The following is a 57,671-nucleotide window of genomic DNA, read 5'->3' on the forward strand; positions in this document are numbered from 1 at the left end:
GCCGGCCCGGCCGCAAAGGCGATCGGCGATGATCCGGATGAGAGAGGGAGATGGGATCCCGAACGCTGCCTGGCCCGGCGGGCCGACAAGGTCCCAAAGAGACGGTCTGGAATTGCCCGTACCTGGTTGGTGCGGGCAAATGCGGCGGGCCGGCAGCAACAGGATCCGTGTCCACAAGCGCGCAGCGATCCAACACGTGGCAGCAACCCGCGGGCATCGCTGCCGCCATCCGATCTCCTTGTGCCCATTACGAAAATCTCCATCCATACGTACTCAGAGTACGATAGAGGCTTTCGTTCCGTAGTCCACCGAGTTCTCGGATTTATCTGCCGTACTCACAATACGGGGCATGGATCTCAGAAAGCAGGTCGGTATCCGCCTCAAGGCCATCCGACAGGACAAGCAACTCTCCCAGGCCGAACTTGCCGAGCGCATTGACCGCACCGTCGATGCCGTCTCCGCCATCGAGCGCGGCAAGAGCCTGCCCGGTTATGAAACCCTCGAGCGCATGGCCACCGCCCTTGGCGTTCCGGTTACCGAGTTCTTCTCGTTCCAGCAAACCGCCACCTCCCCAAGGCGCGCCCGGCTGATCGCGGAGATCCACCTCGCTCTTGGCAAGCTCTCCGACAAGGACCTCGCCCGCGCCACCGACATCATTAAAACCCTGGCCGGATAGATCGCGAGGGTTGGGTTGTGCTGGATCGGTGCAACCCGCAGGGACCGAGGGCGACCCTTGGGCGGCGAAGGATTGCCGGTGCAGTCCGTGGGGACGGGGCAATCGCCGAACGGACAAAATTAGTCGGTGGCAGAACACTCGGCGGTAGATGAGGCGTCCAGGATAGGCGTCTTGGGGGAGCGCTAGTCTCCATCCCCCGTCTCCGGATAGCGAAGCACCAACGCTGCCGCCACCAGATGCCCGGCGTCCCGCAGCACCTCCTCGATATCCTCGAGCTGGCGAACCGCGAGCTCCTGCTGGCCGCCCTTCTCCGATGCTCGTGCTGCCGCCGCGATCCGGTCAGCCTGCTTCAAACGCAACCGCAGCTTCCCGATGAGTGCCTTCAGCGCCGCCTTCTCGGACCCCATCATCGCCTCCGTCGTTCACGCAGCCGACCAAGCGCCGATTTGCCCAAACAGTCCAGAACCAGCTTCTTCCTGGCAACCTCAACGATTTGGTGAAGAGATCGGGTAGGCATCAATTCTCACCATCGCGAAACACTCGGGCTCGATGCCAAGCCAGATGCTGCTTGTGACTATCCGTCAGAAGTATTGGGGTTTGCCAGCGCAACTCGGCCCGCCCTAACTCGCTCAGTGTGGCCGAAAACAGCGGCTGGCCCTCGTCATCGAACGTTACTAGTCCGCGATCAAAGGCAGCGTCCCAGAGTGCCGACAGCAGCAAGCCGTTGTGCACATCGAGCCGCTCTGCATTAGTCGCGCAGTCCCTCCAAGGGATGATGTGAGAAGCGCGTAGCAGTGCCGGATCCGTGATTCCGGTGAGGGGACAGCTGCCTCGCCAATAGTCCATGAGGCCCGCGCGGAAGACCTCCTGGCCGACACGCTGGACGGTCCACCGCTCGGCCTCGGAGTTCTTGGGTAAATCGCGGGTGCGGTGTTGGAATTCCCGCAGCGGTGCGTCGGGCAGACTTGCCGCCAACTGATAGATGCGCGGCAACACGGCGTAGAGCGCGCCAAGCGTGTCGAAGACATAGCGGGCAAGGCCGGGGCCTGGCATTTTAGCCGAAGGCAGGCCTAGCTCCTCGATGACGCCGGCATGATCGAGGGCTAGGTACCATGGCCCCTGCGACCCCGCACCGGCCAGATGTATCGTGCCGTGTGCGGTGGTAGAACCAAAGGCGGCCCAACCCGCGTCGGTGTCGAGATTGCGGCGAAAGCCGTGCTGCCAGGCGGCCTTCTCACATTCCTTGCGGACGACAAAGGACTGGGGTGCCTCGACTATCATAGGTCCATCCTGAAGAGGCGCTGTTCCGCCGGCGTCGAACTCATTCGCTGCCTTACGTACTGGTCGTTCTGCAATTTCTTCGGTGGAGCCGTTGTCGTTGTAACAATATATTGGAAGCATGCCGATCCAGCTTCATCCTCCCAACCCTGGACCAGTTCGAACAGGCGGGCATACAGCGTCCCGTCAAGGTCCGCCTCGCGCGGGCTGTCATGAATGAGAAAGGCCGGTAAATCCGCTTTTTCTTCGACCGCCAAGTGCAGCGCTGCAAGGTCAAAGGCAACAATCTTCAGAGAGTCGAGCGCGGCCGTCGAAACCTCGCCCCGGCCAGAGAACTGTGCGTCGACCTTCAATCCTTTGCCGTCGAGCTTTATCGCACCATCGACACCTTCAGGAAGCCAGGCGGACATGATCCCCCGATACCGGTCTTCCAAGGCCTGGATCGCCTGCTGTGCACGTTTCCTCCCCTGTTCCAACTGCGCGCGCACGGTTTCCAGATCATCTGTCGTGAGAGATGTCGGTGCCGCAGTAGCTGAGCTCTGCCGAAGGGTACGCGCGTCATCGAGCAGACGCCTTGCCTGATAGACCCGGTCCTGGATGTTTGCTGCCGCTTGTTGCGCAGCTCGAAGTGCGGCATCGGCGCCCTTCGCTTGTTCTTCGGCGGTCCGTATTTCCTGATCGATCTGCGTGATGGCGGCCGCTATGCGTTTTGCTTCGGTTTCGGCACCCTCTGCTTCTTGGTCCAGATTTGCCGCCTTCCTCTGTTTCTCTGCGATCTCGGCCTTGATGGCGGCGACGTCGCATCGCTCCAGAGAAATCCCGCACCCCTGTGCCAGCACCTGATCTATTGGAACTCGGCAGATCGTGCATACCCGGATACGGCCCTGGCTGATATCGATCTCGCCAACGCTTGCTTCGCTGCGGAGATGTTCGGCCTCACGTCGCTTACGCTCAGCGTCTCTCTCCTTCGTCTGTCGATCTTCAACGTGCGCTGCTCGCTGGGTGTTGAGATCTGCCAAGCGATCAAGGAGCGCACTGACGTCAGGAGGAGTCGGCAGTTCTGCCCGCATTGCCTCAGCGAGCGCTGTTTCAGCAAGTGCTACGAGACCCTTCTGGTCGAGCGTGTCATCGAGCTCGACATCCTCCCCCACACCTAGCGCATTGCGAAGGGCACCTAGTTTCTCGGCCCGTCGCTGCTCACCGTACGCTTGTATCTTGCGCTCTTCGTCTGCGGCGTTTGCAAGCTCCCGTTCGCGCGCGGCGGCCCGCTGCTCTTCCGCGTCGAGCGCGCGCAGGGCGAGACGCACCATGGTCAGTTTCGCGGTTTCGCTCAAAACCTGCGCGCGCGAGCGAGTCTGCGTCTTTGATGTCCGCCAAGCCAGAATGTCGCCCAAGCGGCACTCCTGATCGCGCGACAACCATGCCCTGAGCACGTCCCATATATGTTCGTCACCGACCTCTTGGGGCGATCGTCCGTTGAGGGCGGAAAAGAAGGCCCTCGTGATGATTGGATCGAGTGATGCTGCATCGCCTTCCTGACGCCCTCGTGCTAAGACGTCCTCGATGCTGTCGGCCTGAGCGACAAAACTGCCGCTCCCCAGACCTAGATTGCGCACGGCGATCCAGCAGATTTCATCGACGATGACCTCGGCCGCCACCAGTCCATTCGGTAGCTTCGCCATGAGGCGGGTGCCCTGGCTGTCTGTTGCGAAGGCGGGCTCGCCGAGGCAGGCCCTGAGCAAGCGGCAGAACGTCGTCTTCCCGCTTCCATGCGCCAGTGCCGACTGGCCGCTGCTGGACATGTCGGGTGTCCACACGATGTTCAGACCGGGCTTGAGCGGGATGTCCCGTTTGAGGGTCTTAGGATCCTCGAACAGGGCCAGACGGCGTACCCACAGGCGTGGTTCGCGGCGCCCGTTCGGAGCGGTGGGCGGCTGAAAGTGAGGCGCGAACAGGTCAGCCGGTGCCATGCCCGAACCTCGCCCACACGATATTGTCCTCCTGCGCGACGGCAGCGGTTATTCGATCTTGGCCGAGCCGCCGGATCGCTTGCAGCGCGAACGCAGCGCGCTGCGCGTTGGCAGACTCGGCCCTCAATCCGGCCGGATCGAAATGCCGCCCCCTGATCCAGTCTCCATCATCGCGCTCTTCGAGCTGGCCCGACGAAATGAGCGTTTCGAATGCGGTGCGCCACGCCGCGTTGATCGGCGGTCGCAAGCGGGTAACGCCCTGCGCCGGCCGCGCCTCCGCGCCGACCAGTCGGATCCAGTGCGCGCGATCCTCATCGGAGAGCAAGGGGGTCAGGAGGGCTGGCTCGGCCAGGCAGGCGACGAGCATGCGTATGCGCGAGCCATCTTGAGCGGGATCGCTGATCCAGAGCGCGTATTGAGCGGCATAGCGCAGCCGGTCTTGCGGTTGGATCTGTGCCAGCCATCCCCATGCGCCGTCGCGCAGTCTGGCAAGCACCGGCAGTTCGATGCGCGGTGTCTCCCCCTGGGTCTCCACTTCTGAACCTAGTCCCAGCGCGTCGAAGGTCCCGTCCGCCTCCATCCGGTCCCAGGCGGAGAGGACGAGGCGGCGGGTGCGGTATTCGCCGTGTTGACGGATTTCCTTTTCCTTGAGGACGCGGAAGGTTTCCGTGGGGTAGTCGGGGCCCTTCACGTCGGCAGGATCGAGGATGTAGCGCAGTTCGTCGCGGGTCAGGCTGTAGGCGCGGGCGTAGAAGGCGTCGAGCTCGGCGCGAAGGAGCGCTCGACGGTCCTCGTCCCAGGCGAAGGGCGGGCCGTCATGGCCCAGATCGCGGGCGAAGGGGGCAAGACTGTGCGAGGTGTAGGTGAGTTCCAGCACCCTTGGGGTTATGAATCCGCGCCGCGCAGCAGTGTAGAACTCTGGTGGGAGTATTGGTAACTGTTTGAGATATCCAAAGGTTAGGTGAGTTCCGCCAACCGATTGCCGAGCTACAAAGTCGAGAGCAAGTGAACAAAGGCAAGCGAGAAAACCGGCGATGGCATCTGGTTCGAGATCCAGAAAGATCAACGGCGAAGTGTGCCCGACCGCAGACTCCGGAAAGACGGCGGCGATTGTTGTCCTTTCATTCGTAGCGTTCGTGATATCACGCCAACCCATTAGCCAGTCGCGTGTCCAGTTGCGATCTCTTAGCCGCTTTGTGACCTCAGTCTCGGGCACCCAATACCGGGCGGTGGGCTCGAATGACGCTTTTCGTTTCTCGGACAGCAGCACGTCGCGTGCGCTTCCGTCTTTGTCATAAGTGGCCCATCGATGATCGAAATGATGGAACATCTTCGCTTCATACAGCGGTGCGAAACGCTGTGGTCCTCGCGGCCCGGCGTCGTCAAGATTTAGGACGCCTGCACCTGAGCCTTCGACGGATAGAGCGCCTTGCCTTGGTCGCACACCCTCGGCCACCCATGAAGTTCCATCCTTGACATAGCCCGCGTCAGACAAGTTGGCGGCGGTGCTGAACCATTCGGAATCCTCCGCCATGTGCCAAATCCGAGAGTGCAAGCTAACGTTCCAAGGGTTGCCGGTCGGACCCTTGCTATCCTCGATCAGGACCGGAGCCCGAGTGTAAATTTTTGCTGTCAGTTCGGCGTCCCAACGAGATCGGAATACAGGCGCCGTTTTGGTATTTGGATTGATGTCGGCAATTTGCTCAGGACTAAGCGTGAAGTTTCGCTCCGCTTCCGCCAACTGTGCAGGCTCAGACAGGAAGAAGGCAAAGCGTGCTGCTGGTTCGTTGCTTCCGATTGTAAGCAAGCAAAACTTCATGCGGCTGTCGACTGCCGGGAATAAACCTGCTCGGTTTTCGAAGTCTACTAAGCTTGAAAGACGTTTTTCTTCAACAAGATGAGAGAAAAATGGAGCTGTCGTAGCGTCCGTAGCGATACCCGTGGGAACAATCACACCAGCGCGGCCCTCAGGTCCAGCTAAGTAGGAGAACAGCTCAGCAAACACCTGATATGTGTTCACATCACCCGCACCTGTGAATGGGAAACGGCCGCCATCTTGGCCGTCGACACGAGCGAAAGTTGAGATTGCGTCAGAGAAGCGTTTCTCTGCCTGAAAAGCATCCCAGAGCGCTCTTTGCGGCGTACCTTCTTCAGCGTCTCTCAGCTCATTAATTGTTCGTGTTCGAGCAGCTGCGTTAGGTGCAGATGCAATGTCTGCGTCACGCGCTGCGAAGAATTCTTTCTCTTGAAGCTTAATCCGTTCCCAAGGTGGATTTCCAAGCACCACATCGAAGCCACCGCGGCCCATGACATCGGGAAACTCCAGCGGCCAGTGGAAGGCGTGGGCAGTTCTCGCCGCGTCCACTGCCGCGCCAAACAACGGGCCAAAGGGCTGTACGCCGCGCAACCATTCCCACAGCGTGCCCGAGGTCGGCGCCATCTCCGCTCCCCGGCGCGGCAGACCGTCCGGCCCCGCAAACTGCCCGCCCCGTGTCCTGGCTAACAGGAAGGCGGCTACGTAAAGGTCACAGGCGGCTTCCAGTTGCCACGCTCCGGCGCCTTGCGCTGTGAGTTCCCGCAGCTTCCCGGCCTTGGCCTCGATCTGCTCCATCGTGTCCTCCGGCATGGCGCGGAGTTCCGCGAACTCGCGTGTCAGGTCGCGGGCGCGGTTGAAGCCGAAGCCTTGGGCGATACGGTCGCGTTCCTGCCTTTCGCGTTTGTTCTTCTGGACGTAGTGGCGCGCCACGTTCTTGTCGTCACCAGTCAGCGGCTTGTAGGCGGCATCGGGGATACCATCCTCCAGCACCTTCAGATCGAACACGCCCAGAAGTGCATCGCCACAACGGATCTGCGCGTCGAAGAAGCCAAGCGGCAGGCCCGGGTCCACCGTCTCGATCCAGAGCGCGACCTTGGTCAGTTCCACCGCCATCGGGTTGCGGTCCACCCCATGCAGGCAGGAGCGCGCGACATCGCGCAGCGCATGTCGGAAGTCGGCGAGCGAGGGCGTGCCCTCGGCCCGGATGCGGGCCAGCCGCGTGGCGATGCGGCGGGCGGCGGCTAGCAGGAAGTGCCCGGAGCCGCAGGCGGGGTCGATGACCGAGAGCTTCAGCAGCGCTGTGGCGGGATCGTCCGCCTCGGCCTCAGTCTTGTCGAGCACGGGATCAAGCGCAGTGTCCAAGAGCGCCTGCACGAGGCTGTCGGGCGTGTAGTAGGACCCGGTGGTCTTGCGCTGGTTGCCCTTCTGCTCGGCCGCCTCGGAGGCGAAGACCAGCGTCTTGCCGTCGGCGCCCAGCTGGGGCTGCAGTTCGAGGAGGGACTCGTAGACCGAGCCCAGTTCCTCAGTCTCCATCGCGCGCCAGTTGACAGGGACCATGCCGGTTTTGTCGGCGAGCCAGGATAGGCGGTAAAGCGCCTCCATGAAGGCGCGGTTGCGCAGGCGGGCGGTTTCGAGATGGGGCAGCCTGTCCTCGGCGAAGAGGCCGCCGAGCGCCGGGAGGGCGAGCGCCTCCTGCCCGTGGGCGAGCGCGCGGAAGACGATCTTGATGCCCTCGTAGCGGTCGTGGTGCTTGTCCCAGGTGGCGGCGCGGTAGCACTGCTTGCGCAGCGCCGCGAGGCTATAGCCCTCAGCATAGAGCGCGCGGGCCTCGGCCTGCGACTTCGCCGGATGGAGCAAGTTCCGGTCCTCGGCAACCATCAGGAAGATCAGCCGGTAGACGAGGCGGAGGAGCTCGTTGAACCAGGTGGTGAGGTTCACCTCGCCGGATTTCATTTTGGCCGTGAGCTCGGGGTTGGCCTCAAGGAAGCCCGAGCCCAGCACCTTAAGTGCGATCTGCACCTGGTCGGCCAAACGGTCGCGCGCGGCCTCGCCCTCGCGGGAGCCTGCCTCGCGCCAGCGCTCTAGCGGGCAGTCGGTTGCCGGAGTGTCGGCGGCGCCGAAACGGGACCGGTGGATGAGGAGCCAGAGCGCGGCGAAGGACGCGATGTCCTCGGTCGAGAAGATCTGGGCGAGGTCGGCTTCGATAAATGCGGGGCGCGTCAGGGACGCGTTGTCCCGCATGAGGCGCAGGTGGGTTCCGTTGGTGACGATGCCCCACAGCGCTTCCTCGGAGTCGTTGAGGTAGTCCTGAAGCGCGAAGGCGGGCGAGCGGGAGCGGTCGACGGACAGGGTTGGGCTGCGGCGGTCCAACGTCTCGCTCGGTGGCACGACGACCAGCGGAACCCTCCCGCTGGCGATCATGGCAAGCGGCGCATCGGCCGGTGTTAGGTCTTCGAAGCCGAAGGTCTCCTTGAAGAATCCAGCCACGAAGCGACCTGTTGCGTCCTGTGAGGACGCCTCGAGCTTTTCGAAGGCATCGAAGTGGGATTGGCCGACCCGGAACGCCGTCGAGATTTCCTCGCGGATCGTAAGACCCTTGCGAACGGCGTAATCCTCCGGCGCCTGTTCCGGGGCATCCCGCTGGTCGATCCTCGCGATCATTGCGGGGGCGATGAGATTGCCCTCGAGGCTGAGCGAGGGCCATGCGGACATGTCGGAGATCGGTTTGCGCGCCATGATCAAACCTCTCCCGGCATGAGGACGAACAAGCCGATCACGTCGGGCGGAAGGACCGCTTCGACGCTAACGCGGGAGATGGAACCGGCCGCGGCACGCAGGCGAGCATGATCTTCGACGAGTTCCGCTGCCCGCTGATTGACGAAGTCCGCCAAAGGTCCAGCGAGCAGGTCCGGCAGGTCCGCCTTGGCAGCATTGATCATCCGATCTCGTGCGATCTCCGCGAGGTTTGCAGTGGCGGGCGCGCTGAGCATTTCACGCACGTCTTCGCCGGTCACCGCGACGCCTTTACCCTGGAGGGCAACCAGCGCCGCTTCCTCGGCCAGAAGCAGCCGCTCCTTTCTGGCGTGGATCGTGAGCTTGTACCGGGCGCGCAGGAGGGCGACGCGAGTCATCGCCGAGACCGCTGTTGTCGGCCATGCACCGACGCGGCCAATGCCGAGGTCCGGAAGCGCCTCCTGATCCAGCGAAGCCTCGACAAGGCTCTCAGCGAGCGATGCCGTCAACGGATGGGTTCTCGTTAGGAGCGACGTCCCAGCGGGAGCAGGCTCTGCGGTGGCGAGCCTGACAGATTTCTCGAGGCCGCGCTGCTCAAGCTTCTCCTTGAGCGTCTGCTGGAGCGCGTGAACGTGAGCGACGAAGATGTTCCGCTTTTTTTCAAGTGGCACACCGAACCGCGACATCGCGCGCTCAACGAAGAGCTTCGTATCCTCAGGCGAGCCGAGCAGGCTTCTGACCTTGTCCCACTCCGGCGCCACATCAGCGGGCTTCATCGCGTTCTGGGCGAACCTGGCACGCGATTTCTTCTCGTTCTCGCTGGCATCGCGCCAACGCGCTTCCATGACCTTCGTGCCATCCTCGAGACGAAGGTCGAGAGTCAGCTGCTTGTGCCCACCACGGCGGAGCATCATTGCGGACATCAGGGCGTCTGTGACCGGCCCGCGCTCGTCGGGCAGCGGAACCGTCACCCCGGTTGCCTTCCTGATTTCCTCGGCTTTCCGCAGGATTACATCGAGGACGGCACCATCGATAGCGCTGTCCGGCGAGAACATCATGATCGAGCGAACCAGCTCGGCCGGCTGGCCGAAGCGGTCCACCCGCCCTTCACGCTGTTGATGCCGGGTCGGATTCCACGAGAGATCGTAGTGTACGACCGTGTCGAAAAGCTGCTGCAGGTTGATGCCTTCCGAGAGGCAGTCGGTCGCCACCAGGATCCTTTGCGCACCTTCTTCCGCATCTTCCAGCGCCATCTCGGCAACACGATCGCGGCGTTCGTCCGGGGTCAGCTCACCAGTTACCGATTCTATGATCAGCTTTGGGAAAGCCTTCCGCAGGCCTGACTTCACGTGTTCGGCGGTGGCCAAATACCGGCAGAAGACGACCGGGTTGGCCCCACTTTTGATCAACGGCTTGAGCGCACCGACGAGGGCGTCGAGCTTTGGATCTTTCGCTTCAACCAGATCGCCAGCCTGATCGATGAGAGCACGGAGTGCGGGGTCATCCGAGAAAGCAGTGCTGGGTTCGATGTCCACGGCATCTTCGTCGTCGCCGTCTTCGTCATAGATCTGCGGTTCGAGACGGTCTGCTTCGTTGGCGGCACGATTTCTCAGCGCACTCAACGCTGCGGCGGGCGAGGAACCAACGCAGCGCATGAGAGCTAGGGTGCCCCAGAACGCGAGGCGCTGATCCCTCTTTTGCTCTCCCGCTTTCGAGACCACCTCGAGGCAATAGTCCAGAACGGCTTCCTGGAACGCCAAGTGCTCGGGCGAGAGCCGGTAGGCGTGCTCTGTGGTTTCGTGTTTCGGGAATGATCGGTCCTCGTGCCAATCGCCCTCGACGAGGTCCACGCGACGCCGCTGGACAAAGTGCCTCGCAAGGCGCTCTCGGTATCTGGCACTGTCGAAGTCCAGCGTGGCGAAGTCCTGGTCGATCAGTGAGAGCAGTCGTGCAAATGCTTCCTCGTCGCCCGAATGCGGTGTGGCCGTGAGCATGATGAGCCGGCGATCCGCGTCCTTCGCGAGTCCCTGTAGCAACTCGAAACGCTGCTGTTTGCCTTTGTGGGTGCCCACACAAGCGTGGGCTTCATCGACGATCACGAAGTCCGGACAGGCCCGCGCGAACCCCTCCCTTCGCTTCTCGGCCTTGATGTAATCGAGGCTAACAACCGTGTAGGGATAAGCGTCAAAGAGGGTCTGCGCGAGCGGCAGATTTCTCTCGAGGCGTGCCGCGGTACCGGAAGTCACCGCGACAGAGTCGATTCCGAACCGATCCTTGAGCTCGATGATCCACTGATCCACAATGTGGGGTGGGCAGAGAACCGAGAAGGCATCGACTTCGCCGCGATCCATGAACTCGCGCAGGATCAAGCCCGCTTCGATGGTCTTGCCGATACCGACATCGTCCGCGATCAGCATGCGAGGCACTTGGAGCCTGAGTGCCATGAGCAGTGGCACAAGCTGATATGTGCGAGGTTCGAATGCGAGCTGCGCGGCCGACCGGAACGGGCCGGCGCCGCGGCGAAGTGTGAGCCGCAGTGCGTCCGCCAAGAGCGCAGCTTTGGCTTGGACGGTAGTGCGCGCATCTTCTGGGAGATCGAACCGCGCTGCTTCGACCGATGCGATTTCCAGTGTGGGATCCAGGACAACAATGTCGTTTTCGTTTCCCGACAGCGGCCGAAGCGCAAGAATCCCTGCGCTTGGCGCTGGGAGAGCCACCCATTCGCGGCCTCGGGCCCGAACCAAATCGCCAGGTGAGAAACTCAGCACAACGATTACCCTTTCAATAGATCAAGTAGCTGTTCGGGGACGCCGGCGTCTGCCGATGCTGGAAGAGCGACAAGTTCCCAGCCTTTGTTGGCTGCTTCATTGGCCATGTCTGCGGAAACCGCCTCGCTTGTGGCGGCGACAAAGTGCCCGCGCCATACGAATTCGGCTTCCGCACCGGCAAAGCTGAGGCCAATGGTGTCGACCTGCGGGAGACCAGCAGCCTCAAAGGCCTTCAGCCACGGAGACGACGCGCCGTCTGGCGCGGCCCGCCGCTCAAGCACCGTGCGACCGCGCGCAAGGTCAACCAACAGCTGGGTAACCTCCTCGCTGCCGCAGTCGATCTGCTCATGGTCCGGCTGGTTGAAGTACGACAACAGGCAGCGGTAGCACCCTCTGACGCAGGCATCGTCGACCTTCTCGGTCAGCAGGCTAGCGTCTCCGCTTGCGACCGCCGCGTCGATGTTTTCGAAGTGCATAAGCCCGAGTGCTGTCCGAGCGACCTCGCTTATGGCTTCGGGATTATCCATCAGGCGCGTAAGAACACCGGCCCCTCCCTCCGTGGCTTCGTAGGCAAGGATGGCGCGGCGGTTGTCGCGAGCTGGAAGTGGCTCACTTAGAATTTCGCCTTCTTCAAGCTGGTAGACGACCTCGATTCCCCGCAAGAGCGCATGCTGAACGGTGGTTATCGTGCTTGGGTCAAAGTTTTCCGGCTTCTTGAAGCGGAACAGAAGCGCGTTCTTGCGGTCCCTGACGATCGGCACAATCCGCACTGGCTTGACTACATCGGGCGGAGCGTCGGTCTCTGCATCCTCGTCGTCTGATTTTGCCCAGTAGCCTGTGCGGGGATCGATATTGAAGCCGAAGACTGTCTGGTCCTTTCGGCGCTTCAGGCCCTTGTTCAGACGACTAATTTCGGCACTGTTGGCGTATTGCAATGCGAGTAGAGAAGTCTCTCCGCATCTGAATTCCGCGTTCGTGACCTGTAACTGGTGGTCCTTCGTCGGCCACGAAAATACGGTCTGGATGTCGAAGCCCTGCCGAACGCGCTCTTCATCGTTCGCGGTGATGCGCTCAGTGGGTGCGGCTTCCACATTGTCGATGCGGAGCGTGCGCTTGATGGGCACCTCTCCGGCCATGTGTGCGTCGCAGCCATGGCAGCGCTCTACCTCTCCTTCGTGGCAGGCTCCGCAGTTGGCGCAAATGTAGATGTCCTTGGTCGCGAGCTCCGATCCGTCGCCCTCGCGAACCTCGGGAGGGAGCTTTGCCTTCATCACCCGGTAGGCGCGACCTTCGTGGTAGATCAGACTGCGCGGTCCAAACTCCGATATCGCAAGGAAGCGCGCGCGAGAGAGGAACGAGCCAGTCTTTCCCTCGCCCGGCACGAAGGCGTAGAGCGGCAGGCGCGGGAAGTTGTAGCCGGGCAAGAAGCCCTCGGTCGCGAGGTAGCGGTACGAATAGAAGTCCGATCCGTTCGATGCCTTTCCTTGTTCGAGGATCGCAATCTGGTCGCTGGCCTGCATCTGTGCGGCCTTGATTTTGCGACGGTCGCCGGCCGAGAGACCTGTTATCTCTGAGCGGGCGTTGGCTTCGGCCAATTGAGTACGAGCAGAGTTGTAAAGTTCGCGCCAACGGTCGAACGCTCGATTGAACTCCTTGGGAGCGTTCATCGCCACGTGAAGCACGAACTCCTCCGGGTCGTCCATCCAGACGGGAAGTGCCCCTTGATCAGCGGCCAAAATCTGATCGAGCACCCGCTGCATTGGTCCATGCGCACGAGAGACGAGATCGGCTTTCGAAATGCTGTCAAGGATCACTTCTTTAAGCGGATAGCGATCGCCACCAAGGTCTAGGATGTCTGGGATATCCGGTGAGAGAGCCAGGCGACTCTCCGCGAGCCAGACAGCATGGAGGTGGGAGCGGACCAGTTCTTCGTTCGTGATATCCAGCGCAGGCGGGCGCACGACACCCGCCACCATGTCATTGCGGCGCTCGAAGAAGTACTGGTCGTGTGGAGAACCCGATGCGCAGTACGTCACCACAACCGCTGCCTGGCCGGACCGGCCCGAGCGGCCGGCGCGCTGCGCGTAGTTGGCGGGAGTCGGAGGGACGTTCCTCAAGTAGACCGCATTGAGCGCCGAGATGTCGACCCCAAGCTCCATCGTCGGCGAGCAGAACAGCGCCGGGAGGAACTGGTCAGATTCCCCGGTGGCCTTGATTTCGGTTCGATGCTCCGAGGTGTTGAGGTTTTCGAGGTCGTCGTCTTCGAACCTGAACCGCCACTCGCGCCATTCACGCTGCCTTTGGGAAACCTGCGCGGTGTGCTCGCGCCCCTCCAGCCCCCAATAGGCGCTATGACCCGATGCCAGATCGTCCGCAATCGATGCGTACAGATCGTGGAAATATCGGTTTCCTCGTCTACTCTCGTCGGAGAGCGCGGGCCCGGGGACAAGGCGGACGGCAGAGGGCGTCAGCCGCCAGCCTACCAGATCAGCGTCGAGCTCGACCGGGACAATTAAACCCTCATCGGCGAATAGCTCGAGCAAGCGCGAGAAGAACTCGAGGTAATCGTCCCGCCCGAGCTTCGTGCCCAGCACGCTCTTTTTGTTGATGAGCCGCGCAATGCGGGAGTTGTGACCGGCGCGAAGGAGTGTCTGTTCCTCACGAAGGCCCACGGCGTTCTTGCCTGGTGCGCGCAAAAGCAGAGCCGACCGCCCGCGCGGGTTCTCCTTGGCATCTATCGCCCACGGAGCGCGCAACAGCGATCGTGATTTCTGCGCGACGCCGTCCAGGACAGTCAGGTCCAAGGCTTCCGTGTTGACAGCAAGGCCTTCGAGCATTGCGCCCAGCACGGTCTCTAGCAGGATGGCTCTCTGCTTTTCGGATTGATCGCCGAGCTCGGGCAAGACTGTCATCAGCCTTTCTCGGTCTGATGCCATATCTGCGACGCCGACGAACCTAACATCGAGAAGCTTCAGAACGGAGAGGCTGGGGTTGGTGTAGCGCCAACCCCTGCGGAGATCAGTCCACACTCGATGAGCGAGAACCTTTGCGAGTGCGCGCTGGGCGTCTTCCCGAATGACGGCGCCAGCCGATGGATCGAGCATCCAGTGGGCGCGCGCGTCTTTGTTTGCAGACGTGAAGCCAAGCGCCTTGACGACGCTCAGACCGAACTCATCTTCCGTCAGGCCCTCGGGCCCTGCTGCAATTATCGCCCGCAGAATGGCCCCACGGAGAAGGCTCACGAACAGAAAATCGTTGAAGTGGCCGGACTGAAGCGCCGCGTCTTGCCGATTGTCCGTGAACCCCAGCAGCTTGCGCTTCGTTTTCGGAACGCCGCTCGTCGGCTTGTTCATCCACTCGAGAGCGCTGGAAACGAGAAGCGTCGTGGCGGAGCTCCGACCTTCCCCGGACAGTCCGGCTAGCTTGCTCCGCTCGCGCATCCCCTGATTGGGCTCGTCCTTGCAGCAGAGGCAGAATGCGAACTTTCCAGGGATGAACCAGAATTCTCGGCCACCAGCGCCATGCCGGCCGTCTGGCGTCACGACATAGGAGATGGGCGCGCGCTTCTTGCGATAGGATCGAAGCCGCTCGATGCCGTTGCGCTCTTCCAGCCAGCTCTCGGGATAACCGTTCAGATCACCGTCGAATGCGAAGTCGGGATCATTTGCCGTAGCCGGACAGAGATATCCTGCCACATCATCATCGTCTTCGGATTCCAGCGGTGTATCGTCGATATTGCGGGGGACAAACCTGATGTGGCCGTCATCCTCGTTCTTGGTGACAACGTGGTATTCGTGTCCGCAGTTCCTGCAGAAGCGTGTTGGGTAAAGCCGGTTACCCGGAGCATCGGGATCCTCTAGCTGACCCTCGAACAGAACGGTGCGCGGCTTGTCTGTAAGCGTGGTGAAGATCTCACCAGCGCCGGAAATAAACCTGTGCAACTTGAATGCGAGGAACGCTCCGTCCCCCGTCCCACCGCGATGATCTTCGGGAAGGCTTACCAGCGTCAGGAAGCCTTCGAGCTGCGTCTGACACTGCTCTGCGTCGACCCCACTGTCGTCGGCCAATCGTTTGACGGCGTCCTCGAAGGGTATGGGCTTCTTTCGTTTCAGCTCCAGCCCGTCATCGAGGCCGAGCGCAAGCTCCGCCCACACCGCGAGCGGGTGCTTCCTGAGCTGCTCGTCGTCCAAGCTCGTTGGAAGAGGTTGTCGCACCACATCAGCCAGTGTGGCGGTCGCTTGCGCAAGGGTGATACTGTCGTCAGTAGACCGCTGCAGCGACTCATCTATTACGGCATCCGGGCCGATCTCGGAGCCGAAGAGCCTGGTCGCAACTTTGGCCACAGCGACCGCTCGGCTTTCCTCGGTGCCTTCGGAGGCCATCGTCGCCGATGTGCCTATGCAGATCGGAGCTTTGTCCGGGGAGCACCGATCACGCAGGCGCCGAACGAGCACCGCCACATCCGCGCCTTGGCGCCCTCTGTAGGTGTGCAGTTCGTCGAGGATGATGAATTCAAGACCGGTTGCGTTCTTGACCACCTGAGCGTCGAGGTCGTCTTGGCGGGTCAGCAGAAGCTCCGCCATCATGTAGTTCGTGAGCAGGATATCTGGCGGATTGGCCGCGATCCGCTGACGTTCCTCTTGGCTCTCTTGCCCCGTGTAGCGTTTGACAACTGGCCTAAGGGCGTCAGGAAGCCCTGACTGTCCAATGAATCTGTCGATTTCCTTCATCTGGCTGTTTGCCAGAGCATTCATCGGATAGACGATAATCGCGCGGGTTGTACGAGGCTTACCAGCACGTAGGGCCCGAATGATGGCGTCGACAATTGGCACGAAGAAGCACAACGACTTGCCGGAGCCGGTTCCTGTCGTGACGACAAAGCTCTTTCCGGATTTCGCCTTGGCAATCGACTCTGCCTGGTGTCGATGAAATCGGAGGGGTTTCTCGCCGAACCGGAAAACTTGTCCGGTTCCTTCGTCCAAGTCACCTGAAGCGATCAGGTCATCCACGGTGGGACCCGAAAGATATCTAGGATTCAAGGATAGCAGGGCATCGGGCCAGAACCGACCGGCATCATACTGTGCATCAATCGCCGCCCGAAGATCCCCCGCACGGATGGCGCTGAAAGAACGCGAGAAACGTTCATAGGATTCTACAATATGATGATCAAAACTGAATGCTTTCATAATATTTTCCAAATAACATAGCATCTATTCTTAAATACGAATTCACATCTACTCTTATTAACTCTAAGTCACTGTCCATACATTAGTGATTTTTGCGCCATTCGCACTGAAAGAAAATTTCTGAATACAAACAATAATTGCTATGCTCTCGATTAGTGAAACTCCGCTAGGGCCCTCCAGTTCGAGTATTGAAACCCGTGATGCCCATCAAGACAATAGGTCACTTGGTGCATTATCACTGTTGAGGCTGCGTATGGGCGCAGCGCGATACACTTGAACCGCGCAGATCGGAAAGAGCGGAACGGCACTCGACTTCCCCTGCGAAGCAAGCATTGGTGGGTGTGCGCCCGGTTCCGGGCCTTGGTCAGTAGCAGGCCGGCAATGGTGCCGGGTGTTGACCAAGGAGAACCGGACATGGACAGCAACAGCAGCGACCTCACGGAAAGCGGGCGCAAGGATCGCAAGGGTGCCTCACACGCAATTTCAGCAGAAAACACATCGAGTGGATCAGCGAAGCTGACCAGGGCGTCCAAGTCCGCGATGATCGTTGAAGCACTTCAGTCACCCGGTGGTACATCCATTGCGAACTTGTGCGCGAGCACAGGTTGGCAGAGCCATTCGGTGCGGGCGGCCCTGACCGGATTGAAAAAGAAAGGTCACGTGATCATCCGCACGCGGGTTGGGGATCAAAGCATCTATGCGATCTCTCCCACTTCGGTCGCAGCAAGTAATGTGCCTGCGCCCGCCTCTGGCAGCTCCGCTGAACCTACGGCCGACGAGGAGGCTGCAGGCTCCATCACGGACGTTGCTTCGAATGCATCGGACCCGACGACGAAGACAAGGGCGATCGGTCGCCGGTCCTCTTCAAAAACGGCGAAGTCCAAGGGGCCCGATGCCAAAGCCCCCGAGGCCTCCCGCAAACGCTCGGCGCGCTCCGCCGCAAAGACCCGGGGCAAGAAGTGAGCACCGGAACACCATTAGTCGCCCTCGCTGGGCTGGACATGATGGATCGCACCGAGCTTGGGGCGGTGTGGCGGTCACTGTTTGGCTCGCCACCACCGCATCGGTTCAGCCAGACCATGATGCGATCGGTCATCGGTTTCGAGATCCAGGCACGAGAACGAGGCGGGCTCAATGCCCGCCTCAAACGGCAGTTAAACACACTGCAAAAGCAGTTCGGCAGGTCAGAGGCAATGGGGACAGGTTCCCCGGCCGATATGAAGGGCGGCGGTTTGACTACCGAGACACCCTCGATTCCTCATCGCGTCTGCCAACCATTGGTCCAACCCGGGACCCGCCTGATCCGCGAATGGAATGGCGTCAGCCACGTGGTTGAAGTCACCGAACATGGAGCCGAATGGAACGGCAAGCACTACGGCTCCCTGTCCTCTGTCGCCCGCGCGATCACCGGTGCCCACTGGTCAGGGCCACGCTTCTTCGGCCTGACCGCACGGAGGAAGGCATGACCGGGACAAAGCAGGTAGCTGATGACTCGGCCGACACGCCAAGCCGTGCGAGAGGTGAGAACGCGGGGGCTTCACCAGCAAGCTCGAACCGGCGAGGGTCATCGTCCGCTCGGCAGCCTCGTATTCGATGCGCGATCTATACCCGCAAGAGTTCGGAGGAAGGGCTCGAGCAAGACTTCAACTCTCTCGACGCCCAGTTCGAAGCGGCGTCGGCCTACATCATGAGCCAGCACCATGAAGGCTGGCGGCAGATCAACACCCGATATGATGATGGCGGGATCTCAGGAGGAACACTGGACCGTCCCGGCCTTGTCAGGCTGATGGCCGATATCAAAGCCGGCCGCATCGACATGGTTGTCGTTTACAAGATTGACAGGCTCACCCGGTCGCTGGCCGACTTCGCGAAGCTCGTCGAGACCTTCGAGGCCCATCAATGTTCCTTCGTCTCGGTGACCCAGTCGTTCAATACCTCGACTTCCATGGGCCGGCTGACGCTCAATGTGCTGCTATCCTTCGCCCAGTTCGAGCGCGAGGTGACCGCAGAGCGGATCCGGGACAAGATCGCTGCCTCCAAGAAGAAGGGGATGTGGATGGGAGGAACCATTCCCCTTGGATACGACCGACACCCGGATCCGCAGATGCGGCACCTCGTGATCAACGAGAACGAATCCTCAACGGTCCGCCGCTTGTTCACGCTTTACCAACAGCTTGGCTGCGTCAACAAGGTAATCCAGCAAGCCAACCGCGAAGGTCTGAGATCGAAGATCCACAGCCGACGCGACGGCAGCACTGTCGGTGGCAACCCGTTCTCAACGGGTCAGATATACTATCTGCTGCGCAACCCCACCTATCTCGGCCTTGTCAGGCACAAGCAGACCACCTTCCCGGGGCAGCATCAGCCGATTATCGACAAGGACCTCTGGGACAACGTCCAGGATCAGCTCAAGCTCGGCTCAGCGCGCAAGCGATCAACGCAAGAGGGCCCATCGCCAACGCGGACTCGCCAATCGCCACTGATCGGCAAGCTGTTTGACGAGCAGGGTCAACGCCTGACACCGAGCCATGCCAGCAAAAAGGGCAAGCGGCATCGCTACTACGTCTCGCGTCACCTGGTCACCGGCAGAGTCGCGTCAGACGCAAGGCAACGGGGCTTGCGACTTCCAGCTGGCTCGCTCGAGGATCATGTCGCTGCCTCAGTGGCGAACCATCTCACCACCGCCACTCAACAACACAGGCTCACCATTGCTCCAGACGCAGCCGCGGGCTCGTCCCTGATCAGGAAGGCACAGGAGATATCGCAAGAGCCCTCCGGCCTCCTCTCCTGTGTCGCCCGCATCACCCTCGGAAAGGGCGAGATCACGACCCGACTTGATGAGCATCAACTCGGCAAAGCACTCGACATTGACCCAGGTCAGCTCTCGGAAGATGTCCTGACCTTCACAGCATCGTTTCAGCTCAGGCGCCGGGGTGTCGAGGCAAAGCTGATTTCCCCCATCACAACCCCTTCCCCTGATCGCAAGCTGATCGAGGTCCTTGCGAAGGCCCATGGCTGGCTCGCCCGCCACCGCAGGGGCGAGACCCTGAAGCAGATTGCAGAGACGGAGGGTCACGCGGAATACTATGTTAGTACACGCATCAAGCTGGCCTTCCTCTCTCCCCGTATCCAGGAGGCCATCCTCTCGGGCACCCAGCCATCGGACCTTTCGCTCGAGACCCTTATGAAGCGCAGGATCCCCATCGAATGGCAGGCCCAGGAAACACGCTTCGGTTTCTCAACCATCGACCGGCAAGACGCCGGTTCCGTGTACCGCCCTCTCGTTCGGTAGCCATCGCGGCGCCCGACGCTCGTCGGAATCACAGTCCCAGCATAGAGTGATCGCGGACGCAGAGGTCATACCGACCGCCATCGGCACAGCAGGGAATCCATCAATTCCCTGCTCTTTTCCCTGTTAATTCCCTGCCCGACATTCCGGTGAGCAAACCTGACATCCAATAACCGACTGAAATTACTCAGGATTCAGCGTCATAACGCCTTATCTCAGAGGCCCCGAAACAAAATATTCCCTGATAATTTCCCTGTTAGCAGGGAAATCCGCAAACCCCTCCGACCCAAAGCCGGCTCTGAGACATTCACCTGAAATCGCGCCAAATCTCTCCCCCAACGCGGTCTCAGACAGACGCGGTAAATCCCAAGCCACCGAAAACTCGGCGCTATTCAGGGAAACTCTTGGGAACAGGGAAATCGTGCAGTGTGGGTGGCTGGGGCGGCAGGATTCGAACCTGCGAATGGCGGCACCAAAAGCCGCTGCCTTACCACTTGGCGACGCCCCAAAACGCGTTTTGAGCGGGTATCCCCGCCGCGCGACGGGCTGGTCTATAGCTGCTTTGCCGGGGCTGTGCAACACTCGCCAATTGAGGGAAAACCAATGCTTGAACCGGCGCGGGCTTGCCGATATAAAGCCGCTCGCCCGGGGCCGCTTTGCAAGGCTGCGGGCGCACATCACTGACGGAGTATAGCGCAGCCTGGTAGCGCACCTCGTTCGGGACGAGGGGGTCGCAGGTTCAAATCCTGCTACTCCGACCATTAAAACGGCGGTCTTCGGGCCGCCGTTTTTGTTTGTCCCAACCCCATCCCTGACAAAAAAGGTCGGCCTGACAAGAAAAGGCCGGCGCGAACGCCGGCCTTTGTGATTCACGGGGCTGATTGCCCGAATAGACCGTCAGGGTCATCCCTTGCGCGAGGCGGAGAGCTGCCAGCCGCCAACAACCGTGAGGGCAGCGAGGGCCATTTTGAGAATGTCCCAGACGATGAAGGGCTGGATGGCCTTGGCAAAGGCGGATGCCAGCACGTTGGACTGGTCGATCCAGCCGGCCTGCCCCGAAAGGGCGATCAGCCAGACATAACCGAAGGCGAAGACGACGGCATCGGCGATCAACATGGCGCCGAACAGCGCGATGAAGTTGCGCGATGCGCCGCGGTCAGCCGCCAGGCCGATGATCAAGGCCATGGGCAGATGGCCGAGCAGGAAGCCGCCGGTGGGGCCCATCAGGTAGAGCGGGCCAGCTGCGGCGCCGGCGAAGACGGGCATGCCGGCAACACCCTGGAGCAGGTAGAGCGCCACGGTGGCCACGCCGAGGCGGGCACCGAAGCCTGCAGCGATGGCGGCAACGGCCAGGGTCTGCAGTGTCACCGGCACCGGCCAGACAGGCACTTGTATTTTCGCCGAAATCCACAGCACAATCGAACCGGCGACCGCCAGGAGGGCATAGGTCAACAGCCGCGCCACCCCGGAATCGGGGATAAAGGCGGCGGCAAGAGACGATTGGGATTGGGCACTGCTGCGAGCCATGGGAGACCCTCTTTTGATTATGGAAATACCCGGTGTTCTTAGAATGCCGGGGCCAAGCAAGCAAGTGCGGGCTTGAATGTCCCCATCCCCGCCTGAACCCCATTACAGCCTCGATTTCAACGCGCGGCCCGGCGAACCGGTGCGCATCGATGCGGGTATTGTGCGGGTCATTGCCAATAATCCGGGCGCCTTTACCTTTACCGGCACCAACAGCTTCATCCTCGGCGATGCCCGGGTGGCGGTCGTCGATCCTGGCCCGAAGGATCCCGCGCATCTCGATGCGCTGATCGGCGCCATCAAGGGCCGCAAGGTCGATGCGATCCTTTTGACCCACACGCACAGGGACCACAGCGCGCTGGCTCTCGAGTTGCAGCGCCGGACAAAGGCGCCGCTCGTGTTTGCCGGCCCGCACCGCCCCTCGCGCAAGACCGGCCCATTCGAGCCCAATCCGGTTGGCCGTTCCTCGGATACCGGCCTGTCGCCCGACCAGACGCTCCTGGATGGCGAGACGATCCGGCTCGACGGGCTCGGGGTCCGGGTGGTTTCAACCCCCGGGCACTGCGCCAATCACGTGTGTTTCGCTCTCGCCGGCACGCCTTATCTCTTGTCGGGCGACCATGTGATGGGCTGGTCCTCGACCGTGATCGCCGATCCGGACGGGGCGGTTGCGCCCTATCTGAGTTCGCTCGACCGGTTGCAGGCAATCTCACAGACCCATTACCTGCCGGCCCATGGCGGGGAAATCCGCGACGGGAAGCGGCAGGCGCTGGCGCTCAAGGCGCATCGCGAAAAGCGCAATACCGAAATTCTCACGGCCCTCGGCAAGGCCCCCATGAGTGCCGGGGAACTGCGGGCGCTCATTTATCCGGACATCCATGCCGGCGCGCGTCTTGCCGCACTGATGACGCTCAAGGCGCATCTGCATTATTTGAAGGATGAGGGGCTGGTGGGTGTGGCCGGTTTCGGGCCCTGGCAGAAGTTCCGCCGCGCGAAGCCCTAGTTGTCCGCTTCTTCAGCCAGAGGCTCGGCACCGCTCTCCAGCTCGGTTTCCCCATCGGGAACCGGCGGTTCAGCGGGCTCGGCTTCGGCCAGGCGTTCGTCGAGAGCCTTCAAGAAGGCTTCGATCCGCTGACCGTTCCGGCCCAGGTCATGCCCGGCTGCGTATGAAACCGAGCGCATGTCGAGCGCCGTACCGCCGGGCTCCGCGGCGAGCCGGATCACCACTTCGTCGCGCCAGCCCCAAAGCGTCATGTCGATCATGTTGAGGCGCGTTGCCCCACCCGTCTCACCGGGTTCGACCTCGGCGATCACCTGCCAGCCCCAGTTAAGGGCAATGGCACGCACATGGTCCTCGAGCGCCAAGGGACCCATAGGGTAATGGCGGGTGACCGCATCGGGAAAGGCGCTGGCGATTTCGTCAGGGGTTGCCGAAGGGGCATCCTGATAGAGCAGCGTGCCGACAATGCCAGGCGGGTCGTCAAAGTCGGTCGAAACATCGCGCGCCATGGGCATGGTCAGGCCCATGACCGCCGCAGAGACAGCCGGGACGGCGCACACAAGACCGACGACCACGGCAAAGCTGGCCGCGCCCCATCCCCGGTCTCCGGTGACCCAGAGCCGCGACCATGCGAGCAGGCCCAGAAGGAGCGACACGATGCCCGCCAGCAAGGTGACGGGCGCAATTATGTTGAACAGTTCGGACGACAGCATGCCCGCGCGGTGCATCAGGATCGAGATCACCAGCACCGGCAAAACCAGCCGTGCGATGCGGCGGGCCCAGATTGATAGGCGCGAGATGCGGACGGGCAGCCTCATCTGCTTGGGCTCCCCGCCAGGTCTGCACCGGTCAATATCGTGGCCATGGATCCGCTACTCCGAGCACATGCGCCGGATGGCCTTCCAGCCCTTGGCGGTGAAGGCCGGTTCGCCGCCATCCGAAAAACTGGCGAAAAGCGCACGGCGCTCGTCGGTCAGGGGGTGAGAGCTGAGCAACGACAAGGCCCGTTCAGCGTCTCCACCGCCGGCCACATCGACCAGCATGTCGCCCATGGGCTCGAGACCGAATCCGAGCCGGTCGGCCGCCGCGATGGCAAAATTGTCCGCCGAGCGTTCCGCCTCCCGCGAAAAGCGGGAATCGATCAGTGCCTGCCCGACCACCGCGCCGACCGACAGACCTGTGGCATCGCCGAGCACCAGGGCCACCAACAGGCCTGAACCCGCAGTTGCGACTGCATTCTCCATGCCGTGCCTTTCGACCACATGACCAATTTCGTGGGCCAGCACGCCGGCAAAGGCATCGGGATCGTCCGAGGCCTTGAGCAGTGCGGAAAAATAGAAGATGCGCCCGCCGGGCAGCGCGAAGGCATTCTGGATCGGCGAACGGATCACGCTGACCCTGACATCGAACGGCGTATCCACGTCCTCAAGCACCCGGTCGACAAACCGGGCAATGGCCAGATTGGCCGGCGAGTTCGGGTCGGGGTCGCATTGCACGAGCCCCCTGCCCTCGGCCCCGAAAACGGTCTCGACCTGTTCGAGCACGCGGTCGCCCAGATCAGCCTCGAATTCGGGCGGGATCACCGCAACGATCTGGCGGGCGATCAACGGCACCCCGAAGATGAACGCGCCGATCACAACCACCAGCGCCATGGTCGAGACGACCAGGAATCGCAATTGCTCGAACCGGTCGACATGGCTGGCGCGGCGCAGGGTCGGCAGCGCCTGACGGAACGATTGAACCTGCTCGAAGCCATGCACGGCAATGCGGGCATTGGCGTTGCGGGCATCCGAGGAAGCGATGACAACACAATTGCGAGCCTCGGCAGCCGGGCGCAGTGAAGACCGCGGCCATCGCCCGATCTCGCGACCGGTCGCCGGGTCGGCAATCGTCAGAAAGCCGGATTCGGCGGAACTGCCGGTGACCGTTACGGTGACCGGTTGGGGACGCGCGGTCTCGCCGTCGAAATATCGCGCTTCGACCACCGCCATCAGTAGCCTCCCACATTGAGCGCATCGGCAAGGCCCTCACCGAAGCTTGGCGATTCTTCGCCCAATGCCTTGGTCGCATCGAGAAACTCGGCATTGTCGATGGTCGCGCTACGCACCATCATGCGCCAGAAGGTGAAGCTGATGAAGAGTTCGGCCACGATTGCCATCACTGCCATGATCCCGAGATAGGCGAAGATCCCCAGGACCACGAGATAGGGCTGGAACTGGGCGAGCAGTTCTTCGGCATCGAAGCCCGTTTCGCCCGTGCCAAAGGTGGCGGCGGCGCCCCCTACAACCATTCCGAAGACAATGCTGACCAGCGTGAAGGCCACGATCAGCATGCCGACATAGGCCAGATACATGCCGATCAGCGAACGGGCACGGATATGCACGCTGAGCCGCGCCGGACCAATCGCGAGCCGCGACATGAACCGGCTGCGCTCCCGCGCGACGATCACAGGAATGGCGACCAGCACCACGATGGTGAGGAGAACGGCAAGCCAGATGATGGCGCCCGGTCCGCCGCCGCGGTCGGACAAAACCTGTTCGGCCATCAGAGCGATGCAGATCGCGCCGAGAACCCAGAACAGGTAAAAGGGGCCGGCGATCTGGGCCCATGATCCGGAGAAGGAGAACTGCTTGTCGCCGAACCAGGTGTTGTTGAACCGGTACCGGAACAGGCTTGCGGACATGAAAGGGTAGACGAGCCCGAGCGTGATCGCCAGCAAGATGTACCAGCCGAAACGCATGAAGGCGTATTTCCAGGCACTGCCGGTCTGGTGCAACCGAATGCCGCGCCACAGCGTTCGGGTCAGCCTGTAGCGACGGGACCGGAACAGCGCGAAACCGGCCAGGAAGAACAGCAGCACGCCGACGACAATCGTGCCGATCCCGGCGGCCTGCGGGTTCTGGGTGCCGAGATAAATGAGCACCAGATAGATCGGGATGAAGATCACCAGCGCCAGCAGAAAGCCGAAAAGCAGTTCGCGTGCATTGCCGGTATATTCAAGCGGATCACCACCGATGAAGGTATTCGACCAGTAGAACCGGCGCTTCTGGGTGACGAGCCAGAAACGATAGATGCCGATCGTTGGAATGAACAGCAGATAGCCAGCCGTCAGGAGCCCCAGAAGCTGTGTTCTGAGACCGGCAAACTGTCCCCTGATCCGCCGCACTTGCGGGTCGAGTTGCTCCATACTGCGTCCTCACTTCGCCCCAGCGTCCCGAGAAAGGGGAAGCCTAGAAGTGATGGCACACCGCGATAATCAAGGGAACAGTCTTTGTACGGCCCAATCCGCGCCGGAATCATCCCGCCGGTAGACCAGGCGATCATGCAGCCGGAACTCGCCATTCTGCCAGAACTCGATATAGAGCGGGGTCACCAGAAAGCCAGACCAATGGTCCGGGCGCGGCACATCGGCGCCCTCGAAACGGGTTTCAAGGTCCCTAACCCGGTCGATGAGCGCCTGCCGGCTTTCGAGCGCGCGGGACTGGATCGAGGCATGGGCGCCGATCTGCGAGCCACGCGGACGGGTGGCAAAATAGGCATCGGCGGTAGCATCCGGTACAGGCTCTACGGTGCCGCGAATGCGAATCTGCCGGGCGCTTGATTTCCAGTAGAAATTCAGTGCCGCGCGGGGTTGGCCCAGGAGTTCGCGCCCTTTGGCACTCTCGAAGTTGGTGAAGAAGGTGAAGCCCTCATCGGTCCGCGCCTTGAGCAAAACGATTCGCACATCGGGCAGCCCGTCGGCGTCGACCGTCGCCAATGACATGGCATTGTGATTGTCCGGCTCGGTCCGTTCGGCCTCGGCCAGCCAGGCGTCGAAAACCGCAAAGGGATCCGGTTTTTGTGCCCCGTCATCCGCAAACAGATCAGGAAAACTGGCGGTTTGATCCATTGTCGAGGTGGCGATCATGGTCCGGGCTCCGGTGGGCTTGGAATGGGCTGCCGCGCAGGCGGGATAGTTTGCCGCGCTGGACATTGCGGAGGGCGATACGCATATATGAGCCGAGAGAAAGGACCTGGCAACAGGCCACAACACACAGATATTACATACGATGCGCGACCCATATACCGTATTGGGTGTGCCGCGGTCTGCGGGCGACAAAGAGATCAAATCGGCCTATCGCAAGCTGGCCAAGGCCTATCACCCTGACCAAAACAAGGACGATCCGAAGGCACAGGCGAAATTCGCCGAGGCCACGGCGGCCTATGACCTTTTGTCCGACAAGACCAAGCGCGGCCAGTTCGACCGTGGCGAGATCGATGCCGAAGGCAATCCCAAGTTCTCCGGCTTCGATTTTTCCGGCATGGGTGGCGGAATGGGCGGCGGCGCCGGCGGGGCCCGCGCCCGGCGTGGTGCCGGCGGACAGACCGGCGGCCCGGGCGGCTTTTCGGCCGAAGACATTCTGCGCGAGTTCATGGGCGGTTTTTCGGGCGCCGGCATGGGCGGCGCCGGCCCGCGGCCCGGTGCAGGTGCCGGTTTCGGCGCCGGTCCCGGCGCAGGTGCTGCTTCGACCAAGGGTCAGGACCTCACGGCCTCGATCAAGGTGACGCTCGAGCAGGTGCATTCGGGCGCCTCCGTGCCGGTGCGGCTGCAGAATGGCAAGACGCTCTCGGTCAAGCTGCCCAAGGATGCCGAAGACGGCCAGCAGGTGCGTCTGAAGGGCCAGGGCAGCCCCTCCCCGCTCGGCGGGCAGCCCGGTGATGCGATCGTCACCTTGCGGATGGAACGCCACAAGCGCTTCCGGCGGGAAGGACATGACTTGCGGGTCGATGTACCGATCACGCTCTACGAAGCGGTGTTGGGCGGCAAGATCCGCGTCCCGACGCTCGAGGGCGCGGTCGAACTCAACGTTCCCGCCGGGGTCGATACCAGCAAGGCGCTGCGCCTCAAGGGCAAGGGCCTTGCGGGCAAGGGCGATCTGATGGTCCGGCTCAATATCGTCCTTCCCGAAGGCGGGGATGCGGATCTCGAGAGCCTGATGCGGTTCTGGCGCGATCAGAAGACCTACAAGGTGCGCGACAACTAGGCCGCGCGCCGGCGCCTACATATTGTTGACATGCAGGATGTTGCCATCAGGGTCCTTGAACCAGGCCCCGCGCATGGGACCGGCACTGTGCACATTGCCGTCGAGCGTCATGCCCGGCAGGTCGGGATAACGCTCGAAAACGACCCCCGCTGCCTCGAGCTGATTCATGACCGCGTCGAAATCGTCTCCACACCCCCATACGGCGGCGTTGGCGCGATTGGTGCCGGCTTCTTCCGAAACATAGACAATCAGCCGGGTATCGCCCGTCCTGTAGGTGAGAACCGTCTCGAAGGGTTCGCCCTCGAGTTCCAGCCCGAGCATGCCGGAATAGAAATCGCGTGCCCTGCCGATATCCTTGACCGGGGCCATCGCGGAAGAGGCCTGGTCCTTGAACATGGCGTCCTCCTTTCAGAACGCCGATCATACCACACCCGGAAGTTCCGGGAGACAACTCGCTGGTCATCCGCGCGGCGCGGCGGCGCGGCGCAGGCGGTCGTTGATCGCTTCGCCGAGGCCCCGATCCGGGATCGGCATGACGGCGATCTTGTCGGCGCCCGAGGCATCGAGCGCGCGCAGATGTGCGAATAGGTTGCGCGCGGCCTCTGCAAGGTCCCCGGTCTGGCTGAGGTTCAGTATCGGCCCATCATGAGCGGGTGCTTCAGCGCCAAAGGCCAGCAAGACCTCGCCGGGTCCAACGTTTTCCGCATTGAGGCGCATTGAGGCCCGGGGGGCATAATGCGAGGCCAACATGCCGGGCGAGCGAATACCGCCCTCGGGGTCGGCATCGCGCGGGGCGAAGCCGGTGACCTTGGCGATCTCCTCGCGGGCGATGGCGCCGGGCCGCAATTGCACCAGCATGTCGCCATCGACAGCGATGATGGTCGATTCAACGCCCGAATGGCAGGGTCCGCCATCGAGCACGGGCACCTGACCGTCGAAGCCTTCAATCACCGCATCTGCGGTTGTTGGCGACAACCGGCCGGACGGGTTGGCCGAGGGGGCAGCCAGAGGCATGCCGACCCTGGCGATCAGCTCTTGTGCAACCGGGTGGTCGGGCACGCGCAGCCCGATTGTCGGCAGCCCGGCCGTCACGAGATCGGACAGCGCCGCGTCGGCCCTTCGCGGCAGCACCAGGGTCAGCGGGCCGGGCCAGAACGCTTCTGCGAGCTTCAGCGCCAGTGGCGGAAACTCGGCGATGCCCTGCGCCATCTCAAGATCGGCACAATGGGCGATCAGCGGATTGAAGCGCGGCCGGCCCTTGGTCTCATAGAGTCTGAGCACCGCATCATCGTTCGCTGCGTCGGCGGCAAGGCCGTAAACGGTCTCGGTCGGCATGGCGACAATCCCGCCCTGCCGCAGGATCGACGCGGCGCGATCGAGGGTAACCTCAGGGGATGCGGTGACCGGTGTGTTCATCGACGCTGTTTGACAAGCGGGCTTCGCAAGGTCAAGAACACGGTAAGCAACCGGGACAGCGCCTTGACCACCCTTTTGTACGTTCAGCCCAACAGCGACGACCATGTGACCCCACCCGGTCACCCGGAGCGACCTGACCGCTTGAAGCGACTCAAGACGCTTTTCGACAGCGATCGGTTCGAGGGGATCGAGCGTCACGAGGTCGAACCGGCGGATTATGCCTTGGCCGAAACCGTGCATTCCGCCCATTTCATCGAACAGGTTCTGTCCACCCGGCCCGCCGAGGGCATCGCCCAGCTCGACCCGGACACCTATATCTCGCCAAAATCGCTCGAGGTGGCGAGTACAGCGCTGGGCGCGGCGCTGTCGGCGCTCGACAGCGTAATGCAGGGCGAGGCGAATAATGCCTTTTGCGCCATGCGTCCGCCGGGACATCATGCGGAGCGCGACAAGCCGATGGGGTTCTGCCTCGTCAACACCATTGCCGTTGCCGCGCATATGGCGCGCGAGAAACACGGGGCCGAGCGTGTGGCCATCGTCGATTTCGATGTTCACCACGGCAATGGCACGCAGAACATCTTCGAGACCGTGCCGGACGTCTTCTACGCCTCCAGCCATCAGGCTCCTCTTTACCCGGGTACCGGGGACGCCAGCGAAACCGGTGTCGGCAATATCGTGAATGTGCCGCTTGCCGCGCATAGCGACGGATCGGCGATGCGCGAGGCCTATAATGATCGCATCCTGCCGGCGCTGAATGCCTTTTCCCCCGATGTTCTCCTCGTCTCGGCCGGGTTTGACGCCGACACCCGCGACCCGCTGGCCCAGCTCGACTGGGGGCCTCAAGACTTCGCCTGGGTCACCGGAAAACTCATGGATATCGCGGAGCGGCGATGCTCGAACCGGCTGGTGTCCCTGCTTGAGGGTGGATATGACCTCGAAGGGCTCGCCGACGGGGTTGAAGCGCATCTCAACATGCTCTTCAAAGGCACGACAACTGGCTGAGGAACGGGTATGGCCGAGAACAAACACGCCGATATCGCGAAGCTGAGCTTCGAGGATGCGCTGAGCGAACTCGAAGGAATCGTCGGCAAGCTCGAAGGCGGCCAGGCGCCGCTGCAGGAATCCATAGATATCTATGAGCGCGGCGCCGCGCTCAAGGCGCATTGCGAGAAGCTGCTCAAGAGCGCTGAAGCCCGCATCGAGAAGATCACGCTCGGGGCGGATGGCACGCCAAAGGGAACCGAACCGCTCGACGCGGATTAATATAGCGCTGGCTTGTGCCGGCGCGCCTGCTATTTGGATACCAGGCGCAAGACAACGCGCGAACACAGTTTCTGGGGACGTCATATGAACCGCTCAGTCGCCATTCTGCTTGCCCTTGTGGTCATCCTGGCCGCGATCGTCATCTTCATGCTGGTGCCGAAAGGCACACCGCCCGAAGACAGTGCCGACGCAGGCGCCACAGTGGAAACAAGCCAGCCGGCAGTCGAAGAAGAACCCGCCCCCGAACCCGCTTCACAAGACGAGCAGGTTGTGGCCGGCGGGCTGACCGTGAGTGGGGCCTATGCGCCGCGCGCGCCCGAAGGCATGCGCAATGCCGCGGTGTTCTTCACGCTTTCCAATGACGGCGCCGGGCGGCAGCTCACCTCGGCAGCGACCAATGTCTCCTCAGGCGCGGAGCTGCACGAAACGGTGATGCAGAACGGTGTCGCCCATATGCGGGCGGTCGACATGATCCCGGTAGCATCGGGCGAAAGTGTCACATTCGGCCCCAATGGCCTGCACGTTATGATGATTGGGCTCGACCATGCCCTGCAGCCCGGCGACACGATCATTCTGTCTCTGGGTTTCGCCGATGGCGGCTCGGTCGAGGTCGAAGTGCCGGTGACCGACACTTCGGGCAACTGATCGCACTCCAGTCGGGGATACATCACGGTGAGCCTTCGCAGCCTCAGGCTGATTCTCTGGTCGCTGGTCGGGATCGTTTTGGTCGCGGCCACAGTTCTGTTCGTCTGGCGTCAGGTCGAGGGCCGGCCCGTCGTGCCCCGGCAGCTGGGCGGCGAATTTGCGCTTCAGATGGCGAGCGGCGGCACCTTCACCGATGAGGACCTCAAGGGCACGCCGACACTCATGTTTTTCGGCTACACCTTCTGTCCTGATGTTTGTCCTACGACCCTGTTCGAATCGACCACGTGGCGGAACGAACTCGATCTCACCCCGGACGATCTCAGGATCGTTTTCGTGTCCGTCGATCCCGAGCGCGATACGCCGGAACTCATTGCCAACTACCTGACGAGCTTCCCCGGCGAAGTGGTCGGGTTGACCGGCGACCAGAGCGCTATCGACCAGATCTCGACCGCCTACGGCGTTGTCGCGGAGAAGGTCGATGCCGAAGGGGCGAGCGACTATCTCGTCAATCACACGGCAACCGTCTTCATGCTCGACGAGAACGGGCAATTCGCCGGCACGATTGCCTATGGCGAAAACCGCGATACGGCGCTTGCAAAGTTACGCCGGTTGACCGGTACCGATGCCGGATAGGCAGCGCCTCGACGTCGCGCTCGAGAAACGCGGGCTCGCCCGTTCCCGGGCGCGCGCGGCGGATGCAATCCGGCGCGGCACGGTGATGGTCAACGGCCGCGCGGCGCTCAAGCCCGGCCAGAACGTAACCGAGGCCGACGAAATCACCATTGCGGATCCTGCGTCGCGCTATGTATCGCGGGCAGCACTCAAGCTGATCGCCGGGCTCGATGCGGCAGGGATCGGGGTTGAAGGCAGGATCTGTCTTGACCTTGGTGCCTCGACCGGCGGATTCACCCAGGTGCTCATCGAGCGCGGTGCGGCCCGCGTCTTTGCCGTCGATGTCGGGCACGACCAGCTCGACCCCGAGGTCGCGGAGAACCCGTCCGTCATTGAACTCGAAGGCACGGACGCCAGGAACCTGACCCGTTCCGAGATCCCTGATCCGCCCGATTTGCTGGTCTGCGATGCCAGCTTCATCTCACTCGAAAAATTGCTCCCGGCGGCGTTGGCGCTGTGCGCGGCCAGGGCCGAGGCTGTTCTTCTCATCAAGCCGCAATTCGAGGTCGGGCGCGAGAATGTCGGCAAGGGCGGCATCGTGCGGGACCGCACCGCAATCGATGCCGCGGTGAGCCGGGTCATCGGTTTCATGGCCGAGAAGGGCTGGCGGCATCTGATTACTGCCCCCTCGCCCATTGACGGCGGGGACGGGAATACCGAATTCATAGCGGCATTCGCGTGCGGCAAAGCCTGATCCTTAACGCTTGCCGCGCACAATGGCACGTCGTTTCCATTCGCCCGGCCAATATGATCAAGCTTTTCATCATCATCGCTGCCCTCATGATCTTCGTGGTTGGCGCCATCACCGCGCCGACCCCGATCCCGATCGGCGTGCCGCTGATGGCGCTTTCGTTGTTCATGCTGATCTCGGTGAGCAATACGGCGCGCCGGGCGGTCAAGCGCGCACGATATCGCTGGGAGCGGCTCGACGGGTGGATCATCTGGCTGGAGGACCGTGCCAAGGGAAAGGTTGGCGACACGCTCAAGAACACCCGTCCGCGCCGGCGAAAACCGGGTCCGCGCCCGCCAAAGACCGGCTCCGGGGACAACCGGTCGGACGATAACGCCAATGGAAATGCCTAGGGGTTAGTCGCGGTCGAAGATTTCGGTATCCGCGATCTCGATGCCGAAACCCGACAGCCCGACATAGTGCCGGCTGCGGGATGCCAGCAGGTGAATGCGGCGCACGCCGACATCCTTCAGGATCTGGGCGCCGAGTCCGATCTCGCGCCATTCCTCTTCGCGTGCCTTGGCACTGTCATGGCCTTCATAGGCAGGCCGGGCATTGTCACCATGCTCTGAGACACCGGCGGTGCCTTCGCGCAGATACACAAGCACGCCCCTGCCCGCCTCGGCGATCTCCTTGAGCGCGCCATCGAGCGACTGGCGCTTGCCGAACACGTCCTCGACGATGTTCTCGCGCTGAAGGCGCACAGGCACAGGATCCGATCCGCCGATATCGCCGATCACCACCGCCAGGTGCTGCACGCGATCAAAGGGCGTCGAATAGGCATGGGCCACTGCCTTGCCGACTACGGTCTGCATCGGGAAGCTGCCGACGCGCTCGACGAGTTTTTCGCGGCGCTGGCGATAGGCGATCATATCGGAGACCGACACGTAGCGCAGATTGTGCTCTTCGGCGAAGGCCTTGACGTCCGGCCCGCGCTTGACGGTGCCATCGTCATTGACCAGTTCGCAGATCACCCCGACTTCGGGCAGTTCGGCCATGCGGCAGAGATCAACCGCGGCCTCGGTATGGCCCGAGCGCATCAGCACCCCGCCGCGCCGGGCGACCAGCGGAAAGATGTGGCCGGGCCGTGCGAAATCGGCGGCGCCGACATTGTCATTGGTGAGCGCCCGGACGGTTGCCGTGCGATCATCGGCGGAAATGCCGGTCGTCGTGCCGTGCCGAAAATCCACCGAGACGGTGAAGGCCGTCGAAAGCGGTGCGTCGTTCTGGGCGACCATCGGGTCGAGATGCAGGTCCCGGGCGCGCTCGGCGGTCAGCGGCGCGCAGACGATGCCGCAGGTGTGGCGGATGATGAAGGCCATTTTCTGCGCCGTCGCAGCACTGGCGGCCATGACCAGGTCGCCTTCGTTCTCGCGGTCGTCATCGTCGGTGACAACCACCATCTCGCCCGCCGCAATGGCAGCAATGGCTGCCTGGACGGCAGCGTCGCGCTTCTGGTCTTCGGTCATGTCGCTCATTCTATTCGCCGTCCGCCGGGAAGCCGATGCCCGCCTCGCGCCCGGTCTGGCCGCGATGCCTGAGGTAATGGTCGGCCAGTACCAGCGCCATCATCGCCTCGCCGATCGGCACGGCGCGAATACCGACGCAGGGGTCGTGACGGCCCTTGGTGACGATGTCCGTGTCCTGGTTCTCGGTGGTCACCGTCTCGCGCGGGGTTAGAATCGAGGAGGTCGGCTTGACCGCAAAGCGTGCCACAACCGGATCGCCGTTTGAAATGCCGCCCAGGATGCCCCCGGCCTTGTTCGATTTGAAATAGGGCATGGCGGGACCGGCGCGCATTTCGTCGGCATTGGCTTCACCGGTCAGTTCGGCAGCTTCGAAGCCGGCGCCGATCTCGACCGCCTTGACGGCGTTAATGCTCATCATGGCCGAGGCGATATCCTGATCGAGCTTGCCATAGACCGGGGCACCGAGGCCGACCGGCACGTTCTCGGCCACGACCTCGATGATGGCGCCGACGGAGGAGCCGGCCTTGCGGACACCGTCGAGATATTCGGCCCAGTGTTCAGCAGCGACCGGATCAGCACAGAAGAAGGGATTGTTGTCGACTTCATCCCAGTCGAAATTCGCATAGTCGATCTTGTGCGGGCCGATCTGCACCAGCGAGGCGCGAATGACGATATCCGGGATCACGAGCCGGGCGACGGCGCCGGCGGCAACCCGGGCCGCGGTTTCGCGCGCCGAAGAGCGCCCGCCGCCGCGATAGTCGCGGATGCCGTATTTCTGTTGATAGGTGAAATCGGCATGGCCGGGCCGGTACTTGTCCCGGATCTCCGAATAATCCTTGGAGCGCTGATCGACATTCTCGATCATCAGCGAGATCGGCGTCCCCGTGGTGCGCAATCCGCCGGTGCGTTCGTCCTCGAACACGCCGGAGAGAATCTTCACCTGGTCAGGCTCGCGGCGCTGGGTGGTAAAGCGCGACTGGCCGGGGCGACGGCGGTCCATATGGTGCTGGATATCGGCCTCGGAAATCGCCAGACCCGGCGGGCAGCCATCGACCACCGCGCCTAGCGCCGGCCCGTGGCTTTCGCCCCAGGTGGTGAAGCGAAACAGATGGCCGAATGAATTGTGGGACATGAAAGACTGGTCCAGTTGGCCGCCGAATGGGTTCGCGCTGTTCTAGGGAGCGCGGGCCATGCCGTCAATCGCGAGGGTGGAGAGGGAGGGTCCCCCGTCCCGTCCTCGCCCTTCGACAGGCTCAGGATGAGGGCATGAGGCAATTGCTACAGACAACCACCTGTCACCCCGGCGAAAGCCGGATTCACCGCAGAGAATGTGGCGAGGTTCATCCAGGAATTCAGCGCCACCCAGACCGAGTTCGGCCTCAGGCCGAGTTGGCCAGCTCCGAGGCGTGGATGACCATGCGGTCGGGGGTGAAGTGGATGACGCTGTCTTGCGGGGTCGGCCAGTTGACGATCTCGAGCACCGGCACATCGTAAAAGATCTGCCGCAGGGCGCGCATGATGCCGCCATGGGCGACGATTACCATCGGGCGGTCAATCGAGGCGGCGAAGGGCTTCACGCGTTCGGTGAGGTCGGCATAGCTTTCTCCGCCCTCCGGCCGGTAGTGCCAGAAACTCGCGTCGCGCTCACCGGTGGCCGGCACGCCTTCGGCGGCCAGCTCGTGCCACATCCGCCCTTCCATCACCCCGAAAGTGATCTCCAGCAGACGATCATCGAGATCGACGGCCGGCAATTCGCCCTCAAAGGCAGCCCTGACCCGTTCCATGGTTTCGCGGGTGCGCCCGAGTGGCGAGGCGCGCCAGTTGAAGTCCGCCGGGTCATGGCCGTTGTGCGCCATCAGGTCACGCAATAGCGGGCCATTGGCATCGGCCTGGGCCTGGCCCTTTGGGTTTAGCGGAATATCGCGCTGGCCCTGATAGCGGCCTTCGGCATTCCAATCGGTCTCACCGTGCCGGATGAAATAGATGTCCGGTCGCGTTGCTATGGTCATGATCAATCGGCAGGCCGGGGCCTATTCGCCGTCCTTGTCCTTGAGAACCGCCATGCCCATGATGTTGTAGCCGCCATCGACATAGTGCAGTTCGCCGGTGACACCGCTCGCCAAGTCGGAAAGCAGGTACATGGCGGCATTGCCCACCTCGTCGATGGTGACGTTGCGGCGCAGGGGGGCAGTGCCTTCCTGATAGGCCAGCATGGTGCGGAAATCGGAAATGCCGGAGGCGGCCAGCGTCTTGATGGCGCCTGCGGAGATGGCGTTGACGCGGATATTCTGCGGCCCGAGATCGGAGGCGAGATAGCGCACCGAACATTCGAGCGCGGCCTTGGCGACGCCCATCACGTTGTAGTTCGGGGTCACCTTGGTGGAGCCGTGATAGGTCAGGGTCAGCATGGATCCGCCATCGGTCATCAGCGCTTCGGCGCGCTTGGCGACGGCAGTGAAGGAATAGACCGAGATGTTCATGGTCAGCGCGAAATTCTCAGCGCTTGTCTCGATATAGCGGCCTTCGAGTTCTTCCTTGTTGGAGAAGCCGATGGCGTGGACGAGGAAATCGAGCTTGCCCCATTTTTGCTTGAGGGTGTCGAAGGTGGCGTCCATCGCCTCGTCATTGGTGACGTCGCATTCGACAAGGATGTCGGACCCGAGTTCGGCGGCAAGCGGTTCGACACGGCGCTTGAGCGCTTCGCCCTGATAGGAGAAGGCCAGCTCGGCGCCCTGGGCGTGCAGGGCCTTGGCGATGCCCCAGCCGATCGAGCGGTTGTTGGCCACGCCCATGATCAGGCCGCGCTTGCCCTGCATCAGATTTCCTTCCGCCATAACGGTATCCTTTCGCATCGCGTTTCGCCGGGTTGTGACATAAGGCATTCCCCCCGGCAAGTTTGTGCTTTTCTGATTCAGCAAGCCTGCATATCTTCCCCCACCATGACAGACCAGAACAGCAAAATCGAAGGAAACGGCATCCTTGAGAGCCTTGCCGGCCTGATCGATGCGCGTGACGTAATTGCGCCCGGGGCGGACATGGAGGGGTATATCCATGAGCACCGGCACTTCTATCACACGCCCGCTGCGGCGGTGGTGACCCCGCGCGATATCGAGAGCATTCAGCGAATCGTCAAATGGGCGAACGAGACCGGTCACGCGATCATTCCCCAGGGCGGGAATACCGGGCTCGTGGGCGGCCAGGTCCCCAAATCCGGCCAGGAAATCATCCTCGCGCTCAAGCATCTCAACCAGGTGCGGCGGGTCGACCCGGTGGCCGGGGTGATGGTGTGCGAGGCCGGTGTCACCGTGCATGAAGCGCAGCAAGCCGCCGAGGCCGTCGACCGGCTCTATCCGCTGTCGCTCGCCTCGGAGGGCACGGCACAGATCGGGGGAACGCTATCGACCAATGCGGGCGGTGTGAATGCGCTGACCTATGGCAATGCGCGGGATCTGTGTTTCGGGATCGAGGCGGTGTTGCCGGACGGGCGGATCTATGAAGACCTCTCGGCGCTTCGCAAGGACAATACCGGCTATTCGCTGCGGAACCTGTTGATCGGAGCCGAAGGCACGCTCGGGATCATCACGGCGGCGTCTCTGCGGCTGTTCCCGCGGCCCAAGGCGTTCGAGACCGCCTATATCAACGTGGAAGACCCCGAGGCTGCGATCCGTCTCCACGACATTCTCAAGGCGGCGGCAGGCAGCCGGCTGACCTCCATCGAGCTCATTCCCCGGATCGGGGTGGAACTGCAACTCAAGCACGGACTGATCGACCGCGACCCGGCAGCGAGTGAAAGCCCCTGGCATGTGTTGGCGGAAATTTCCCTGTTTGGTGCGGACGAGCCGGGCCGGCTGATGGCAGCGCTCGAAACCGCGTTTGAGGAAGGCGTCGTCACCGACGCGGCATTGGCGGAAAACCTCACCCATCGCGAACTGATGTGGAAGCAGCGGGAATCGATGTCCGAATGCCAGAGTCGGGAAGGCGATGCGATCAAGCATGACGTCTCGGTGCCGGTGACAGCGGTCCCAGAGCTCATCGCGCGGGGTGACGAAGCCTGCGAGAAGCTCGTGCCCGGCATCCGCTCGGTCGCCTTTGGACATCTGGGCGACGGCAATGTGCATTATGATTTCGTGCAGCCGGCCGCGATGGCAAAAGGCGAGTTCAAGGCACATTTCGACGCCCTGCACGAGGTGATTTATGGCATTGTCGCCGATCTGGGCGGATCGTTCTCGGCCGAGCACGGAATCGGCCAGATGAAGGTCGGGCAGTTGGCGCGGGTCAAGAACCCTGTGGCACTCGACATGATGCGGCAGATCAAATCCGTGCTCGACCCCAACCGCGTCCTGAACCCCGGCAAGGTGATCGAGGGGTAGGCAGGCGCGATCTCCTGACCGTTGGCCATGTCGCTACCTCAACCTCCGCGCCGTCCCGGACTTGATCCGGGACCGTCGTGCCGCACTCGATGCGGCCCCGGCTCGGAGGCCGGGGCAGCCCGTGAGAAGGCAAGCCACAGCCCCCATCGTTGGCCTGTAAAAGGATGATCTATCCGGCATACTGACACCCTCGCCCTTCGAGGCTCGGCTGCGCCTCGCACCTCAGGGTGAGGGCTTGAAGCTGCATCTCCGCCCTTATCCCGAGCACTTCGAAGGATGAGCAACACGGTCCGACGACACCAACTAGCTTCCTAGAACAACTCTCCCTGCCCGCTCGGTTTGGCGGGCTTGTCCAGCTTGGCGGCTTTGGCCGGTTTGGCGGCAGCGGCGCGTTTTTTGGGGCTGGGTGGCGGGCCATCGGTGCCGGCGGCGTCGAGATCGATGGGCTGGATGAGCTCGGGACCCTCGACGCGGGTGGAGCCAACCCGGCGATCGACGGGGAAGGCGACAATGCCGAGGTCCCAAATCGGCTCGACCACGGTGAGCGCTTCCTTTTTGCGGATATTGGCAGTGTCGAGCCAGAGATCAAACTGATGCGCGCGCAATGCGACCGGGGTTCGCGGATGGATCTTCGCTAGGTCACCCGTGGCCGGCTGGGTCAGGATGGCGGCGGTATCGACAACCTCGCCATTGGGCCCTTCCCAGCTGGTCATCAGGCCGGCAAGCGCAAAGAACCCCCCGTCTTCAGGATGGACATAGAAGGGCTGTTTCTGGTTTCCTGGCCCCTTCTTCCATTCATAATAGCCCGAGGCGGGGATGATGCAGCGGCCGTGGCTCATGGCGTCGCGAAAACTGGGCTTTTCTGCCGCACTTTCGACCCTCGCATTGATCAGTAGCGGAAAATCGCTTGGATCCTTGACCCAACCCGGCACCAAGCCCCAGCGCACCAACAGGCTTTCGCGCCCGTTATTCGGGCCGCGCCGGATCGCCACGACAGGCTGGGTGGGTGCAATGTTGTACCGAGGCGGAAAATCGAGCGGATTGTCGATCCGGGTCATCTCGCGCAGGCGCGAAGCGGGAAAGGCAAGAGCAAAACGCGGGCACATGGGCAGTCCTTTGGCAGCGCACGACGATAGCCGGGCCATCCTGTTCTTGCCAATGGCGCGATATCGCCGCAAGACAAGCATCATGAAACCCAATGGTGTTTCCATCGCCGTTTTCCGGGGCCGCGACGTGCTGCTCGTCAAGCGCGGCAAGGCGCCCTATCTCGACTATTGGTCGTTTCCCGGTGGCCGGATCGAAGACGGTGAAGCGACAGCCGGGGCCGCGCTGCGCGAGTTGCGGGAGGAGACGGGGCTGGCGGTTGCCAACCCCCGTTCGCTCGGGGTCTTCGCCGCCGGCGAAGGCGGGTATGTCCTCGAGGTGTTCGTGGCGCGATATGAAGGCGGTGAACCGGTTGCGGCGGACGACGCGGCAGACGTCGCCTTCGTACCCCATGACGATTTGTCAGGCTATCTGGTGACCCCGGACCTGCCCGCGCTGCTGCCGCGCGCCTATGCCCGTCTCACCGAGGCGTGAGGCACCTTGATTTGCCGCCTCCGGCTGCTTCGCCGCTAATGGCGGAAAAGGGAGGATAGCGGCATGCGGACTTGGCAGGCGGGATTGGTCGTGCTGACGATGGCGGCGCTGGTGCTGCCGGTTCAGATTCAGGCGCAGGACCTGCTGCCGCCGCAGGCGCAGAACACGCGCTGGGCCGGTGAAGGCTGGGAAACCGACTTCTCCCGCGCAACCGTCGATTTCACCGAGATTGTCAATGTGATCGGACGGGACAATATCCCCGCCATCGACGATCCGGGCTTCGCGCCGGTGGGCGAGGTATCCGACATCCCGGACCGGGAACCGGTGATCGCGCTCGAGATCGACGGCGATGCCCGCGGCTATCCCCTGCGGATCATGATGTGGCACGAGATCGTCAATGACACGGTGGGCGGTGTGCCGGTGGCGGTGACATACTGCCCCTTGTGCAACACCGCGCTTGTCTTCCGCCGCGAGATTGCGGGCGAGCCGGTGACATTCGGCACATCGGGCAAACTCAGGCATTCCGATCTCATCATGTATGACCGTAAGACCCAGAGCTGGTGGCAACAATTCACCGGTGAGGGGATCGTCGGTGTCCATGCGGGGGACAAACTCGATGCAATCCCCTCATTGTTGATGAGCTTTGCCGACTTCAAGACCGAGCACCCCGACGGGCAGGTGCTGCAACCCGAGGCGTCGCGGCTGAATGTGAACGGTCGCAACCCTTATGTGCGTTATGATTCGACACCGATCCCGTTCCTGTTTCGGGGCGAACTGCCCGAGGACATCGAGGCAATGGAACGGGTTGTGATCGTGCAGCGCGAAGAACCCGTGGCAGTGGCGCTGTCGCATCTCAACGCCAATGCGCCCCTGACCTACAAGGATCATCGCTTCACATGGCAAGCCGGTCAGGCCTCGGCCCTCGACACGGGGACGATCTCGGAAGGGCGCGATATCGGCAGTGTCACGGTGACCCGTGATGGCGAGCCGGTGGTGTTCGAGATTACCTTCGCCTTTGCCGCCCGGGCCTTTTATCCCGATCTTGAGATTCTCCAGTCGCTTGCCGAATAGCCTTGCTGCTGCCCCATTGCGGGCGATAAAAGCGGGCCATGCGGCGCTTGATCCTGATCCTGACAGCGATATTCACCCTGGCGGGAACCACCCTGCCCGGCTTTGCTGTCGATCCGCCTTACCAGGCGCAGCTCGAAAGACTGACCAAAGTCATGGGAAGCCTGCACTATTTGCACCCGCTTTGCGGGCATGAGGAAATCGACTGGCGCCTGCAGGCCGCCGACCTCATCGATCTCGATCAGCCGGACGAAGACCGGCGTTCGCGGCTGGTTGGGGCCTTCAATGATGGATACCGGGATTTCGCCCGGCTGCACCAGCGCTGCGGAGATGCCGAGATGCTGGCGCTGGAGCGGTTTCTGACCGAGGCGGAAACCCTGTCCCGGGAGATCCATGCGCGGTTTGCCGAGTGAAAGCGCGCTATCGGATTAACGGTGTTTTGTGATACCGTGTTAACCTTTCAGTAACATGCAACACGCCTGTGGCGGGCGGGCGTGTTAATGCATTTGCGTCCAGAAAAGAGTAGCTGATGTTTGACAGTCTGTGGGGAACCGGCAAGTTCGAGCGCGACAACGAAGCGCGCCAGCTCGCCCTCGAATATCTCGCCGATGCCTGGTCGAGCGCCGAGGAAGACGGCGTTCAGGGCGAAGCGCTCGCGCATGCGGCGCTGTTTGCCGCCATCGCCACGCTTGTGCGCCACTATGGCGAGGATGCCGTGGCCGATCTGGTCGAAAAGCTGCCGGAGCGCGTGCGATTCGGCGATTACAGCATCGACAGGACCATGCAATAGGCCCTGATCCGGCCCGGGGCGCGGATCGCGCCTCGACCCGCAATGGCGCGCGGCGCGCCTTATCGAGAAGGACATAAGCCTATGCGCCCGGCCGCAGACCTGAGACGGTGGCGGGGGCGCAGTGTTCCGCGTCTCGCCTTTGTCAGCCTTGTTGTTGCGCTTTGCGCGCAGGGACTGCCCGGTCTCGCTTCGACACAACCGGATTCCGCTGGCATCGCCACTGCTGAACCGGCGGTGGAACCGGATCTCAGGTCTGATTCCTCAGATCATGCTGCGATCAGGCGCGATCTGTCGGTGTTGCCGGCACCCGTTGCGGCAACGCGCGACGCTCTGATCGCTGCGGCACTGACCGGTGATGTCGAGGCGCTGCGCCCGCTGGTGGAAAGCCAGGACCGGCCGCCTAATGTTTCATTTGGCGTAACGACGGATGCCATCGACCATCTGCGCACGGCGTCAAATGACGGCGCGGGACGCGAATTGCTCGGCATCCTGGCGGAATTGCTCGAAGCGCCCTATTCGATCATCGGGGAAGATAGCGGCGAGCCGATCTATGTCTGGCCCGCCTTTTCGGCCATGGATCTCGATGCGCTTTCGCCGCGAGAACTGGTGGAAACCTACAAGATCGTCAGCCATTCCGATCTCGAGGAAATGCGCGCCTTTGGCGGCTGGTATTTCTACCGGGTCGGCATCGCGGCCAATGGCGACTGGCTCTATTTCATCGCCGGGGACTGAGCGCCTCAGGCGCCGGGAACCAGCGCCTCGCCGAAGCGGATCGGCTGCCCCTGAGAGGCGCCGGTCAACTCGCCCTGCCACATGACCATATTGCCGCGCACCATGGTGCCGACCGGCCAGCCGGTGACGGTGACACCGTCATAGGGGGTCCACCCGGCCCGTGAGGCGACCCACTCATTGGTGATGGTCTCGCGCTTCTTCAGATCGATGATGGTGAAATCGGCATCATAGCCGACTGCGATGCGGCCCTTGCCGGCAATCTGGAACAGGCGCTGGGGGCCGTGGCTGGTCATGTCGACAAACCGCTCGAGGGTCAGCCGCCCGGCATTCACATGGTCGAGCATAATCGGCACCAGCGTCTGCACGCCCGTCATGCCCGAGGGCGAATTCGGATAAGGCTCGTCCTTTTCCTCGCGGGTATGGGGCGCATGGTCGGAACCAAGGATATCGGCAACGCCATTGTCGACGCCCCGCCAGATGCCCTCACGATGGGCCGCATTGCGCACCGGCGGGTTCATCTGGGCATAGGTCCCGAGCCGGTCATAGGCGGTCTCGTCGAGCGTCAGGTGATGGGGGGTGACCTCGACGCTCGCCACATCCTTGTGATCGGCGAGATAGACGATTTCCTCGGCGGTCGAGATGTGCAGCACGTGAATGCGCTTGCCGGTCTTGTGGGCGAGGCCGACAAGGCGTTTCGTACACATCAGCGCTGCCTCGACATCGCGCCAGACCGGGTGTGAGCGGGGATCGTTTTCGATGCGCTCGGGTTTGCGGGCCTCGAGCCGGGGCTCATCCTCCGAATGGAAAGCGGCGCGGCGGGAGATAGCGCGGAGGATCGCTTCGACACCGCCATCGTCCTCGACCAGAAGATTGCCGGTCGAGGAGCCCATGAAGACCTTCACTCCGGCGCAACCGGGCAGTTTCTCGAGCATGGGCAACTCGGCGGTATTCTCGCGCGTTCCCCCGACATAGAAGGCGAAGTCGCAATGCATGCGGTTGGTTGCGCGGGCGATCTTGTCCTCGAACGCCTCGACATTGGTCGTGGTAGGGTTGGTGTTGGGCATTTCGAAGACGCCGGTCACGCCACCCATGACCGCGCTCAGCGAACCGGATTCGAGGTCTTCCTTGTGGGTGCCGCCCGGCTCGCGAAAGTGGACCTGAGTGTCGATGACGCCGGGCAGGATGTGCAGCCCCCTGCAGTCAACGGTCCGGTCCGCGCTGGCGTTGGAAAGATCGCCGATGGCAGCGATACGGCCATTTGTGACCGCGATATCGGCCTCGGCGCGACCGGCGTGGTTCACAAGGGTGGCGCCCGTCAAGACGAGGTCATATCTATCAGTCATTGAGGTCTCCGGCGCTGCGTAAGGGTGATGGCGCCGGTTTAACGGGGCAAAGGCTCCCGGACAAGGTGAAGGAGCAAGGATGAGCGAAATAGCCAGGCTCGATCGGGGAATCGTGCGGATTGCCGGAGAAGACGCGCAAAAGCTGCTGCACGACACGCTGACGGCAAACTTCCGCTCGCCTTTTGACGGGCGCGGCAAGTGGTGGGCGCTCCTCACCCCGCAGGGCAAGGTTATGTTTGCCGGGCTGGTAGCCGAGCACGACGGCGCCTACTGGTTCGAACTGCCCATGGCCGACACCGCCGCCTTTGTGAAGCGCATGACGCTCTATCGTCTGCGCGCCAAGGTGGAGATCGAGGACCTTTCCGAATCCCATGCGCTGGGCTGGAGCGCGGAATTCCCCACCACCAGCAGCGGGTTCACCTATGCCGATGGCCGCGCCGAAGGGCTCGGCATGCGGGTGATTGCGCCGATGGCCGAAGCGGAAGCCTGGACGGGCAATGCAGCGGCCTTCGAGGCCGCGCGGATCCGTGCCGGGATCATCGATGTCGGCGTCGATGTCCCGCAATCGGATGTATTCCCGCATGATATCGGCATGGACCAGACCGGCAGCATCGATTTCAGGAAGGGATGCTTTGTGGGCCAGGAAGTGGTCTCACGCATGCAGCACAAGTCCAAGCTGCGCAAACGCCCGGTGCTGGTGCATGCCGAGGTTGAACTGACGCCCGGCGACACCGTAACCAGCGCCGACAAGCCCGTCGGCGAAATCCTGGCGGCTCATGGCGGGCACGGCGTGATGGTGGCGCGGCTCGACCGGGTCAAGGATGCGCTGGCCTGCACCATCGGCGATGTGGCCGTCAGTCTTGAGGTGCCCGGCTGGGCGAGCTACGATTTTGACGACTCGCCGGCAGGCGAAACCAGCGATCAAGAGGGCTGAGCCCGGGGGACCATCATGGCGCGCACACAGGCTCGGGCCTGGCAGCGGATGCTGTCGGGCCGCAGGCTCGATTTGCTGGATCCCTCCCCGCTCGATATCGAGTTGACCGACATTGCCCATGGTCTGGCGCGGGTGGCGCGGTGGAACGGGCAGACCGGCGGCGACTATGCCTATTCGGTAGCCCAACATTCGGTGCTGGTGCTCGAGGTCGCAGCCGCCTTGAAGCCGGAAATCGACGACAAGGGACGGCTGCACGCGCTGCTGCACGATGCGCCCGAATATGTCATGGGCGATATCATCTCGCCTTTGAAGGCGGCGATGGGCGGCGACTACAAGGATGTCGAAAAGCGCCTGCTGGGTGCCATCCAGCTGCGATTCTCCTTGCCGGCCATTACCCCCTCCGCAACCGCCAAACTGATCAAGGCGGCGGACCGTGAGGCGGCCTATCACGAAGCTGTCAATCTCGCCGGATTCGAGCCGGATGAAGCGCGGCGCTATTTCGGCGCCCCCGCCCTACCCGGTTTCGATCTTCCCGGTTTTGAACAGTTGATTCGTCCCTGGCCCACCCAGCAGGCGCATGACCGGTTCATCGAGGCCTTTGACGCGCTCGCACCAGCGCCAACCGGACTGCGCTAAACCCTTACGGGTATTCCAAAATATTGAAATCGTTACAATTTTATCGATTAACTGCGTGTTAATCGATGCTTTGCGCCGCCCGGCGAGATATGGTTGATAACCAGTTAACCAGTGTCTCAATTCGGGAGTAGCAGACATGAACACCCCCCTTGCCGTAACGACCGTATTCGCCGTTACCGTGCTGGGAACCGGCGCCCTCATGTCGGGCCACAGTCTCACCATGCCGGCTTTTGCCGATGAATCGCCGGCACCGGCGATGGCGATCGATCCGAGCCAGCTGGTGAAGATCGATGGGCGCAGCTACAAGGTCACGTTCGACGACACGGTCGACATGGTCCCCACATCCCAGGCCAGCGTCACCAAGGTCGGTTATGGCCGCAGCCAGCAGGTGAAAGTGGTGTGGAGTACGACCGGGGTCTATTCGACTGACGCCCTGGCCTCGCCAAATGTGCTTTATCCCGGCGTTACAGTTGAACGGGCGTGGGCGGCAGACACCGCGCAGGTGGCAGCGAACATGGCGCTCGCCAGTTCCTTTACCTTCATGGCAGGCCCGCTCGAGATCAAGCGGGCCGGCGAGCCCGGCTACTTCCTTACCCAGGAGATCCCGGGAGGCGGTGGCAGAGCCATCCTGACGGACACCGGAAACTGTATCGAATCCGACAGCTTTGTGAGCTGCTTCTAGGGAAAGGTTCTGGTGGCCGCTCCGCTCCCGCGGTGAACCCCGCCCTCTCTACCGCGCGAGGCGCCGCTAGGCCCCTCTGAACCGGTAGAAGACGTGCAGTCCGATCCGGGTAACGCGCTTCATGCGCGGTGCCCAATGCGGGCTGACATAGGTGGCGTGGTAGTGGGTCGCGTTGGCCACTTCGGAGAGATAGACGTTCCCGTCGATCACATCGCGGGCGATCTTTTCGGCCTGCGCCCAGGCCTTGGGCTCGTTCACATGCTCGGGAATGCCGTCACAGGCAAATGAGAACTGGCAGCGATTGCGCCAGGTCTGGTTCTGGTAGACCACCGCGCAGATGGTTCCAGGATAAGCCTTGTGCTTGACTCGGTTGCGCACGACTTGCCCCACGGCGACCTGTCCGCGATAGGATTCGCTTCGCGCTTCGAAATAGATCGCTTCGGCCATGCATTTGAACTCGCGCGCGGAAACGTCGAGCGCGGGTTGCATGGTGCCGCGGTGAACGGTCTCGGGTGCGCTGTCGCGGGCATAGGCGAGCTGACGCGGCACCGCAACCGGGAACGGAATCGAGGGATCGCGCACGACTTCGCCGGACAGCGCCGAAATGGCGTCGAGCGCGGCGTTGGAAGAGTTGACGTTGCGCCCGGACAGGGCTGCAAGACGTATGCGCTGTTCGGTCTCGGCGAGACGGCGCTCCTCGGCCTTCTTGTCGTCGGCGGCCTTGCGGGCGGCTTCTGCCTCCTTGCGGACCTTGTCGAGCCGCGCCTCGGCAATGGCAATCCGGGTGGGCGCAAAGAGTTCTGCGATCTCGATGGCGGTGTGTCTGGGGCGCGCACGGTCGCGCTTGGCGGCGCGGTTGGGACCCCGGAAAACGGTCTGATGGAAAGGATCGGCTGCAGCGACCGCCAGAACCGGCGTGGCGGTGACGGCATCGGTCACGGTGTTATCGACGCCAAGGCTGGCGGCGGCAAGCTGCATCTGAGCAATCTCGGGATCCATGGCCGGCCCCGGTACCGTGAGGAACGGAGTGGCGGGCACTGCCCAGCACAAAAAGCCGACAACGGTCAGAGTGGTGACCCGGACCAGCCCGTCGATCAATCTCAATACCCGTCGGGCAGGTCTTTTACGCCGGTCAAACGCCATAGATACGCAACTACTACACACACTGAAAACCGAGCGGATGCATCGCATTCGCCTGTTCCCCATCATCAATGATTAACATTGATGACCGGTAAACGCGGGTGATCGGGCGCGGTCGGGGCGCTGGCGTGACACGGTAAGGGTGATTTGCGGGCCGATTACAGGCGTCCGGCCGGCGATTTCTGGGCGGTGCGGGAGACAGCGTTCGCGTGGAATCGGAGCGTCACCGACACTTGAGTGGTCGCATTGTTGTTGCGAAAAACCGGCATCCGTTTCTTCGCACGATGGTCTAGGCGGCGGCCATCTGGGCCAGTACCAGGCGGGAAACCGGCACCCGGTAGGGCGAACAACTCACATAGTCGATGGGGAGCTTAGAGAAGAATCGCAGGGATTTCGGATCGCCTGCATGTTCGCCGCAGATCCCGATCCTGAGATGAGGATTGGCATCCCTGCCCCGCTCGATGGCCATCTTGATCAATTCGCCCACGCCGTCCTGATCGATGGTGACGAAGGGGTCGTGATCGAAAATGTTCTTGCGCCGATAGGGGGCGAGGAAGGCCGGGGCATCGTCGCGGGAGATGCCATAAGTGGTCTGGGTCAGATCGTTCGTGCCGAACGAGAAGAAATCGACATGGCGGGCAATCTCCCCGGCGCGGAAGCAGGCGCGCGGCAATTCGATCATGGTGCCGAACAGCACCGAGAGATGCGCGTCCTCGACAATGCGCTCCGCATCGAGCAGGCCCATGACCTGTTTGCGGACCCAGGCGACCTCGCGCGACGAGGCCACGAACGGCACCATGATCTCGAGCTGCATGGGGCCGAGCCGGTCGGCGGCGGTGCGCAGCCCCGCGATCAGTGCCCGCACCTGCATGTCGAGGATGTCGGGATGCGAGATGGCCAGCCTGCAGCCGCGATGGCCAAGCATGGGGTTGACCTCGTCGAGCCGGTCTAGCCGGGCGCGCAACACCCTCACCGACAGGCCGAGCGAGGCCGCGGTTTCCTCGATATCCTCTTCGGTGCGCGGAAGGAATTCATGCAGTGGCGGATCGAAAAGGCGCACCGTGACCGGCTTGCCGGGCATGACGGCGAACAGATCGGCGTAGTCACCGGCCTGGTACTGCACGAGGCCCTTGAGCGCTTCGGTGCGGTCAGTTTCGGATTCGGAGAGAATGAGGCGCCGGAGCGCCACCATGCGCTCGGCGGAAAAGAACATGTGCTCTGAGCGGGCGAGGCCGATCCCTTCGGCGCCGAATGACAGCGCAGTGCGCGCCGCCTCGACGGTTTCCACATTGGTGCGTACGGCGATAGTGCGCTTGCCGTCGGCCCAATCGAGCAGCTTGCCGATCGCGCCCCCCATCGAGGGACGCGAGAGCGGCAAAGCGTCCTGATAGATCTGGCCAGTGGTGCCCTCGATGGTGATCTTGTCGCCTGCAGAAAAGGTGCGGTTGCCGATCTGGCAGGTCATCGCCTCATGATCGATCTGCAGCGAGCGGACACCCGCGACGCATGGTTTGCCGGTGATGCGGGCGACCACGGCGGCGTGGCTGGTCATGCCGCCACGGGCGGTGAGAATGCCGGTGGCCGCCTTCATGCCTTCGATGTCGGTGGGGCCGGTCTCGATGGCGACGAGGATGCAATGCTTGCCGCGGGCGCGGGTGCGGGCCGCATCCTCGGGCGAGAAGACAATCTCGCCGCTGGCGGCCCCCGGCGACACGCCGAGGCCCGTCTCGATCGGCTCGGTGCGTGATTTGGAGGCAAGGCGCGGATGCAGCAATTGCGGGATCTGCTCGGCATCGATGCTGGAGACGGCCTGAAGCGGGGACCAGACACCGGATTCGACCCGGTCGCGTGCGGCTTCGAGGATCGCGGCAGCGCCGACCTGAACCGGTCTTGCCGAGAGGAAGACCAGGGATTGGCCTGAACCGGCAACCAGGCAGGCCATGTGTTCGCCGGCAGCCGCATCGACCACGGCGGCGATTTTGCTGGCGCGGTCACCAAGCCGTGACAGACCTTCATGAGTGGAGCCAGCGATGGCGGTCGGTCCCATGGCTCCCGTCTGTGCATCGCGGGAAAGGAATTGCGCCAGCGCGCCCGGCGCCATGGACTGCACGATGACGATCTCGTGGTCGCGGGCGCGGCGTTCGGTTTCCTCCACCCAGACCGGACCGGTCAGACCGTAAGAATCAAAAGCGCGCTGAATGGCGCGGGCGAGCGGCCTGTCGGTATCGATGGATTCGGCAGGGCTGCCCGGGGCCGGCACGTCGAGCCGTGCGCGTGCCAGCCCGGCCTGATGCACGGGCGCGGAGGTGCGCACGGCAAGCGGCGGCGGTGACTGGTTGGGCGGCACGAGCTTCAAAAGGTTGGTCACCCAGGCGCTGAGCAGTTTGCTCTCCCGCCCTTTTTCTGCCTGCAACGCCTCCCAGGCGCCACGGGTGATGACCACGGTGGGGCAGACGGGCAGACCGGCGCGGGAGACCGCATCCAGCCATTTCGCCTTGCCGGTCAACAGGCGCCGCTGCGCCGCCGAAAGGCTGGCGCTGCCCCGGGCCGGGGCGATGGCCACAATCTCTTGTTCGGGGGCGAGGGACACGGTCGACCACTTTGAAGGGCAATGCGAATTTCGTGCATATTGCCTGTCACGGCGGCGCGCCGCAACCACAGCCATTGCCGCAGGTTAAGGCGCGGGCCGGGCAATTGCGATCCTGCACGATCTTGACTTCGCCATATCGAAAGCGCATGTCCGGGCCATGGCCAAGACCGACCCACTTGAAATCATTCTGTGCGCCCCGCGCGGCTTTTGCGCCGGGGTGGACCGTGCCATCCAGATCGTGGAGCTGGCGCTCCAGAAATACGGTGCGCCGGTTTATGTGCGGCACGAGATCGTGCACAACAAATATGTCGTCGACAGCCTGAAGGCGAAGGGCGCAGTCTTTGTCGAGGAACTCGACGAGATCCCCGACACCGAGGCGCCAGTGGTTTTTTCGGCGCATGGAGTGCCCAAGAAAGTGCCGCTGGATGCCGAAAAGCGGGCCATGTTCTATCTCGATGCGACCTGTCCACTCGTCTCCAAGGTACATGTCGAGGCCCAGCGCCATCATGCCGATGGCATGGAAGTGCTGCTGATCGGTCATGCCGGACATCCCGAAGTGATCGGTACGATGGGACAATTGCCCGATGGCGCCATCAGCCTGATCGAGACCGTCGACGATGTGGCGGCGTTCGAGCCCCGCGATCCGGAAAAGCTGGCCTTCGTGACCCAGACGACATTGTCGGTCGATGACACGGCCAACATCGTCGCGGCGCTCAAGGCGCGGTTCCCGGCGATTCAGGGTCCGCACAAGGAGGACATCTGCTACGCCACCACCAATCGGCAGGAAGCGGTCAAGCAGATCGCGCCTGAAGTCGATGCCATGATCGTGGTCGGTGCCCCGAACTCCTCGAACTCCATGCGCCTGGTCGAAGTCGCAGAGCGCTCGGGTTGCCCGAGGGCCGCGCTGGTGCAGCGCGCCAGCGATATCGACTGGGATTTCTTCGCCGGCATTTCGAGGCTTGGCGTGACCGCCGGTGCTTCGGCACCCGAACAGCTCGTCGATGAGATCATCGAGGCCTTCGGCGCGCGCTATGACATCTCGGTGTCCTCGAATGTGACCGCGCGGGAGACCATCTCGTTCAACCTGCCGAAAGAATTGCGGGCCGTGCCCGCATGAGCGAGCGAACGACCGTCCTGACAAGCGACAGGCTGGTCTTTTCTACCTGGCTCGACACCGATCTCGACGACATCTTCGCCCTGCATTCCGACCCTGAAGTGACCCGCTATATCAGCGCGCGCGGCAAGCCCGAGAGCCGTGAGCGCGGACGCGAGCGGCTCAGCCAATGGGCAGCGGACCACGCCCGGCACGGGTTCTGCAAGTTCCGCGTCACGAGCCGCGACCGCGGAGATTTCCTCGGTCGCGCCGGCTTCGGTATGCTGGGAAGCGGAGGGGACGGCGAGGCGGTTCCAGAGCTCGGCTACGCCCTTTGCCGGTCGGCATGGGGACAGGGCTATGCAAGTGAGGCGTCGATGGCCCTCAGGGACTGGTTTTTCAATGAGGGGTTCGGCGACCGGTTCATTGCCTTTGCCGACCTTGAAAACCCGGGATCCTTGCGCGTGCTCGAAAAGATCGGCATGCGCCGGACTCATCAGGCGCCGCTTGAATCCGGTGCCCTTTTTCAATTCTTCGACCTGACGCGAGACGAGTGGCGTGGCTGATACCGTAATAATCCATACCGATGGCGCCTGCTCGGGCAATCCCGGCCCCGGCGGCTGGGGAGCCTTGCTGGAATTCAACGGCAAGACCAAGGCGCTCAAGGGCGGCGAGGCGGAAACCACCAATAACCGCATGGAGTTGACCGCGGCCATCGAGGCCCTCAGCGCGCTCAAGCGCCCCTGCAAGGTCGAGCTGCATACGGACAGTTCCTACGTCAAGGACGGCATCACCAAGTGGATCCATGGCTGGAAACGCAATGGCTGGAAGACGGCGCAGAAGAAGCCGGTGAAAAATGCCGAACTGTGGCAGGCGCTGGATGAGGCGCTCAAGCGCCACGATGTGAGCTTTCACTGGGTCAAGGGTCATGCCGGGCATGACGGCAATGAGCGGGCCGACGAACTGGCCAATGAGGGCATGGAGCCGTTCAAGCCAAGGAAGCGCAAGGCGGCTTCCTAGCCAGGAGGCAGGTGCGCCCCCTCACCCCTCCAGCAGCCGGGCGCTCAATTCCTTGGCGAGGCGGGCGGCGAGCATCGCCGTCATGCCATTCACGTCGCGGTGGGGATTCAGCTCAACGATGTCGGCGCCGACCAGGTCGGCATCGAGCCGATGGATGAGGTCAATGACCTGGCGCGAACTCAGCCCGCCCGGCTCGATATGGCTGACGCCGGGAGCATAGGCAGGGTCGATACCATCGAGGTCGATGGTGACATAGAGAGGGCCATCGAAGCGCAGCGCCGTGACGTTGCGCCAGTCCTTCATCTCGTAAATCTCGACGCCGTGGCGCTTGGCCTGGTTGCGCTGGTGCTCGTTGAGCGTTCGTATGCCGACCTGGACGAGGCGCGCGACCTTCTTGGTCTCCATGATGCGTGCGAAGACCGAGGCATGGGAATAAGGGTTGTCGTCGAAATCTGCATAGAGATCGGCATGGGCATCGATCTGCAGGATATTGAGGTCCTCGTGGAAATCGAGATGCGCCTCAATGAGCGGCCAGGTCACCGAATGGTCGCCGCCGAATGACAGCACACGATGCTCATTGGCCAGCAGCGCGGTGGCCGCTGCCTTGATGGCGGTGAAGGCGCTCTCGCCCTTGAGGTCGGTGACCGCGATATCGCCGGCATCGTGCCAGTCTTCGCTGGCGCCGAGATCGACCCCGGTTTCGGTCCACATATTGGCCGAAGGCGAGTGAATGGCTTCCCGGATACGGGCCGGCGCCAGCGCCGCGCCGGTCAGATAGCTCGAATTGACGTCGTGCGGAATGCCGAGGAGCGAGACGCTCTGTGCCAAACCGGTTCCCCCAAACGCGTGTCCCTATCCGGCCACCTTAGAGAAATCCGCGATCAAATGCATCGTATTCCGCAGCCGCGCCAGGATGTTGAGCCGGCCGGCGCGGATTTCGGGATCGGGATCGTTGACCAGCACCTTGTCGAAGAAGGCATCGACCGGCTCGCGCAGCCCGGCCAGCTGATCGAGCGCATCGGCGAAATCGCCCTCGGCGATCGCGGCGGACACGGCCTCCTCGCAGACGATGACGGCGCTTGCCAGCGCGTGGCTCTCGTCGCTCGGAAGGCTGGCGGTGTCGACCGACCCGTCAAAGGCTTTGCCGTCCTTCTTTTCCTCGGCGGCGAGGATGTTGGCGGCACGGCGGTAGCCGGCGAGAAGATTGGCACCGGCATCGGAGCCGAGAAATGCCGACAGGGCCTCGACCCGGCGGGTGATCACCAGCATGTCGGCGCTCGTCTCCGAGATCACAGCGTCAACGAGATCATGCCGTGCGCCCTGATCCCGCAGCATGACCTTGAGCCGGTCATGGAAGAAGGACAGGAGATCCGAAGGCGCCTCGACGAGGCCGTCAGAAAGGTCAAGCGAAATCCCATTCTCGACCAGCATGCGGATGACGCCGAGCGCAGCGCGGCGCAGCGCAAAGGGATCCTTGGAGCCCGTGGGCTTTTCGTCGATGGCAAAGAAACCGGTCAGCAGATCGAGCTTGTCGGCCAGCGCCACCGCAATCGAGACCGGCTCGGTGGGCACCTCATCGGACGGGCCGAGCGGCTTGTAGTGCATCTCGATGGCGGTCGCGACGGCTTCGCTTTCGCCCTGGGCCGTGGCGTAGTAGCGCCCCATCAGGCCCTGCAGTTCGGTGAACTCAAACACCATCTCGGTGGCCAGGTCCGCCTTGGCGATCAGCGCGGCGCGCTCTGCTTCTGCCCGGCTGGCACCGATCCGATCGGCGATGGTGCCCGCCAGACCCACGAGGCGATCGACGCGGGCGCGCTGGGTTCCGAGCTTTTCGTGGAAGATCACGCTTTCGAGCCGCGGCAGGCGATCCTCGAGCGGGGTCTTGATGTCGGAATCATAGAAGAACTTGGCGTCCGACAGGCGGGCGCGGATGACGCGCTCATTGCCCGCGACAATCGTCTTGCCGCCATCGCTTGCGACAAGGTTCGAGACGAGGATGAAGCGATTGGCGAGCTTGCCGGTCTTTTGGTCGCGCAGGCAGAAGCATTTCTGGTTGGCGCGGATGGTGGTGATGATCACCTCTTCGGGCAGCGAGAGGAATTCGGGGTCGAACGCGCCCATCATCACGACGGGGAATTCGACGAGCCCTGCGACTTCCTCGAGCAGACCCTCATCCGAAATCACCTCCAGGCCAGCGGCGAAAGCGAGATGCTCGGCATCGGTGCGGATCATGTCGATCCGACGGTCGAGATCGACGATCACTTTCGCCTTCTCTAGTGCGGGCTGGTAATCCTCGAAACGGCGCACGCGGATAGCGTCCGGCGCCATGAAGCGGTGGCCGAAGGTCAGATCGGTGCTGTGAATGCCGTCGACCTCGAATGAAATCGTCTCGGTCTCGTCATTGTCGGTCGCAAACACCGCCAGAACCGCGCGCAGCGGGCGCACCCAGGTCATGGTGCCCGAGCCCCAGCGCATCGACTTGGCCCAGGGGAAACTCTTGATCACTTTGGGCACAAGCGCGCCGATGATCTCGGGGGCGGGCTCGCCCGGCTTTTCGGTCACGGCGACGTAGAAATCGCCCTTTTTGGGGTCCGACTGCACGGTCGCCTGATCGACGCTGGCGAGACCGGCTGCACGCAGGAAGCCTTCGATGGCCTTTTCGGGTGCATCGGTGCGCGGTCCCTTGCGCTCTTCACGGCGGTCGGGCGAACTGGCCGGCAGGCCGGAGACGGTCAGCGCCAGGCGGCGCGGCGTCACAAAGGCCTTTGCGCCGGCATAGGTCAGACCCGCTTCGACGAGACCATCGGTCACCATTTTCTTGAGGGTGTCGGCGGCGCGGCGCTGAAAGCGCGCGGGAATCTCTTCCGAGAACAGTTCAAGCAGCAATTCGGGCATTGCGAAGGTCCGGCCAGTCCAAGAATATGCGGGCCCAGAAGTATGCGGGCGGGCTTGCGTAACAAGCCGCTCGATGAATGTCTATTGCCAACTCGTCAGACCGGAGCGCCCCTACGCCATCATGACCGCCTCTCCGCCGAACAATGGCCGGCTCCCGGTTACCCCCGAAGTTCTCACAGAGGCGCGGGCGATGATTGCCGCCGCACGGCATGCGGCGCTTGGCAGCCTGTCGCCCGAGGATGGCTGGCCGGTTGTGACGCGGATCGGGATCGCTCCCTTTGAGCAGGGCCGGGTGGCAGCGCTGGTTTCCGGGCTCACGGCCCATACCCCGGCGCTCCTCAACGATGAGAGGTGCGCCTTGATGATCGGGGAAACGGGCAAAGGCGATCCGCTCGCCCATCCGCGGCTGATGCTGAAGTGCGAAGCGCGGGCTGTGCGGCGGGACGATGCCGCGTTTGCTGCGGTGCGTGCCGCCTGTCTCACCGCACAGCCCAAGTCAGCGCTCTATGCGGACCTGCCGGATTTCATCGGCATCGTGTTCACGCCCCTCAGCGTCAGCTTCAATGCCGGGTTCGGGCGCGCCTATGCGTTCGAGGGTGCGTTGCTGGACGGCGGATCAGAAGCGGGCGCAGGCAACCCTTGATCGGCCGATTTCCGCGTAATCGGGCTCGATGCGCTCGGGGTCGACGTAAAAGCCGCGTGTTGCGGCAATAGGAGCAGCCAGTTCGTCAGGCGCTTGATCGGAGATCAGCGCGAAAATCTCGGGCGGGGCGGTGCCATAGGTTCGGTAGAAGAAGTCAGGAAATTGCCTGATCAGGAAGGGATCTGCCGTTGCCACGCAAACCGCCGCAAAGGGTATGCCGGCGATATCAAGCCCGCCCTCGACCCGCCAGCAATTCTCGCCGTCCTGACTGAAGGCCGGTGCGGCTGGATCGATAGCACCTGCGTCGGCAAGACTTAACAGGAGCGGCAGGGCCTGCGGCGTGTCATGGCAGGCGATCAGCTTCTGGATATGCCAGTCGCGCGCGTCATCAGCCAGGACAGGAGACGCCAGCAATAACAGGCTGACCAGCGCTGCCAGTGCCCGATCGGCAAGCGAGGTCACCAGCCGCCGCCGCCGCCGCCGCCGCCCCCGCCGCCGGAGAATCCGCCCCCGCCCGAAAAGCCGGAGGAGGAGGACGAAGATGGCTGGGCCGCGACCATCGCCGTGGCAAGGCCGGCGGTCATGGCACCCATATCGGACGACAGGTTGGAGGGGCGCAGATTTGAGCCCGAATACCAGACCGGCTTGTAGCCGGTATCGACATCGCGCACGGCATTGCGGGCCAGTTCGCCTTCGAAATGCTCGGTCCAGGGCTTTTCGACGCCGAGCGCGATGGCATAAGGCAGGATTGCCTCGAAGCGGGAGACGGTCATTTCCGGCTCCTTGTTGATGTTGAGGCGTTCCTTTTCGGCAGTCTCCAGATACATCTTGAAGCCGTCGATCTCGTCCATGCGCTTGCGGCCCTGAACGGTGGGCGCGCGCATGAGGACGGCGAACAGGGCATTGATGGCCACGATGGTAATGGCTGCAATGGCGCCGGTGTTGAAATTCACCTCGGTGCCGAGCGCAAACACCACCGGCAGGAAGTTGAAGGCGAAGATCGTCACGATGCCGATGGCGATGAAGCGCGCCGCGCCTGCCACCAGGATCAGCCGGGAAATGGCGGATGACAGGGTGACGATGAAGATGCCGCCGATAAAGGCGAAGATCAGCCAGAGCGGTTCGAGGATGCCGGTAACCAGCAGGCCGCCCAGCGCCAAGACGGAAATCGCGACGCCAAGGAAGATATGGCCCGTGTTGCGGTTGAAATAGGCGCGCCGGTTTTCATCCTCGATGACCTTGAGGAACGCCTTCTGCTTTTCGTGAAGGGTGGCACCGGTGGACTTGTCGATAACCACCTCACCGCGCGAGCGCAGCCAGTCGTAAAGCACCTTTTCGCCGGGCGGCAATTCGACGGAATCGGCATCGGTCACTTCGAACCGCGTTTTCTTGCCGGTCTTGCGGATCAGGATCAGCCCCTTGGTCGCCAGTGATACGATGCCGGCGGTGAAGGCCGTCCAGCCCGACTTCTTCCAGCCCATGCGGTGGATGTAATGCACCAGCGCCGGGGAATAGCCCTTGGGCGGATAGAACAGGGGCACGATGGTGCCCTTTTTCGGGTCGCGGCCCACCGAGTCCCAGGCGAAGAAATTGTAGAGCAGCACGATCAGCACGGCGATGCCTGGAAACACCAGGTCGCGGTGATCTGAGAGGAAATAGACTGCCTTCTGGGTCGTATCGGGTTCCGTCAGCACGCCTTTGTTGAAGGCGACAGCCACCGACATCCCTTCATAGGGGGCAAAGGCTTCGGTGGCGCGCACGATGACCCGGTTATCAGCGGTCATCTGCACGCTGGCGCGGCTTTCGGTCGAGCCCTGCTCGCCGGTGAAAACGCGCACTTCATCGATCACCGCGCCTTCGGGCAGGGTGACGGAGGCGACCGCGTTCTCGATCGGAAAGGTCCAGAAATTGCCGGTCGCGTTCCAGTAGAGTTCGTCGTGATCGGAAAACCGCCGGCCCTGCCGGGTCATGGTGTAGCGGATGGTGTAATCGTAGACGCCGGGATCGAGGAAGACGTCGGATTCCCCGACATAGATCCGGGTGCCATCGCGGATCGATTCTGTGAACCAGTTTTCGGGCTGACCGTCCCGCGTGACAGCCACCACCTCGAGGTTGGACCGCACGCGGCTGCCATCGTCGTTTTCGAGGACTGTCGGGATATCGCGGAAGATGCCGCGGCGGATATCGCGCCCCTCGGCGCGCACCTGAATGTGTTCGGTCACATCGACGCTGCCATTCTTGAGCAGCGTAATGTCAGCGGAGAACGAGCGGATGACCTCGGCGGCCTGGGCCGGCACCAGCATCAGCGCGAAGCACAGCGCCAGCAGGGCGCGGATGACCACCCTGCCCGTGGTCAGGCTTCGAACCGGGTTTTTGGCCAGATCTCTGACCGGATTTCTGCCCCCTTGGGCCTCAGGAAAACGAAACATTCGGGACCGAGCGCTCCACCTCGTTCTCGAGTTCGAAATACTCTGCCTTGGTGAAGGAGAAGGCATTGGCGACGATGTTCGAGGGAAAGCTTTCGACCTGGACGTTGAGATTGCGCACGGCGCCATTGTAGTAGCGGCGGGCCAGCTGGATCTCGTCTTCGACGGTGCGCAGTGCATCCTGGAATTCGAGGAAGGTCGTGTTCGCCTTGAGATCCGGATAGGCCTCAGCGACCGCAATCAGCTTGCCAAGCGCGCCGGAAAGCAGACCC

The 57,671-nt window shown here is 62.6% G+C and carries 50 protein-coding genes, 2 tRNA genes and 1 pseudogene (1 of these 53 running past the window's edge); 26 read left to right on the forward strand and 27 right to left on the reverse strand.

The window, feature by feature from the left end; all coding sequences use genetic code 11:
- The first annotated feature begins 349 nt into the window (after positions 1-349).
- Positions 350-676 carry a helix-turn-helix domain-containing protein gene (locus G489_RS21955; protein ID WP_051332636.1) on the forward strand — a complete coding sequence of 109 codons (327 nt, stop codon included), beginning with the start codon at positions 350-352 and terminating at the stop codon, positions 674-676.
- Between the two features lie 182 nt (positions 677-858).
- Here G489_RS21955 and G489_RS0113310 read toward each other — a convergent pair whose 3' ends face one another.
- From G489_RS0113310 to G489_RS0113335, 6 genes are all read right to left on the reverse strand, one after another.
- The gene (locus tag G489_RS0113310; protein WP_029041955.1) at positions 859-1,083 is read right to left on the reverse strand and encodes a hypothetical protein; all 225 of its coding nucleotides are present in this window, start codon (positions 1,081-1,083) and stop codon (positions 859-861) included.
- 109 nt (positions 1,084-1,192) lie between these two features.
- Positions 1,193-1,957, reverse strand: coding sequence for an HNH endonuclease (locus tag G489_RS0113315; protein WP_035872789.1), 765 nt, complete (start codon positions 1,955-1,957; stop codon positions 1,193-1,195).
- Positions 1,954-3,924: a DUF2326 domain-containing protein gene (locus tag G489_RS0113320; protein WP_029041957.1), complete on the reverse strand. Its 1,971-nt coding sequence runs from the start codon at positions 3,922-3,924 to the stop codon at positions 1,954-1,956. Before G489_RS0113320 ends, G489_RS0113315 begins: the two co-directional genes overlap by 4 nt.
- Positions 3,911-8,476 carry an Eco57I restriction-modification methylase domain-containing protein gene (locus tag G489_RS0113325; protein ID WP_029041958.1) on the reverse strand — a complete coding sequence of 1,522 codons (4,566 nt, stop codon included), beginning with the start codon at positions 8,474-8,476 and terminating at the stop codon, positions 3,911-3,913. Before G489_RS0113325 ends, G489_RS0113320 begins: the two co-directional genes overlap by 14 nt.
- A gap of 2 nt (positions 8,477-8,478) precedes the next feature.
- Positions 8,479-11,241 (reverse strand): DEAD/DEAH box helicase, encoded by a 2,763-nt coding sequence (locus tag G489_RS0113330; RefSeq protein ID WP_407059833.1) that lies wholly within the window; start codon positions 11,239-11,241, stop codon positions 8,479-8,481.
- Between the two features lie 5 nt (positions 11,242-11,246).
- Positions 11,247-16,427: a DEAD/DEAH box helicase gene (locus G489_RS0113335; RefSeq protein WP_029041960.1), complete on the reverse strand. Its 5,181-nt coding sequence runs from the start codon at positions 16,425-16,427 to the stop codon at positions 11,247-11,249.
- A gap of 414 nt (positions 16,428-16,841) precedes the next feature.
- On the opposite strand from G489_RS0113335, the gene G489_RS21960 reads away from it, so the two are divergent.
- From G489_RS21960 to G489_RS20565, 3 genes are read left to right on the forward strand one after another with little or no spacing between them, the layout of a single operon-like run.
- On the forward strand, positions 16,842-17,390 hold the full coding sequence (locus G489_RS21960) for a DUF3489 domain-containing protein (protein WP_051332637.1): 549 nt from the start codon (positions 16,842-16,844) through the stop codon (positions 17,388-17,390).
- A complete protein-coding gene (locus tag G489_RS0113345) occupies positions 17,387-17,893 on the forward strand; it encodes a DUF2924 domain-containing protein (RefSeq protein WP_281173317.1) in 507 nt (168 codons plus the stop codon). Before G489_RS21960 ends, G489_RS0113345 begins: the two co-directional genes overlap by 4 nt.
- A complete protein-coding gene (locus G489_RS20565; RefSeq protein WP_081691581.1) occupies positions 17,890-19,719 on the forward strand; it encodes a recombinase family protein in 1,830 nt (609 codons plus the stop codon). Before G489_RS0113345 ends, G489_RS20565 begins: the two co-directional genes overlap by 4 nt.
- Positions 19,720-20,149: 430 nt before the next feature.
- Here G489_RS20565 and G489_RS0113355 read toward each other — a convergent pair.
- Positions 20,150-20,224, reverse strand: a tRNA-Gln gene (locus tag G489_RS0113355).
- A 176-nt stretch (positions 20,225-20,400) separates the two neighbouring features.
- On the opposite strand from G489_RS0113355, the gene G489_RS0113360 reads away from it, so the two are divergent.
- Positions 20,401-20,477 (forward strand) — tRNA-Pro (locus G489_RS0113360).
- Positions 20,478-20,619: 142 nt separating this feature from the next.
- Here the strand turns inward: G489_RS0113360 and G489_RS0113365 are convergent.
- On the reverse strand, positions 20,620-21,243 hold the full coding sequence (locus G489_RS0113365; protein ID WP_029041962.1) for a biotin transporter BioY: 624 nt from the start codon (positions 21,241-21,243) through the stop codon (positions 20,620-20,622).
- Between the two features lie 76 nt (positions 21,244-21,319).
- Between G489_RS0113365 and G489_RS20570 the strand changes: the two genes are divergently transcribed.
- The gene (locus G489_RS20570; protein WP_051332639.1) at positions 21,320-22,243 is read left to right on the forward strand and encodes an MBL fold metallo-hydrolase; all 924 of its coding nucleotides are present in this window, start codon (positions 21,320-21,322) and stop codon (positions 22,241-22,243) included.
- On the opposite strand, the gene G489_RS0113375 is transcribed toward G489_RS20570, so the two are convergent.
- The 4 genes from G489_RS0113375 to pdxH all read right to left on the reverse strand — a co-directional run bounded on the left by G489_RS0113375 (position 22,240) and on the right by pdxH (position 26,147).
- Complete coding sequence (locus G489_RS0113375) at positions 22,240-23,058, reverse strand: DUF1499 domain-containing protein (RefSeq protein ID WP_029041963.1); 819 nt, start codon at positions 23,056-23,058, stop codon at positions 22,240-22,242. The two genes, G489_RS20570 and G489_RS0113375, sit on opposite strands and share 4 nt — an antisense overlap.
- Positions 23,059-23,112: 54 nt before the next feature.
- Complete coding sequence (locus tag G489_RS21965; protein WP_051332640.1) at positions 23,113-24,231, reverse strand: M48 family metallopeptidase; 1,119 nt, start codon at positions 24,229-24,231, stop codon at positions 23,113-23,115.
- On the reverse strand, positions 24,231-25,427 hold the full coding sequence (locus G489_RS0113385) for a YjgN family protein (RefSeq protein WP_029041964.1): 1,197 nt from the start codon (positions 25,425-25,427) through the stop codon (positions 24,231-24,233). The genes G489_RS21965 and G489_RS0113385 overlap by 1 nt, the downstream gene beginning before the upstream one ends.
- A gap of 69 nt (positions 25,428-25,496) precedes the next feature.
- Positions 25,497-26,147, reverse strand: a complete 651-nt coding sequence (pdxH, locus tag G489_RS0113390) for a pyridoxamine 5'-phosphate oxidase (RefSeq protein ID WP_245578920.1) — start codon at positions 26,145-26,147, stop codon at positions 25,497-25,499.
- 142 nt (positions 26,148-26,289) lie between these two features.
- Here pdxH and G489_RS0113395 point away from each other — a divergent pair, with 142 nt between their 5' ends.
- Positions 26,290-27,264 (forward strand): DnaJ C-terminal domain-containing protein, encoded by a 975-nt coding sequence (locus G489_RS0113395; protein ID WP_029041966.1) that lies wholly within the window; start codon positions 26,290-26,292, stop codon positions 27,262-27,264.
- A 15-nt stretch (positions 27,265-27,279) separates the two neighbouring features.
- Here the strand turns inward: G489_RS0113395 and G489_RS0113400 are convergent, their stop codons facing one another.
- Together G489_RS0113400 and G489_RS0113405 are read right to left on the reverse strand one after the other, a co-directional pair.
- Positions 27,280-27,660, reverse strand: coding sequence for a VOC family protein (locus G489_RS0113400; RefSeq protein ID WP_029041967.1), 381 nt, complete (start codon positions 27,658-27,660; stop codon positions 27,280-27,282).
- A 63-nt stretch (positions 27,661-27,723) separates the two neighbouring features.
- Complete coding sequence (locus G489_RS0113405) at positions 27,724-28,680, reverse strand: L-threonylcarbamoyladenylate synthase (RefSeq protein ID WP_029041968.1); 957 nt, start codon at positions 28,678-28,680, stop codon at positions 27,724-27,726.
- A 63-nt stretch (positions 28,681-28,743) separates the two neighbouring features.
- Between G489_RS0113405 and G489_RS0113410 the strand changes: the two genes are divergently transcribed.
- From G489_RS0113410 to G489_RS20585, 6 genes are all read left to right on the forward strand, one after another.
- Positions 28,744-29,682 carry a histone deacetylase family protein gene (locus tag G489_RS0113410; protein WP_051332717.1) on the forward strand — a complete coding sequence of 313 codons (939 nt, stop codon included), beginning with the start codon at positions 28,744-28,746 and terminating at the stop codon, positions 29,680-29,682.
- A 9-nt stretch (positions 29,683-29,691) separates the two neighbouring features.
- Positions 29,692-29,943: an exodeoxyribonuclease VII small subunit gene (locus G489_RS0113415; RefSeq protein ID WP_029041970.1), complete on the forward strand. Its 252-nt coding sequence runs from the start codon at positions 29,692-29,694 to the stop codon at positions 29,941-29,943.
- Between the two features lie 84 nt (positions 29,944-30,027).
- Positions 30,028-30,588, forward strand: coding sequence for a copper chaperone PCu(A)C (locus tag G489_RS21970; RefSeq protein ID WP_051332641.1), 561 nt, complete (start codon positions 30,028-30,030; stop codon positions 30,586-30,588).
- 27 nt (positions 30,589-30,615) lie between these two features.
- Positions 30,616-31,221, forward strand: a complete 606-nt coding sequence (locus G489_RS0113425) for an SCO family protein (protein WP_051332642.1) — start codon at positions 30,616-30,618, stop codon at positions 31,219-31,221.
- Positions 31,211-31,954, forward strand: coding sequence for a TlyA family RNA methyltransferase (locus G489_RS0113430; protein ID WP_029041972.1), 744 nt, complete (start codon positions 31,211-31,213; stop codon positions 31,952-31,954). Before G489_RS0113425 ends, G489_RS0113430 begins: the two co-directional genes overlap by 11 nt.
- A gap of 53 nt (positions 31,955-32,007) precedes the next feature.
- Entirely contained in the window at positions 32,008-32,343 is a 336-nt protein-coding gene (locus G489_RS20585; RefSeq protein ID WP_051332643.1) for a hypothetical protein, read from the forward strand.
- Positions 32,344-32,346: 3 nt separating this feature from the next.
- Here G489_RS20585 and ribB read toward each other — a convergent pair whose 3' ends face one another.
- From ribB to fabI, 4 genes are all read right to left on the reverse strand, one after another.
- On the reverse strand, positions 32,347-33,459 hold the full coding sequence (gene ribB / locus G489_RS0113440; protein ID WP_029041973.1) for a 3,4-dihydroxy-2-butanone-4-phosphate synthase: 1,113 nt from the start codon (positions 33,457-33,459) through the stop codon (positions 32,347-32,349).
- A 10-nt stretch (positions 33,460-33,469) separates the two neighbouring features.
- Positions 33,470-34,591, reverse strand: a complete 1,122-nt coding sequence (aroC, locus tag G489_RS0113445; protein WP_029041974.1) for a chorismate synthase — start codon at positions 34,589-34,591, stop codon at positions 33,470-33,472.
- A 247-nt stretch (positions 34,592-34,838) separates the two neighbouring features.
- Positions 34,839-35,468, reverse strand: a complete 630-nt coding sequence (locus G489_RS0113450) for a histidine phosphatase family protein (protein ID WP_029041975.1) — start codon at positions 35,466-35,468, stop codon at positions 34,839-34,841.
- Positions 35,469-35,489: 21 nt separating this feature from the next.
- A complete protein-coding gene (gene fabI / locus G489_RS0113455; RefSeq protein WP_029041976.1) occupies positions 35,490-36,293 on the reverse strand; it encodes an enoyl-ACP reductase FabI in 804 nt (267 codons plus the stop codon).
- Between the two features lie 105 nt (positions 36,294-36,398).
- Between fabI and G489_RS0113460 the strand changes: the two genes are divergently transcribed.
- A complete protein-coding gene (locus tag G489_RS0113460; protein WP_029041977.1) occupies positions 36,399-37,829 on the forward strand; it encodes an FAD-binding oxidoreductase in 1,431 nt (476 codons plus the stop codon).
- Between the two features lie 311 nt (positions 37,830-38,140).
- Here the strand turns inward: G489_RS0113460 and G489_RS0113465 are convergent, their stop codons facing one another.
- Positions 38,141-38,935, reverse strand: a complete 795-nt coding sequence (locus G489_RS0113465; protein WP_029041978.1) for an SOS response-associated peptidase — start codon at positions 38,933-38,935, stop codon at positions 38,141-38,143.
- Positions 38,936-39,017: 82 nt separating this feature from the next.
- Between G489_RS0113465 and G489_RS20590 the strand changes: the two genes are divergently transcribed.
- The 5 genes from G489_RS20590 (at position 39,018) to G489_RS20595 (ending at position 41,997) form a co-directional block, all read left to right on the forward strand.
- Positions 39,018-39,407: an NUDIX domain-containing protein gene (locus tag G489_RS20590; RefSeq protein ID WP_169727625.1), complete on the forward strand. Its 390-nt coding sequence runs from the start codon at positions 39,018-39,020 to the stop codon at positions 39,405-39,407.
- Between the two features lie 63 nt (positions 39,408-39,470).
- Positions 39,471-40,478, forward strand: coding sequence for a DUF3179 domain-containing protein (locus G489_RS0113475; protein ID WP_035872790.1), 1,008 nt, complete (start codon positions 39,471-39,473; stop codon positions 40,476-40,478).
- Positions 40,479-40,516: 38 nt separating this feature from the next.
- Positions 40,517-40,888, forward strand: coding sequence for a TIGR02301 family protein (locus G489_RS0113480; RefSeq protein ID WP_029041980.1), 372 nt, complete (start codon positions 40,517-40,519; stop codon positions 40,886-40,888).
- Positions 40,889-41,004: 116 nt separating this feature from the next.
- Positions 41,005-41,265, forward strand: a complete 261-nt coding sequence (locus tag G489_RS0113485; protein ID WP_035872792.1) for a hypothetical protein — start codon at positions 41,005-41,007, stop codon at positions 41,263-41,265.
- Between the two features lie 81 nt (positions 41,266-41,346).
- Positions 41,347-41,997: a hypothetical protein gene (locus tag G489_RS20595; protein ID WP_051332645.1), complete on the forward strand. Its 651-nt coding sequence runs from the start codon at positions 41,347-41,349 to the stop codon at positions 41,995-41,997.
- 5 nt (positions 41,998-42,002) lie between these two features.
- Here the strand turns inward: G489_RS20595 and G489_RS0113495 are convergent, their stop codons facing one another.
- Complete coding sequence (locus tag G489_RS0113495) at positions 42,003-43,340, reverse strand: dihydroorotase (RefSeq protein ID WP_029041982.1); 1,338 nt, start codon at positions 43,338-43,340, stop codon at positions 42,003-42,005.
- A gap of 79 nt (positions 43,341-43,419) precedes the next feature.
- Between G489_RS0113495 and ygfZ the strand changes: the two genes are divergently transcribed.
- The 3 genes from ygfZ to G489_RS0113510 all read left to right on the forward strand — a co-directional run bounded on the left by ygfZ (position 43,420) and on the right by G489_RS0113510 (position 45,592).
- On the forward strand, positions 43,420-44,274 hold the full coding sequence (ygfZ, locus tag G489_RS20600; protein ID WP_051332646.1) for a CAF17-like 4Fe-4S cluster assembly/insertion protein YgfZ: 855 nt from the start codon (positions 43,420-43,422) through the stop codon (positions 44,272-44,274).
- Between the two features lie 15 nt (positions 44,275-44,289).
- The gene (locus tag G489_RS20605; RefSeq protein ID WP_035872796.1) at positions 44,290-44,910 is read left to right on the forward strand and encodes an HD domain-containing protein; all 621 of its coding nucleotides are present in this window, start codon (positions 44,290-44,292) and stop codon (positions 44,908-44,910) included.
- 136 nt (positions 44,911-45,046) lie between these two features.
- Positions 45,047-45,592 carry a hypothetical protein gene (locus G489_RS0113510; protein WP_029041983.1) on the forward strand — a complete coding sequence of 182 codons (546 nt, stop codon included), beginning with the start codon at positions 45,047-45,049 and terminating at the stop codon, positions 45,590-45,592.
- A gap of 66 nt (positions 45,593-45,658) precedes the next feature.
- Here the strand turns inward: G489_RS0113510 and G489_RS22800 are convergent.
- Positions 45,659-46,060 (reverse strand): annotated as a pseudogene (locus tag G489_RS22800) (cell wall hydrolase); the annotation flags it as partial.
- Between the two features lie 961 nt (positions 46,061-47,021).
- A complete protein-coding gene (locus G489_RS20615; protein ID WP_162142435.1) occupies positions 47,022-49,322 on the reverse strand; it encodes a putative PEP-binding protein in 2,301 nt (766 codons plus the stop codon).
- Between the two features lie 157 nt (positions 49,323-49,479).
- Between G489_RS20615 and ispH the strand changes: the two genes are divergently transcribed.
- The 3 genes from ispH to rnhA are packed head-to-tail and all read left to right on the forward strand — an operon-like array spanning position 49,480 to position 51,435.
- Positions 49,480-50,439, forward strand: coding sequence for a 4-hydroxy-3-methylbut-2-enyl diphosphate reductase (ispH, locus tag G489_RS0113530; protein ID WP_029041984.1), 960 nt, complete (start codon positions 49,480-49,482; stop codon positions 50,437-50,439).
- A complete protein-coding gene (locus G489_RS0113535) occupies positions 50,436-50,981 on the forward strand; it encodes a GNAT family N-acetyltransferase (RefSeq protein ID WP_029041985.1) in 546 nt (181 codons plus the stop codon). Before ispH ends, G489_RS0113535 begins: the two co-directional genes overlap by 4 nt.
- Positions 50,974-51,435: a ribonuclease HI gene (rnhA, locus tag G489_RS0113540; protein WP_029041986.1), complete on the forward strand. Its 462-nt coding sequence runs from the start codon at positions 50,974-50,976 to the stop codon at positions 51,433-51,435. The genes G489_RS0113535 and rnhA overlap by 8 nt, the downstream gene beginning before the upstream one ends.
- Before the next feature lie 21 nt (positions 51,436-51,456).
- On the opposite strand, the gene speB is transcribed toward rnhA, so the two are convergent.
- Together speB and glyS are read right to left on the reverse strand one after the other, a co-directional pair.
- Positions 51,457-52,263 (reverse strand): agmatinase, encoded by an 807-nt coding sequence (gene speB, locus G489_RS0113545; protein ID WP_029041987.1) that lies wholly within the window; start codon positions 52,261-52,263, stop codon positions 51,457-51,459.
- Between the two features lie 24 nt (positions 52,264-52,287).
- A complete protein-coding gene (gene glyS / locus G489_RS0113550) occupies positions 52,288-54,330 on the reverse strand; it encodes a glycine--tRNA ligase subunit beta (protein WP_029041988.1) in 2,043 nt (680 codons plus the stop codon).
- A 73-nt stretch (positions 54,331-54,403) separates the two neighbouring features.
- Between glyS and G489_RS20620 the strand changes: the two genes are divergently transcribed.
- Positions 54,404-54,973 (forward strand): pyridoxamine 5'-phosphate oxidase family protein, encoded by a 570-nt coding sequence (locus G489_RS20620; RefSeq protein ID WP_051332649.1) that lies wholly within the window; start codon positions 54,404-54,406, stop codon positions 54,971-54,973.
- Here G489_RS20620 and G489_RS0113560 read toward each other — a convergent pair.
- The 3 genes in view from G489_RS0113560 to G489_RS0113570 are tightly spaced (each overlapping or abutting the next) and all read right to left on the reverse strand, a layout consistent with a single transcriptional unit that may run on beyond the window.
- The gene (locus G489_RS0113560) at positions 54,947-55,435 is read right to left on the reverse strand and encodes a hypothetical protein (protein WP_029041989.1); all 489 of its coding nucleotides are present in this window, start codon (positions 55,433-55,435) and stop codon (positions 54,947-54,949) included. The two genes, G489_RS20620 and G489_RS0113560, sit on opposite strands and share 27 nt — an antisense overlap.
- Positions 55,432-57,402, reverse strand: a complete 1,971-nt coding sequence (locus tag G489_RS0113565; RefSeq protein ID WP_162142436.1) for a DUF2207 domain-containing protein — start codon at positions 57,400-57,402, stop codon at positions 55,432-55,434. The genes G489_RS0113560 and G489_RS0113565 overlap by 4 nt, the downstream gene beginning before the upstream one ends.
- A protein-coding gene (locus G489_RS0113570) for a LemA family protein (protein WP_029041991.1) crosses the window boundary here: on the reverse strand, positions 57,386-57,671 show its 3' portion. It continues 281 nt past the right edge of the window; 286 of the gene's 567 nt are visible here — the last part of the coding sequence; the start codon falls outside the window, past its right edge — the gene reads right to left on this strand; its stop codon occupies positions 57,386-57,388. The genes G489_RS0113565 and G489_RS0113570 overlap by 17 nt, the downstream gene beginning before the upstream one ends.

The organism is Cucumibacter marinus DSM 18995, assembly GCF_000429865.1.
Classification (GTDB): Bacteria; Pseudomonadota; Alphaproteobacteria; order Rhizobiales; family Devosiaceae; genus Cucumibacter; species Cucumibacter marinus.

Coding starts and splice junctions, on each gene's coding strand:
- G489_RS20595 (WP_051332645.1), top strand. CDS start 41,347: ATGCGCCCGGCCGCAGACCTGAGACGGTGGCGGGGGCGCAGTGTTCCG.
- G489_RS21955 (WP_051332636.1), top strand. CDS start 350: ATGGATCTCAGAAAGCAGGTCGGTATCCGCCTCAAGGCCATCCGACAG.
- G489_RS0113475 (WP_035872790.1), top strand. CDS start 39,471: ATGCGGACTTGGCAGGCGGGATTGGTCGTGCTGACGATGGCGGCGCTG.
- G489_RS0113325 (WP_029041958.1), bottom strand. CDS start 8,476: ATGGCGCGCAAACCGATCTCCGACATGTCCGCATGGCCCTCGCTCAGC.
- G489_RS20590 (WP_169727625.1), top strand. CDS start 39,018: ATGAAACCCAATGGTGTTTCCATCGCCGTTTTCCGGGGCCGCGACGTG.
- G489_RS0113385 (WP_029041964.1), bottom strand. CDS start 25,427: ATGGAGCAACTCGACCCGCAAGTGCGGCGGATCAGGGGACAGTTTGCC.
- aroC (WP_029041974.1), bottom strand. CDS start 34,591: ATGTCCCACAATTCATTCGGCCATCTGTTTCGCTTCACCACCTGGGGC.
- G489_RS0113375 (WP_029041963.1), bottom strand. CDS start 23,058: ATGAGGCTGCCCGTCCGCATCTCGCGCCTATCAATCTGGGCCCGCCGC.
- G489_RS0113365 (WP_029041962.1), bottom strand. CDS start 21,243: ATGGCTCGCAGCAGTGCCCAATCCCAATCGTCTCTTGCCGCCGCCTTT.
- ribB (WP_029041973.1), bottom strand. CDS start 33,459: ATGACCGAAGACCAGAAGCGCGACGCTGCCGTCCAGGCAGCCATTGCT.
- G489_RS0113310 (WP_029041955.1), bottom strand. CDS start 1,083: ATGGGGTCCGAGAAGGCGGCGCTGAAGGCACTCATCGGGAAGCTGCGG.
- pdxH (WP_245578920.1), bottom strand. CDS start 26,147: ATGATCGCCACCTCGACAATGGATCAAACCGCCAGTTTTCCTGATCTG.
- G489_RS20620 (WP_051332649.1), top strand. CDS start 54,404: ATGAATGTCTATTGCCAACTCGTCAGACCGGAGCGCCCCTACGCCATC.
- G489_RS0113510 (WP_029041983.1), top strand. CDS start 45,047: ATGAACACCCCCCTTGCCGTAACGACCGTATTCGCCGTTACCGTGCTG.
- G489_RS0113430 (WP_029041972.1), top strand. CDS start 31,211: ATGCCGGATAGGCAGCGCCTCGACGTCGCGCTCGAGAAACGCGGGCTC.
- G489_RS0113450 (WP_029041975.1), bottom strand. CDS start 35,468: ATGACCATAGCAACGCGACCGGACATCTATTTCATCCGGCACGGTGAG.
- fabI (WP_029041976.1), bottom strand. CDS start 36,293: ATGGCGGAAGGAAATCTGATGCAGGGCAAGCGCGGCCTGATCATGGGC.
- G489_RS20570 (WP_051332639.1), top strand. CDS start 21,320: ATGTCCCCATCCCCGCCTGAACCCCATTACAGCCTCGATTTCAACGCG.
- G489_RS20585 (WP_051332643.1), top strand. CDS start 32,008: ATGATCAAGCTTTTCATCATCATCGCTGCCCTCATGATCTTCGTGGTT.
- G489_RS0113480 (WP_029041980.1), top strand. CDS start 40,517: ATGCGGCGCTTGATCCTGATCCTGACAGCGATATTCACCCTGGCGGGA.
- G489_RS0113400 (WP_029041967.1), bottom strand. CDS start 27,660: ATGTTCAAGGACCAGGCCTCTTCCGCGATGGCCCCGGTCAAGGATATC.
- G489_RS0113565 (WP_162142436.1), bottom strand. CDS start 57,402: ATGTTTCGTTTTCCTGAGGCCCAAGGGGGCAGAAATCCGGTCAGAGAT.
- G489_RS20565 (WP_081691581.1), top strand. CDS start 17,890: ATGACCGGGACAAAGCAGGTAGCTGATGACTCGGCCGACACGCCAAGC.
- G489_RS0113535 (WP_029041985.1), top strand. CDS start 50,436: ATGAGCGAGCGAACGACCGTCCTGACAAGCGACAGGCTGGTCTTTTCT.
- G489_RS0113415 (WP_029041970.1), top strand. CDS start 29,692: ATGGCCGAGAACAAACACGCCGATATCGCGAAGCTGAGCTTCGAGGAT.
- G489_RS0113335 (WP_029041960.1), bottom strand. CDS start 16,427: ATGAAAGCATTCAGTTTTGATCATCATATTGTAGAATCCTATGAACGT.
- G489_RS0113315 (WP_035872789.1), bottom strand. CDS start 1,957: ATGATAGTCGAGGCACCCCAGTCCTTTGTCGTCCGCAAGGAATGTGAG.
- G489_RS21970 (WP_051332641.1), top strand. CDS start 30,028: ATGAACCGCTCAGTCGCCATTCTGCTTGCCCTTGTGGTCATCCTGGCC.
- G489_RS0113495 (WP_029041982.1), bottom strand. CDS start 43,340: ATGACTGATAGATATGACCTCGTCTTGACGGGCGCCACCCTTGTGAAC.
- G489_RS0113485 (WP_035872792.1), top strand. CDS start 41,005: ATGTTTGACAGTCTGTGGGGAACCGGCAAGTTCGAGCGCGACAACGAA.
- G489_RS0113460 (WP_029041977.1), top strand. CDS start 36,399: ATGACAGACCAGAACAGCAAAATCGAAGGAAACGGCATCCTTGAGAGC.
- G489_RS0113405 (WP_029041968.1), bottom strand. CDS start 28,680: ATGAACACACCGGTCACCGCATCCCCTGAGGTTACCCTCGATCGCGCC.
- ygfZ (WP_051332646.1), top strand. CDS start 43,420: ATGAGCGAAATAGCCAGGCTCGATCGGGGAATCGTGCGGATTGCCGGA.
- glyS (WP_029041988.1), bottom strand. CDS start 54,330: ATGCCCGAATTGCTGCTTGAACTGTTCTCGGAAGAGATTCCCGCGCGC.
- ispH (WP_029041984.1), top strand. CDS start 49,480: ATGGCCAAGACCGACCCACTTGAAATCATTCTGTGCGCCCCGCGCGGC.
- G489_RS0113320 (WP_029041957.1), bottom strand. CDS start 3,924: ATGGCACCGGCTGACCTGTTCGCGCCTCACTTTCAGCCGCCCACCGCT.
- G489_RS20605 (WP_035872796.1), top strand. CDS start 44,290: ATGGCGCGCACACAGGCTCGGGCCTGGCAGCGGATGCTGTCGGGCCGC.
- G489_RS21965 (WP_051332640.1), bottom strand. CDS start 24,231: ATGGCGGTGGTCGAAGCGCGATATTTCGACGGCGAGACCGCGCGTCCC.
- G489_RS0113465 (WP_029041978.1), bottom strand. CDS start 38,935: ATGTGCCCGCGTTTTGCTCTTGCCTTTCCCGCTTCGCGCCTGCGCGAG.
- G489_RS0113395 (WP_029041966.1), top strand. CDS start 26,290: ATGCGCGACCCATATACCGTATTGGGTGTGCCGCGGTCTGCGGGCGAC.
- G489_RS21960 (WP_051332637.1), top strand. CDS start 16,842: ATGGACAGCAACAGCAGCGACCTCACGGAAAGCGGGCGCAAGGATCGC.